Annotated in this window: 43 protein-coding genes and 1 pseudogene (1 of these 44 running past the window's edge); 24 read left to right on the top strand and 20 right to left on the bottom strand. The window is 51.2% G+C overall.

Translation table 11 applies throughout. From position 1 onward, the window contains the following. A protein-coding gene (locus ACQ4M4_RS20565; RefSeq protein ID WP_430686335.1) for a glycosyltransferase family 4 protein crosses the window boundary here: on the bottom strand, nt 1-376 show its 5' end (the start). 845 nt of this gene lie to the left of the window's left edge; the window shows 376 of its 1,221 coding nt (coding positions 1-376); its start codon is at nt 374-376; its stop codon lies off the left edge, out of view. A 1,287-nt stretch (nt 377-1,663) separates the two neighbouring features. On the opposite strand from ACQ4M4_RS20565, the gene ACQ4M4_RS20560 reads away from it, so the two are divergent. Both ACQ4M4_RS20560 and ACQ4M4_RS20555 read left to right on the top strand, forming a co-directional pair. Next, nucleotides 1,664-1,954, top strand: coding sequence for an RNA recognition motif domain-containing protein (locus ACQ4M4_RS20560; RefSeq protein ID WP_430686334.1), 291 nt, complete (start codon nt 1,664-1,666; stop codon nt 1,952-1,954). A gap of 624 nt (nt 1,955-2,578) precedes the next feature. Beyond that, complete coding sequence (locus ACQ4M4_RS20555) at nt 2,579-4,099, top strand: YcjF family protein (protein ID WP_430686333.1); 1,521 nt, start codon at nt 2,579-2,581, stop codon at nt 4,097-4,099. A 118-nt stretch (nt 4,100-4,217) separates the two neighbouring features. Here ACQ4M4_RS20555 and ACQ4M4_RS20550 read toward each other — a convergent pair whose 3' ends face one another. Continuing rightward, on the bottom strand, nt 4,218-4,361 hold the full coding sequence (locus ACQ4M4_RS20550) for a hypothetical protein (RefSeq protein ID WP_430686332.1): 144 nt from the start codon (nt 4,359-4,361) through the stop codon (nt 4,218-4,220). A gap of 228 nt (nt 4,362-4,589) precedes the next feature. On the opposite strand from ACQ4M4_RS20550, the gene ilvC reads away from it, so the two are divergent. After that, nucleotides 4,590-5,585: a ketol-acid reductoisomerase gene (gene ilvC, locus ACQ4M4_RS20545; protein ID WP_430686331.1), complete on the top strand. Its 996-nt coding sequence runs from the start codon at nt 4,590-4,592 to the stop codon at nt 5,583-5,585. A 247-nt stretch (nt 5,586-5,832) separates the two neighbouring features. Here ilvC and ACQ4M4_RS20540 read toward each other — a convergent pair whose 3' ends face one another. Further along, the gene (locus ACQ4M4_RS20540; protein WP_430686330.1) at nt 5,833-6,123 is read right to left on the bottom strand and encodes a hypothetical protein; all 291 of its coding nucleotides are present in this window, start codon (nt 6,121-6,123) and stop codon (nt 5,833-5,835) included. Between the two features lie 274 nt (nt 6,124-6,397). Between ACQ4M4_RS20540 and murD the strand changes: the two genes are divergently transcribed. Further along, nucleotides 6,398-7,774 (top strand): UDP-N-acetylmuramoyl-L-alanine--D-glutamate ligase, encoded by a 1,377-nt coding sequence (gene murD / locus ACQ4M4_RS20535; RefSeq protein ID WP_430686329.1) that lies wholly within the window; start codon nt 6,398-6,400, stop codon nt 7,772-7,774. Between the two features lie 108 nt (nt 7,775-7,882). Then, entirely contained in the window at nt 7,883-8,548 is a 666-nt protein-coding gene (msrA, locus tag ACQ4M4_RS20530; RefSeq protein WP_430686328.1) for a peptide-methionine (S)-S-oxide reductase MsrA, read from the top strand. 921 nt (nt 8,549-9,469) lie between these two features. Here msrA and ACQ4M4_RS20525 read toward each other — a convergent pair. Then, nucleotides 9,470-10,975, bottom strand: coding sequence for a polysaccharide biosynthesis protein (locus tag ACQ4M4_RS20525; protein WP_430686327.1), 1,506 nt, complete (start codon nt 10,973-10,975; stop codon nt 9,470-9,472). Nucleotides 10,976-11,998: 1,023 nt separating this feature from the next. Here ACQ4M4_RS20525 and ACQ4M4_RS20520 point away from each other — a divergent pair. The 3 genes from ACQ4M4_RS20520 (at nt 11,999) to ACQ4M4_RS20510 (ending at nt 16,246) form a co-directional block, all read left to right on the top strand. Then, nucleotides 11,999-13,771, top strand: coding sequence for a calcium-binding protein (locus ACQ4M4_RS20520; protein WP_430686326.1), 1,773 nt, complete (start codon nt 11,999-12,001; stop codon nt 13,769-13,771). 563 nt (nt 13,772-14,334) lie between these two features. Then, entirely contained in the window at nt 14,335-15,774 is a 1,440-nt protein-coding gene (locus ACQ4M4_RS20515; RefSeq protein WP_430686325.1) for a 1-acyl-sn-glycerol-3-phosphate acyltransferase, read from the top strand. A gap of 235 nt (nt 15,775-16,009) precedes the next feature. Next, nucleotides 16,010-16,246, top strand: a complete 237-nt coding sequence (locus ACQ4M4_RS20510) for a photosystem I reaction center subunit IV (RefSeq protein ID WP_430686324.1) — start codon at nt 16,010-16,012, stop codon at nt 16,244-16,246. Between the two features lie 276 nt (nt 16,247-16,522). Here ACQ4M4_RS20510 and ACQ4M4_RS20505 read toward each other — a convergent pair whose 3' ends face one another. Beyond that, on the bottom strand, nt 16,523-17,014 hold the full coding sequence (locus ACQ4M4_RS20505) for a hypothetical protein (RefSeq protein WP_430686323.1): 492 nt from the start codon (nt 17,012-17,014) through the stop codon (nt 16,523-16,525). Nucleotides 17,015-17,147: 133 nt separating this feature from the next. Here ACQ4M4_RS20505 and ACQ4M4_RS20500 point away from each other — a divergent pair, with 133 nt between their 5' ends. Then, complete coding sequence (locus ACQ4M4_RS20500) at nt 17,148-17,783, top strand: L-threonylcarbamoyladenylate synthase (RefSeq protein WP_430686322.1); 636 nt, start codon at nt 17,148-17,150, stop codon at nt 17,781-17,783. A 253-nt stretch (nt 17,784-18,036) separates the two neighbouring features. Then, nucleotides 18,037-18,984: a CHAD domain-containing protein gene (locus ACQ4M4_RS20495; RefSeq protein ID WP_430686321.1), complete on the top strand. Its 948-nt coding sequence runs from the start codon at nt 18,037-18,039 to the stop codon at nt 18,982-18,984. A gap of 596 nt (nt 18,985-19,580) precedes the next feature. On the opposite strand, the gene ACQ4M4_RS20490 is transcribed toward ACQ4M4_RS20495, so the two are convergent. Further along, a complete protein-coding gene (locus tag ACQ4M4_RS20490; protein WP_430686320.1) occupies nt 19,581-19,871 on the bottom strand; it encodes a hypothetical protein in 291 nt (96 codons plus the stop codon). 142 nt (nt 19,872-20,013) lie between these two features. Between ACQ4M4_RS20490 and ACQ4M4_RS20485 the strand changes: the two genes are divergently transcribed. After that, nucleotides 20,014-20,463 (top strand): hypothetical protein, encoded by a 450-nt coding sequence (locus tag ACQ4M4_RS20485; protein ID WP_430686319.1) that lies wholly within the window; start codon nt 20,014-20,016, stop codon nt 20,461-20,463. A gap of 7 nt (nt 20,464-20,470) precedes the next feature. Here the strand turns inward: ACQ4M4_RS20485 and ACQ4M4_RS20480 are convergent, their stop codons facing one another. Beyond that, nucleotides 20,471-21,451, bottom strand: coding sequence for a phosphodiester glycosidase family protein (locus ACQ4M4_RS20480; RefSeq protein ID WP_430686318.1), 981 nt, complete (start codon nt 21,449-21,451; stop codon nt 20,471-20,473). Nucleotides 21,452-21,767: 316 nt separating this feature from the next. On the opposite strand from ACQ4M4_RS20480, the gene ACQ4M4_RS20475 reads away from it, so the two are divergent. Then, nucleotides 21,768-22,301 (top strand): DoxX family protein, encoded by a 534-nt coding sequence (locus ACQ4M4_RS20475; protein ID WP_430686317.1) that lies wholly within the window; start codon nt 21,768-21,770, stop codon nt 22,299-22,301. 157 nt (nt 22,302-22,458) lie between these two features. Here ACQ4M4_RS20475 and ACQ4M4_RS20470 read toward each other — a convergent pair whose 3' ends face one another. Further along, complete coding sequence (locus tag ACQ4M4_RS20470; protein ID WP_430686316.1) at nt 22,459-22,758, bottom strand: hypothetical protein; 300 nt, start codon at nt 22,756-22,758, stop codon at nt 22,459-22,461. An 840-nt stretch (nt 22,759-23,598) separates the two neighbouring features. Between ACQ4M4_RS20470 and ACQ4M4_RS20465 the strand changes: the two genes are divergently transcribed. From ACQ4M4_RS20465 to ACQ4M4_RS20455, 3 genes are all read left to right on the top strand, one after another. Beyond that, the gene (locus ACQ4M4_RS20465; protein ID WP_430686315.1) at nt 23,599-24,954 is read left to right on the top strand and encodes a S8 family peptidase; all 1,356 of its coding nucleotides are present in this window, start codon (nt 23,599-23,601) and stop codon (nt 24,952-24,954) included. Between the two features lie 269 nt (nt 24,955-25,223). Next, the gene (locus ACQ4M4_RS20460) at nt 25,224-25,463 is read left to right on the top strand and encodes a hypothetical protein (RefSeq protein WP_430686314.1); all 240 of its coding nucleotides are present in this window, start codon (nt 25,224-25,226) and stop codon (nt 25,461-25,463) included. A gap of 141 nt (nt 25,464-25,604) precedes the next feature. Continuing rightward, complete coding sequence (locus ACQ4M4_RS20455; RefSeq protein WP_430686313.1) at nt 25,605-28,307, top strand: PAS domain-containing sensor histidine kinase; 2,703 nt, start codon at nt 25,605-25,607, stop codon at nt 28,305-28,307. Nucleotides 28,308-28,633: 326 nt separating this feature from the next. Here the strand turns inward: ACQ4M4_RS20455 and ACQ4M4_RS20450 are convergent, their stop codons facing one another. Further along, complete coding sequence (locus ACQ4M4_RS20450; protein WP_430686312.1) at nt 28,634-32,326, bottom strand: hydantoinase B/oxoprolinase family protein; 3,693 nt, start codon at nt 32,324-32,326, stop codon at nt 28,634-28,636. Nucleotides 32,327-33,030: 704 nt separating this feature from the next. Here ACQ4M4_RS20450 and ACQ4M4_RS20445 point away from each other — a divergent pair. The 3 genes from ACQ4M4_RS20445 (at nt 33,031) to ACQ4M4_RS20435 (ending at nt 35,383) form a co-directional block, all read left to right on the top strand. Continuing rightward, nucleotides 33,031-33,798 (top strand): WecB/TagA/CpsF family glycosyltransferase, encoded by a 768-nt coding sequence (locus tag ACQ4M4_RS20445; RefSeq protein ID WP_430686311.1) that lies wholly within the window; start codon nt 33,031-33,033, stop codon nt 33,796-33,798. A 308-nt stretch (nt 33,799-34,106) separates the two neighbouring features. Next, complete coding sequence (locus ACQ4M4_RS20440; protein ID WP_430686310.1) at nt 34,107-35,000, top strand: polysaccharide deacetylase family protein; 894 nt, start codon at nt 34,107-34,109, stop codon at nt 34,998-35,000. Between the two features lie 122 nt (nt 35,001-35,122). Then, the gene (locus ACQ4M4_RS20435; RefSeq protein ID WP_430686309.1) at nt 35,123-35,383 is read left to right on the top strand and encodes a hypothetical protein; all 261 of its coding nucleotides are present in this window, start codon (nt 35,123-35,125) and stop codon (nt 35,381-35,383) included. A 144-nt stretch (nt 35,384-35,527) separates the two neighbouring features. Here ACQ4M4_RS20435 and guaD read toward each other — a convergent pair whose 3' ends face one another. Beyond that, nucleotides 35,528-36,871, bottom strand: coding sequence for a guanine deaminase (gene guaD, locus ACQ4M4_RS20430; protein WP_430686308.1), 1,344 nt, complete (start codon nt 36,869-36,871; stop codon nt 35,528-35,530). 53 nt (nt 36,872-36,924) lie between these two features. After that, nucleotides 36,925-38,598 carry a murein biosynthesis integral membrane protein MurJ gene (gene murJ, locus ACQ4M4_RS20425; protein ID WP_430686307.1) on the bottom strand — a complete coding sequence of 558 codons (1,674 nt, stop codon included), beginning with the start codon at nt 38,596-38,598 and terminating at the stop codon, nt 36,925-36,927. Nucleotides 38,599-38,821: 223 nt separating this feature from the next. Here murJ and ACQ4M4_RS20420 point away from each other — a divergent pair, with 223 nt between their 5' ends. Then, nucleotides 38,822-41,110, top strand: a complete 2,289-nt coding sequence (locus tag ACQ4M4_RS20420; protein ID WP_430686306.1) for an ATP-binding protein — start codon at nt 38,822-38,824, stop codon at nt 41,108-41,110. A 306-nt stretch (nt 41,111-41,416) separates the two neighbouring features. Continuing rightward, the gene (gene ybaK / locus ACQ4M4_RS20415) at nt 41,417-41,893 is read left to right on the top strand and encodes a Cys-tRNA(Pro) deacylase (protein ID WP_430686305.1); all 477 of its coding nucleotides are present in this window, start codon (nt 41,417-41,419) and stop codon (nt 41,891-41,893) included. A gap of 158 nt (nt 41,894-42,051) precedes the next feature. Here ybaK and crtB read toward each other — a convergent pair whose 3' ends face one another. The 7 genes from crtB to grpE all read right to left on the bottom strand — a co-directional run bounded on the left by crtB (nt 42,052) and on the right by grpE (nt 50,171). Next, nucleotides 42,052-42,975, bottom strand: a complete 924-nt coding sequence (crtB, locus tag ACQ4M4_RS20410) for a 15-cis-phytoene synthase CrtB (RefSeq protein ID WP_430686304.1) — start codon at nt 42,973-42,975, stop codon at nt 42,052-42,054. A gap of 117 nt (nt 42,976-43,092) precedes the next feature. Continuing rightward, on the bottom strand, nt 43,093-44,523 hold the full coding sequence (gene pds, locus ACQ4M4_RS20405; protein ID WP_430686303.1) for a 15-cis-phytoene desaturase: 1,431 nt from the start codon (nt 44,521-44,523) through the stop codon (nt 43,093-43,095). Between the two features lie 137 nt (nt 44,524-44,660). Next, nucleotides 44,661-45,785 (bottom strand): small ribosomal subunit biogenesis GTPase RsgA, encoded by a 1,125-nt coding sequence (rsgA, locus tag ACQ4M4_RS20400; protein WP_430686302.1) that lies wholly within the window; start codon nt 45,783-45,785, stop codon nt 44,661-44,663. A gap of 145 nt (nt 45,786-45,930) precedes the next feature. After that, on the bottom strand, nt 45,931-46,194 hold the full coding sequence (locus ACQ4M4_RS20395) for a sulfurtransferase TusA family protein (RefSeq protein ID WP_430686301.1): 264 nt from the start codon (nt 46,192-46,194) through the stop codon (nt 45,931-45,933). After that, the gene (gene dnaJ, locus ACQ4M4_RS20390; protein ID WP_430686300.1) at nt 46,191-47,315 is read right to left on the bottom strand and encodes a molecular chaperone DnaJ; all 1,125 of its coding nucleotides are present in this window, start codon (nt 47,313-47,315) and stop codon (nt 46,191-46,193) included. The genes ACQ4M4_RS20395 and dnaJ overlap by 4 nt, the downstream gene beginning before the upstream one ends. A gap of 44 nt (nt 47,316-47,359) precedes the next feature. Beyond that, a complete protein-coding gene (gene dnaK, locus ACQ4M4_RS20385) occupies nt 47,360-49,333 on the bottom strand; it encodes a molecular chaperone DnaK (RefSeq protein ID WP_430686299.1) in 1,974 nt (657 codons plus the stop codon). A gap of 166 nt (nt 49,334-49,499) precedes the next feature. Further along, nucleotides 49,500-50,171 (bottom strand): nucleotide exchange factor GrpE, encoded by a 672-nt coding sequence (gene grpE / locus ACQ4M4_RS20380; protein ID WP_430686298.1) that lies wholly within the window; start codon nt 50,169-50,171, stop codon nt 49,500-49,502. Between the two features lie 698 nt (nt 50,172-50,869). Between grpE and ACQ4M4_RS20375 the strand changes: the two genes are divergently transcribed. From ACQ4M4_RS20375 to ACQ4M4_RS20360, 4 genes are all read left to right on the top strand, one after another. Further along, nucleotides 50,870-52,873, top strand: a complete 2,004-nt coding sequence (locus ACQ4M4_RS20375; protein WP_430686297.1) for a GspE/PulE family protein — start codon at nt 50,870-50,872, stop codon at nt 52,871-52,873. A gap of 131 nt (nt 52,874-53,004) precedes the next feature. Next, entirely contained in the window at nt 53,005-54,126 is a 1,122-nt protein-coding gene (locus ACQ4M4_RS20370) for a type IV pilus twitching motility protein PilT (protein ID WP_430686296.1), read from the top strand. A gap of 167 nt (nt 54,127-54,293) precedes the next feature. Next, nucleotides 54,294-55,529, top strand: coding sequence for a type II secretion system F family protein (locus ACQ4M4_RS20365; protein ID WP_430686295.1), 1,236 nt, complete (start codon nt 54,294-54,296; stop codon nt 55,527-55,529). Between the two features lie 43 nt (nt 55,530-55,572). Beyond that, a complete protein-coding gene (locus ACQ4M4_RS20360; protein WP_430686294.1) occupies nt 55,573-56,214 on the top strand; it encodes a hypothetical protein in 642 nt (213 codons plus the stop codon). Between the two features lie 170 nt (nt 56,215-56,384). Here ACQ4M4_RS20360 and thrB read toward each other — a convergent pair whose 3' ends face one another. Further along, nucleotides 56,385-57,296, bottom strand: coding sequence for a homoserine kinase (gene thrB / locus ACQ4M4_RS20355; protein WP_430686293.1), 912 nt, complete (start codon nt 57,294-57,296; stop codon nt 56,385-56,387). 273 nt (nt 57,297-57,569) lie between these two features. Beyond that, nucleotides 57,570-57,671 (bottom strand): annotated as a pseudogene (locus tag ACQ4M4_RS20350) (IS5/IS1182 family transposase); the annotation flags it as partial.

The following is a 57,671-nucleotide window of genomic DNA, read 5'->3' as shown; positions in this document are numbered from 1 at the left end:
CAAAAATGACTTTAGCTTTGTGAAACAGCTTGAACCAAAGGGCCGAAATAAAGAGCAAGTCAGGCGGGTTGCAGATATGAACAATATCAAAGCCTCGCTCTTTCCAGACGCGATGGGTTAATTTCAACTCCCAATACACGGCTGTACCGTATTCCAACAGGTAGCCTGCAACCGAACTGATGTCGGGTGAAATGGGATGGCGATAGATGTGAATGCCTTCTATGACTTCATAATCCTGGTCATAGCCTTTACCTTTTGGGCAAATAACGGTTACTTCGTATCCAGCATCGCGCAGAGTTAGCGACTCCATCCACACTCGCCGGTCAAATGGAACAGGCAAGTTCTCGACGATGATCAACACACTGGATAGGCTCATAACAATTTCCGCTCACTTTGGTTAGTAGTTTTCTAGTGCTCAGCTGGTGGTTGTCAAGTTGAGTTGGTTTTGGATGACACAGGGCGATCGCCAAATTGGGCAATTCAGCCGAGTAACGCCAGGCTGAAGTAGATCAAGCGGAAGCAGAATCAGCATGAGACTTAACACCGCTTGAAGATGAGAAAATCTCAAGGCTTCGCTCAACCTAGCCTTAAGCCCGAAACAACTGAGCCCGAAACTCAGACGGATGACAGACTTTTAAACAAGTTGGCCAAGACAGTATATTCCACACACCTGCCCTAGTCCTTAAAGAGTTCATCAACTCGCTCAATTTTGAGGACAATCGGATGTACAAATTACGTGATCTCACTTAACAAACGAATTTTCAGATCACAAACCGAGTTTTCAGGAAGTTTTGGCGAAAAGTCGGCATATCTTGATGAATGATTAATCTCTGATCAGAGACATACAACAAAGAGCGTGCTTTTGCATAGCGAGCCTAGCCGTATTGGCGCAAAAAACTTGCCGCGAACATATGTACTGGGCGATAAAGATACCCATAAACCCACCAAGCTGGTGAACTCACCTTGGATTTACAGACGCCATCCTATCCGAATCTTGTGCCTGAATTGGCAAACAACCCCCTTTAGAGAGAAATGCCTCATCAGAGTAAACAAGGTGTTCCTCAATACTTAACACTCGGAAACATTCTTGTAAGTTCTTATCAATACTATTGCCTAAATTAAATCGTCCTAGTTACAAATAGCACTTGAAAAACCAGGTTTCTGTCGCTTTGGTGAACGATAAACCTGGAGATTCGCTATTGATGTCTCTTTATCTAAATGGAGGTGAAGGAAGCCATAAGCAGCGATCGCCATCATTAACTTGCATTTTGTAATTTAGTGAACGTTTTAAAGTCCGTTTCAGGAGGGTGAGAAGGGCTTGGCAAATCACAGGAACTGTAGACAATTGCCAAACCTTAATGTCGTGTTAATCAAACTCAAAAGCTTCTACATCTAGGGTTTGTCGTGCAGTTTTTACTAAGCTAAGCGCTGCAAATAGTGATTACTGCCGAAGTTCGCCCAACGTAGAAAAACCGTAACCCGAGCAAGTTTGAAAAAAGATGTGTAGGTTTAGGGGTGTTAGTAATGTCAATCGGCAAGAGATCAGCTATGATGTCAGCGAAGTAACGTTCGGTTAACTAAAAGGAAGCGTTCAATCCGTGCTATTGCACAACTGCAACCTCATACCGAATGGCCCCCCGCTTGATTAAGTTTGGAGTTCGTCGTGACTATTTATGTTGGCAACCTGTCTTTTCAGGCGACAGAAGAAGATCTGCGCGAAGTCTTTGCCGAATATGGTGAAGTAGTTCGGGTTAGCCTTCCTACAGATCGCGAAACGGGTAAGAAGCGCGGCTTCGCGTTCGTAGAAATGAAGGATGAGCCGAGTGAAGACAAAGCAATTGAGGATCTGGATGGCGCTGAATGGATGGGACGTGAGATTCGGGTAAACAAAGCAAAACCGCGTGAAGCTGGCGGTGGTAGTCGCCCAGTTCGCAAGGTTGAGAATCTCTCATAACCCCGCATTCCCAACCAGCATTTTGGGTTTTATTGCATCATTTTGTCTGACTATCTCAGCTGCTCTCAGCAATTCGCTGTTTAGAGCGATGGTTCGCTGCCCATAGTCGTATCTTTTACGGCTAACTGTCATTTGCAGCTAATCGATATCTGCGGCTAATCGTCATCGCTGCATGAGCATTCAGACGGTTGGATTGATGCGCAAATGGCTTGTGTTCATTTCCCAGAGCATTTCGCTCTTTTTGTAGGGGAGCTAAGTTTAGCTCTCCTTCTTTGCATGAAACTTTTCAGGTTGGATTCTGCAAGGCTGGCACACTGGGGACAAAATGCTAAAGGGTTTTTTAACGCTGGGGGATGCGATCGCCACAGTCTACCCATACTTTTCTATCCATTTTTCCTAAACCAAAGGTTGAACGGTCAGCTATCCCCGTTCAGCCCGGTGTTGTATTCAGCTAGATTGGCGCTACCCTGTGAGCAGCACGGTTGAGCGATTTCCGTGTTTGCCGCTGTTTCTCAGCATCTATCGCGCTCAACGCGCGAATGAATGATTGTGGTTTTTGAGACCTTTTACTGGTTCAAAAGAGTTCTCAACAATCCTTGTCGTAACCAACCTGACGATCGCCATATGTCACAGTTGCGTTTGTTGCAAATTATGTTGGGCGTGCTGCTGGGGCTAGCCCTGCTGCTATGGCTGATAACAACCCTGGCTGGGCTTTACAGCACTTTAGCGACCATCTCGACCGTACTCGCCAATGTGATGATCAGCGCAATTTTGGTGCTGATTGTGGGACTGTTGGTGGCCGTAGGGTATTACGGGTATCAATTTCTGCGGCCTCAGCAGGAACGGTTTGTTCCTCGGGCTCCTGAGGCCAAAGGAGATGCTGCCGTCGAGAATTTGAGAGCGGTCGAACAACAGCTCAACCAAGTCCAGGATGAAATTGAACGGCAGGCCCTGGAGGAGCGATCGCGCGAAATTCAGGATTACCTGGCCCGAGGCGAGTTGCGCCTAGTCGTCTTTGGCACCGGATCAGCTGGCAAAACCTCGCTGGTAAACGCCATGCTGGGTGAAATTGCCGGGGCTACCGGGGCTGCCATGGGCACCACCACCCGTGCAACAACCTACAAGCTGCGGTTGCGAGGCGTTGAGCGTGAAATTTGGCTAACAGATACTCCAGGAATTTTGGAAGCTGGGATCATCGGCACCGAGCGCGAGCAAGGGGCTCGCAAACTGGCGACCGAGGCAGATTTGATTTTGTTTGTGGTGGATAACGACCTGCGCAAGTCGGAATATGATCCCCTCAAAACGCTAGCCCAAATCGGCAAACGCTCCATTCTCGTTTTCAATAAGACAGACCTGTATCCCAATGAAGATGTGGACGCCATTCTGCATCACTTGCGGGAGCGGGTGCAGGGCTTTATTGCCCCAGTTGATGTGATTGCGGTGTCGACCAATCCCCAAGCGATCCTGCTGGAAAGTGGCGATCGCTTTCAATCTCAGCCCGAAATTTTGCCATTAATGCGACGCATTGCCGATATTTTACGCACCGAAGGCGAAGACCTGATTGCCGACAATATTTTGCTGCAATCGCAACGGTTGGGAGAAGAAGCACGGCAAATTTTGGCAACCCAACGCCGCAGACAGGCTGATCAGATCGTCGATCGCTATCAGTGGATTAGTGCTGGAGTCGTTTCGGTGACTCCTCTCCCCATGGTGGATTTGTTAGCAACGGTTGCCGTACATGCCCAAATGGTGATCGAGATTGGCAAGGTCTACGGCTGCGATATTAATATAGAGCGTGGCAAAGAACTTGCGGTTTCGCTCGCCAAAACCTTAGTCAGTTTGGGAATTGTGCGCGGAGCCTTGGAGTTGCTCACGCTAGCCCTGCAAACAAATGTTGGCACATTTGTTATTGGTCGAGCCATTCATGGAGCAACGGCAGCCTATCTAACCCGCATTGCCGGAAAGAGCTTTATTGAATACTTTCGGCGGAACCAAACTTGGGGCGATGGCGGCATGACCGATGTGGTGCAGGAGCAGTTCCAGCTCAATCGCCGCGACGAGTTTATTAAGATCTTTGCCAAAGAGGCAATCGCCCGTGTGGTTGATCCTCTCAAAGCCCAAATGAGCGATCGCGAACAGGCTTAGCGCTACTCCAGGAAAATGGGTGGGCCGATAGTGTTGAGCCCACCCTAGTCACAGTTCATTCATCTCAGGCAGATTTCGGCAACCTGTCCAAGTCATCCATCATCACGATCCCATGAGATTAGCGGCCCGTCGCGCCACCCGATCCCACACATGGCCCTCCGACCAATGGGCAGGTTGACGTACCCGCTCTGGCAAGTGCAGCGGATGTTGCAACCGTTGACAGCACCAACACAGTAGCAGCAGCAAGCATTAGGCGTTTCATGGAGTTTCTCCTTAAAGTTGTAAACAGGTGAGCCAGCAGCAGACTTGAGGTTGTGTCTTGCTTGTCTGGCGTAATCGTTATCTTGCGGCGGTGCGCTGAAGCCAGCCTGATAACCACCTGAGAAACCCCTAAAACTTTGCCAGGAAAACTGAGAACCGCCCCTCACCGTTTGGTAGAATCAAATGCTTGGCACATTTAGTGAAGACTTGCTGCAACGGAGATAACCCTATGGCTCGGATGTATTATGACGCGGATGCAAATTTAGACTTGTTGGCCGGAAAGACAGTCGCCATCATTGGCTACGGCTCTCAAGGGCATGCCCACGCCCTCAACCTAAAAGACAGTGGCGTGAACGTGATTGTGGGACTGTATCCGGGTAGCAAATCAGCCGCGAAAGCCGAGGCCGCAGGGCTGACCGTTAAGTCAGTTGCTGATGCATCTGCTGCTGCCGATTTCATCATGATTTTGCTGCCCGACGAAGTGATGAAAACGGTTTATGCCAATGAGATTGCTGCAAACTTGAGCGAGGGCAAGGTTCTGGCATTTGCCCACGGTTTCAACATCCACTTTGCTCAAATCGTGCCTCCAGCCAATGTAGACGTGGTGATGATTGCACCCAAGGGCCCTGGTCATTTGGTGCGCCGTACCTACGAGCAAGGTGAAGGAGTACCTGCGCTGTTTGCCGTGTATCAAAATGCTTCAGGTCAAGCACGCGATCGCGCTATGGCTTATGCAAAAGGCATTGGTGGCACTCGCGCCGGTATTTTGGAAACCACCTTCCGCGAAGAAACCGAAACTGACCTGTTTGGTGAGCAGGTGGTGCTGTGCGGCGGTTTGTCGGCGCTGATCAAAGCTGGTTTTGAAACCCTGGTCGATGCAGGCTACCAGCCCGAGCTGGCGTACTTTGAGTGCTTGCACGAAGTGAAGCTGATTGTCGACCTGATCGTAGAAGGTGGATTGGCCACCATGCGCGACAGCATCTCCAACACTGCAGAGTATGGCGACCTTACCCGTGGTCCCCGCATTATTACCGACGAAACCCGCAAGGAAATGAAGAAGATCCTATCTGAAATTCAGAGCGGTCAGTTTGCACGGGAGTTTGTGCTGGAGAATATGTCGGGCAAGGCTGGCTTTACCGCGATGCGTCGTCGCGAGGCCGAGCACCCCATTGAGGAAGTGGGTAAGGATCTGCGCGCCATGTTTAGCTGGCTGAAGAAAGCCTAGTCCCACGCCTTGACCTGTGCGATCGCCAACTTTGAGCATGTCACCCAGCCAAGGTTCCGATCGCACGGATGAGCTCGTCTGGGATCGAAGGCACACCTCAGATATCAGCCTGAAGGCGTTTCACCGCAGCTCTGCAAATCAAGCGCAGCAACACAAACAGCGAGGAGTTGGCGATCGCCTTGGGGGCTAGCACAATCCTCGCTGTTGACATGGAGAAGAAATCATGAATAAACCGTGGGCGTAGGTTTTACAAAATGAGCAGCGCCAACGCACCGATCGCCCCAAAACTCAGAAATACCGCAAAAATGGACTCACAGGTTTCTTCAAATTTGCTACGAGGCGTGGGTTCTACAGCGTGAACTGTTGCGATCGCTCGAGTGCGCCGAGTGGGCTCCGCAGAATGCGACAGCTCGTAGAGTTCCTCTTCAATTTCAAAAATACGACGTTGCAGCGCTCGTTTTTCAGTCTTTAATACCTCATGCTTCGATACATCATGAGTTGAGAGTTCGCTGCCAGAGTGCTGAATGCTATATCCCATAGCGATATCACCTTGTAGAAATGAAATTCCTTACTTTCAAGTTACTGAACCTGGAGCCCAGAGAGAACTAGCTGTAACCAACTGAAAAGCAGCTTAAAATCCGTTAACGAGGCATTCCACCCATGGATAGATGAAACCCAATCATCACGTCACTGGGTCAATCTAGACGCGGGTTGTCAGTCAAAACTGCACTTGCCAATTCAGGGTAAAATCATGTCTGCTTTAAGAAGATGGCGACTCACCAGCCGTCACCCGCTTACAAAGGATTGATGTTATGCCAAAGGCCTGTGTCATTGGTTTGGGGCGATCGGGAATTGCCGCTGCACGCTTGCTCACGCAACAGGGTTGGGCCGTCACCGTTAGCGATTCTGGCACGTCAGAGGCGTTGCAAGCCTTGCGCCAAACCCTCGAAGCAGACGGCATTCAGGTCAAACTGGGCGATCGCTTTCAGCCAACCGCCGACCTTCAGCGCATTGTCGTGAGTCCTGGGGTACGGTGGGATTTGCCAGCCCTGGTACACGCCCGCGACATGGGCATTGAAACCGTGGGAGAAATGGGGCTCGCGTGGGATGCGATGACCCACATTCCCTGGGTTGGCATTACCGGCACCAACGGCAAAACTACCACCACAGCCCTGATTGAAGCAATTTTCAAAACGGCGGGCCTCCATGCTCCGGCCTGTGGCAACATTGGCTATGCCGCCTGCGAGGTCGCCCTTAGCACCCTCAACGTTCCGGCTAATGAGCAGCCTGACTGGATCATCGCGGAAGTGAGCAGCTACCAAGTTGAGTCTTCGCCCCAATTGGCTCCGCGCATTGGCCTGTGGACGACCTTTACGCCCGATCACCTGGCACGGCACTACACCCTGGAAAACTACCACGCCATCAAAGCGCACCTGTTGCAGCAGTCACACCATGCCATCTTCAACGGGGATGATCCCTACTTACGCAGTCAGGCGACCCGGTGGCCACAAGCCCATTGGACGAGTGTGGAAGGCAAACGCCAATTACTGGGCGCTCCCGATGACGGAGCCTATGTAGAAGATGGGTGGGCAATCGCCCTAGGAGACCCCATTGTACCCGTTGGTGCACTCAAGATGGTGGGTACACACAACCATCAAAACCTACTGATGGCGGTATTGGCGGCCCGGTTAGCCGGAATTGAACCCAGGGCGATCGCGCGCGCGGTTGAAGAGTTTCCTGGAGTCGCCCATCGGTTGGAGCTGGTACAGACCTGGCAGGGCATTCGCTTTATTAACGACAGCAAGGCAACAAACTATGATGCGGCCCAGGTGGGCCTTGCCTCGGTGGAAGCTCCGGCCATTCTCATTGCTGGAGGCGAAGCCAAAGAAGGAGACGACACCGCGTGGCTCAACACCATTCAGCAAAAGGCTGCCGCTGTTTTACTGATTGGCAACGCGGCTGAGCAGTTTGCCCAGCGGCTTCAGGCCATTGGCTATACTCAGTATGAAATTGTGGAAACGATGGATCGCGCCGTTGCCCGAGGAGCCGAGCTTGCCCAAACTACCCAAGCAACCTGCGTTTTGCTGTCGCCAGCCTGTGCCAGCTTCGACCAATACACCAGCTTTGAGCATCGGGGCGATGATTTTCGCCAATGTTGCCACCGTCACCTTTCGGATACCCGCCACTGACCGCACCAAAAGGCGATCGCCCGCCCACCTCAAGACTGATCTACCATAAAGAAGCGTGACACAGTCAGGCCAACGACTTGTACAGCTACACTACATCACTACAAACCTATGGTGCTTTTTGGATTTGGTAAAAAAACCGCGATGCCGTCACCTGAAGATGCGCTGCCGGGTCGCACCGAAGTCATGCCTGTCACCAATCGCCATTTCATCAACGGCAACCCAATTCAGCCTCCATTCCCCAGTGGAATGCAGGTTGCGATGTTTGGGTTAGGCTGTTTTTGGGGTGCCGAGCGCAAGTTTTGGCAGCAAGAAGGAGTATATACAACGGCAGTCGGATACGCTGCTGGCCATACTCCCAACCCTACTTATCACGAAGTTTGCACCGGGCAAACTGGCCACAACGAGGTGGTTCTGGTTGTCTTTGATCCTGCCGTGGTCAGCTACGAAACCTTGCTTAAGGTCTTTTGGGAAAGCCACAACCCCACGCAGGGAATGCGCCAGGGCAACGATGTGGGTACCCAGTACCGATCGGGTATTTATGTTTACAACGATGAGCAGCGAACTCTAGCCGAAGCCTCGCGCGATCGCTATCAAGCATCCCTTCAGGAAGCAGGCTACCCCGCCATCACCACCGAAATCTTGGATGCGCCAGAGTTTTACTATGCTGAAGATTACCATCAGCAGTACTTGGGCAAAAATCCGGGTGGATACTGCGGTTTGGGTGGAACCAAAGTTTGCTACCAGCCCGCAGCCAATTCCGTTGCTTCAAACTAGGCAACTTGGCGCAATGTAAACGCCCAAATCATCAGCAAAATTGTTCAGAGTCCCCTGGTTTGCACTCATTGTGCGTCAATCAGGGGACTTTTTGTAGGCATCCTTTGCGATTCATGCAACTTCTGGCATGAAAAGTTGCGGATAGCGGCTCACCACTTTCATGTTGAAAAAATTTAGGACTTATATCAATTCTCTATAGTCAGGTTACAGATCCTGTCGCCCGCGAATGAATTGCGGGCTAGGAAAGAAAGTCCACTCAAGTGGACTGCCCTCTACGGTCTTCTACCTCAATTGCATTGGCAGCAATGCTGGATGGCGCGATCGCTTCTGCGGTTACAGTATGTTGAGTAGATGCCTGTGCAGCCGTGCCGATGCGGGTGAGTCTACTTGAGTGGACTTCCTTGGGGTAGCCCGCAATTCATTCGCGGGGCGAGCGAAGGCTGAGACCAGCAGGTGCAGTCGTAGTCCTAACGGTTCCACGTCTGTAGCTTGAATTTGAGGAGTTGATATTACGCACTTCATCCGAAAAACTAGGGATTGAATGATGTTTGGGGCGCTTCGCACCCCAAACATCATTCAACTGCGTAAGTCCTGAAATTATCAGTTTTGGTTAAAGCGTTGTCTCAGGGTTGTGCGGCGCGAAATCCCTAAACAAGGCCGTTTTTGGCGGCGCGTTGCGCTCCCCAAATGGGCACCTTGGCTGATCCAGAGCTGACGTTCACAACATCGGCTTCAGGTAGCCGATGTTTAAGGGAAACCGTTTAAGGGAAAACCGTGGCAATGTTAATAGTTTGCCACGGTTGCGCGTGTTTATCGGAACGGATGGAGTAATCAGACGCACCTATCTGGACATTGTCCGTAGGCTGAGCCCACGGACAATGATGTGGCCTTCGCACTCTGTACGAGATGCATCGGTTCGATTTAGGCAGGCTTTTTGAGGTTGGCAGCTGCAAAATTGCGAGCCGCGATTTCAACACAGCTTTCCAGTGCATTGTTGAGCTGCTGATTCAACCCAGTCATCATGGCGCGCACCATATTTTCTAGCACCGCAGGTGGAATCTTTTCTTCCTGCAAATACTTGGGATCGGTGCCCCATTTCAAAATTTTAAGTAGGGTTTCGGGAGGCACATGCTGGAATGATGTGGTGGCGATCGCCGTTACCGCATCTCCTACTGCTTGCTTAATCCCCTGTTCTGGCAAGTTTGGATCATTCACCGCAGCCGCAACCGCAGCCAACTGCTCAAACAACGTATCAAAACAGAAGGGCGTCAGGTACGACATGATCATCTGCCCCTTAGGATCGTAAACCTTGTTCAGGACTTCGGCTGCATTGATCAACGTATTCAGTTCCGATGGGTTGGTCCAGTCCACCTGCCCTCGAAATAGAGGTTCCTCATATCCTGGCAGCACCCCCTGAAAGTAAATGCACAGGTCTTTGCCAGACTGCATAATCTTGTGCAGCGCCACTTCCAAGGTTTCAGTAGGCCAGCCCAAATTGCGACACAGCACAAACTTCAGCCGATCTTGCTCAGCAAATATCAACGCATTAAGCAGCAGATGGATAGCCTCGCCAATGTTTTGACCCACAATGTATCGATTGGGCGCATGGACATTCACGGGACGGCTCAACCCAATTTTGGTGTCGTACTGCTCACAAAAAGAGCTGTTGTTCAGCATGTGGGTAAAGCGCACCATGGCATAGGTCACCTTGCCGTGCTGCGCGGCATAGGCAAACTGCCATTCCGACAGTTTCTTGGAGGCTGCATACACTTCGCCAGTGCAGTAGCGCGAGGCCTTGCCCGTCGAGGAAAAAATACAGGCTTCTACATCGTGCTGCTCACAAAGCCGAATAATATTCCGAGTTCCAAAAACGTTGCTTGTCACCGTTTCTTTAATCTGAATTTCGGCAAGGCCGGGCAATCGCTGAGCTGCCAGGTGGAAAACGATGTCGGGCTTCTCTTGGTCAAAAATGTCGGACAGCGATCGCTCATCACGCAGGTCGGCAGCATAGTGGGCGATCGCCACTTCTCCCTGCATCGACTCGACTGGAGTCAACGCAGAATCCACCTCACCACAGCGAGCTTTATCGACCGAGGCAACGCGCACCGCACCCAGCGTTGCGATTCGCTCAATCAAGTGCCGACCAACATAGCCCTCACCACCAGTAACGAGCACTCGCTTGCCTGTCAATCGAGTTTGAACTTCGGTTTCATATAGGTGAATATTTCGGGTCCAGGCATCATCAAACGGATCGCCTTGTAGGCCACCATCTGCCTGGTATGCGCGAATTAATCTTTGGGTTAAATCTTTGAGTTTATCTAAAATGGCAGGGTCAGTTGGCTCTGGAGAACCGGGGGGCACCAGTTGCTGCATCTCGGCAATCAAGGCGGATTTCCGTTCAACACGACATGAGCCATCTGTAGCCATGGTCTCAGCACCCGATGATCCGGAATCCGAGTATTGACTTGGAGACGAGAGGGATTGCATCTGCATAATGTCAAAGCCTGCATAAAACGAAAGTTATGGGTGTAGTCAGTTCGCGAATTGACTAATTCGAGCGACAAGCAAGCCAAGGTGTACCAAACCAGGTGATTTTGAAAGTGCACTAAGCCAAAAACACTCAGTGAAACTCTGAAACTCTATCTCTGCCGCCAGCAGCCTAAAACAGCGATCGAAATGCATGGCTCTCAACCATGCAGAAGCTTCGACCTGAGAAGTTGACAAGGCACTAGTCCCTTCTCACGAAACCCATCCACAGTTGAGTGTTTCTGCGGTTCTCAGTACCTTGCTGTTAAGCAACGGTTGCAGAGCATTGTGAACTAGGTGAATCTTACATAAACCGCTGTGGCAGAGAAGCAGAAAGTTTCCGTATTATTACTCTCTTGATTGAAAGGGCAATTTCTTAAAGCTTTAATGAACCAAAAGCGATGGTAGAGCAGGCGATATAAATTACTTAACGTTTGTTGTGCAATCTCTAGCCGAGCGCCTTGGTGAATCACAGCAGGCAGAGGTCGTTGAGACGGTATTCAACCATTCAAACCCTTGCCACTCGCTTGTTTCTGCACGCGACCAATTTGGCTCAGCGACCTATCATTCATGCTGAAAGAAATTGTTGCGATCGCACGGCCTTCTAACATCCTAATGTGTTGTTCTATACATTCCAGTTTTTAGCCTGACTCGATTCGCCAACCAACTCCGCATTCAAATGGCTGAAAGCCTAGCTATAAAGGCCATTGGGCGATCGCAACCGCCTTCAACTCATCACCGACCCAAGGAAACTGCCTCACCTGATCCGTAACTTTACTCAGGTAGTTAGCAAATTTTGGATGAAAAGTCTGCGTAATTCTCGCCACCACTCCTGATAGCTCTTTGAGGTTACAAGACGGGATGCTTTGAGACCGCCCCCAACCTCAAATTTCATCAAAAAAAGCCTCTCAGGAGAAAAATCTTATGTCTATTCTTGTAAACGGAACTATTTTCAACGACACCATTAATAACGCTACCCACAACCTCACGGGCAACGACACAGTCTATGGCTTTAGTGGCAATGACTACATTGATGGCTGGACCGGCAACGACAAGTTGTATGGCGGCTTTGGCAACGACAGCATTTTAGGCTGGAGCGGCAATGACTCCATCTTCGGTGGCGATGGGAACGACACGCTAAAAGGCGAAAGCGGCAACGACTCCATCTTCGGTGGCAATGGTAACGACAGCCTAGATGGCGGCAGCGGCAACGACTTTTTGTATGGCGAAGCTGGCAATGACACCCTAATCGGTGGCCTTGGAAATGACTATATGAATGGAGGTATTGGCAACGACAGCATGAACGGTGGCGCTGGCGCTGACTCCCTTTACGGTGGCGCTGGCAACGACAGCATGAACGGTGGCGACGATAACGATTACATGAGCGGTGGCGATGACAACGACACCGTTTACGGCGGCAACGGTAACGATACCCTCGACGGATGGAATGGAAACGACAAGGTCTACGGCGAAGCTGGCAATGACCTCCTGTACGGCTACAACGGCAATGACACCCTAAATGGCGGTGCAGGCAACGATACCGCCTACGGCGAAGCTGGCGATGACTTGCTTGACGGTTGGTTGGGCGATGACAAGCTGTACGGTGGCGCTGGCAACGACAGCATGTTGGGTTGGAGCGGCAACGATACCCTGTACGGCGGCGCTGGCAACGATACCCTCAACGGCGAAGGCGACAACGACCAAATCTTTGGTGATGCAGGCAACGACCTGATGTACGGTGGCAGCGGCCTTGATACCTTGAAAGGGGGCGACGGCAACGATACCGCCTATGGCGGCTTGGGCAATGATTCCCTAGAAGGCAATCTTGGTAATGACAAGCTGTACGGCGATGGTGGCAACGACAAACTCTACGGTGGTGATGGCAACGACACCCTAGATGGAGGGTTAGACAACGACACGCTGTATGGTGAAGCGGGCAACGACTCTATGCTGGGTGGCGCTGGCAATGACTATATGAACGGTGGTCTTGACAATGACATCCTGTATGGCGGTGATGGCAATGACACCTTAGACGGTGGACTGGGCAACGATACTGTTTATGGCGACGCTGGCAATGACCTGATGTATGGCTGGTCGGGCAATGACTATATGAGCGGTGGGCTAGGCAACGACACTCTGTACGGCGAAGCCGGCAACGATACGCTAGATGGCTTGGGTGGCGATGACCTGGCGTTTGGTGGTAGCGGCAACGATACTCTGTACGGCTTCAGCGGCAATGACACGCTATACGGTCAGGCCGACAACGATGTGCTGTACGGTGAATCTGGCAATGACAAGCTGTTTGGTGGTAGCGGTAATGACACACTATTTGGTGGTAGTGGTAATGATACAGTGAGCGGCGGCCTTGGAAATGATGAGGTGCAGGGCTTTGGGTTTGGCACCAGCGAGTACGACACGATGACGGGTAGTGGCGGAGCCGACACATTTGTGTTGGGCAGCACGACTCAAAGCTTCTACCAGGGATTTGGGTATGCGGTGATTACCGACTTTAACTGGAGTGAAGGCGACAAGATCAAGGTGCAAGGCCCGATCGCCGATTACGCCGTCAACTTCATTCTGCAAACGAGTGGTAAGTACAATGCTGAGATTCTCAAGGCTGGCGATTTGGTAGCGATCGCCCAGAACTTGAACACTCAAAGCAGCCTCATTCCCTCTGCGGACTTTATTGTGGCTTAGGTGCGATCGCCAATGTGCATAGGCACGAACGGTTAACTGTTTTGATTTGATCACACCAACTTGATGTGGACTGGCTCCAGAACCCAAACGTTCTGGAGCCTTTTTGAAAACCTCAGAAAAGCCCATTTTTGCGTGCGCGTTGCGCACGCAAAAATGGGCACTTCAGCTTATCCATAACTCACGTTTTTGAAAGCATAGATTTCCTGCCTGGAATGGCAAATTGGAGAGCTGTAGACCAATGCAGGCTGCAACCAGCGATTTGTACAAGGCTTTCATCCAGTTGCGCAGACGGGATAGGGAGCCGACTGGATGAGATTTATTTCGCGGCCGAGTGTGCAGCGGCAAATAGTGCCACTTGGTTCGGTTCAGGCTGATGCAGACAGGCTTTGATGAGAGTGTTGAGCTTCTGTGGGAAACAGCCCGTGGTTTTGAAGTGACGCTAAGCTATTGAGCAGACGCGATCGCGCTGCATATGGCCCTATCCATCGCGTCCCCTTCAGGCTTTCCTATTCGCTCTACATCTCATTCGTCTCAAATTTGACCTCATTCGACCTCATTTGAATATGCCTCGATCGACTCCTAAGGTTCAGCCGCCGCTTGAGTTTATTCCGCCCGACTTCAATCCGCTCATGTGGCGCATCACTCGCCTGCTATTGCCCTATCGCATGCGCTGGGGGAGCCAAGTCGCCGGAGTAGAAGTCGAGCAGGGCGATCGTCTGGTTCAGCTCTATCAACAATTCCAGGAAGGTAAGGTGCGATTCCTCATGGCATTTCGCCATCCCAGCGCAGCCGACCCCGAATGCATGTTTTGGCTGCTGGCTTACGAAACCTGGCGGCGATCGCGCCAACTCGGTATCCCACTACAAGGCCCCATCCACTCCCACTTCATTTACGACCGGGGCATTCCCCTATGGGCAGGCCAGTACCTTGGCTGGCTCTATTCCAAACTGGGCGGCGTACCCATTAAGCGTGGTCGAGTGGATACCCAAAGTCTGCGCACCATTCGCAACCTCATGGCAAATGCCCCCATGCCCATGGCCGCCGCCCCCGAAGGAGCCACCAATGGCCACAACGAGCTGGTGAGTCCCATTGAACCAGGCATTGCTCAGTTTGGCTTTTGGTGTTGGGAAGACTTGCAAAAAGCCGGACGCGACGAAACCGTGCTCATCGTACCCATTGGGTTGCAATACCGCTTTGTTACCTCGCCATGGAGCACGCTGGAACTGCTACTCAGCAATTTGGAGCGCGAAAGCGGCATGGCCACCAGCAGCGACCCCACCCCTCCGCTCATGCTTCAGGATGGAGTAGACCCCACCGCCGAACAGCAGTTCCTGCTATACCAGCGGTTGCTGCGGCTAGGCGAACGACTGCTGAGCCTAATGGAGCAGTTTTACACCAAGTTTTATCACCGGGCATTGATACCGCTTTCTTCGGTGGCCAAAGCCAGCGAGGCTGAGTCAAGCGCTGCGGCCAGTCCCAACGACGTGCTGGCGACCCGTCTGCAAACCTTGCTCAACACCGCCTTAACCGTTGCAGAAGAGTCGTTTGGCCTAGTTCCCAAAGGCAACTTGACCGATCGCTGCCGCCGATTGGAACAAGCCGCATGGGATTGCATCTTTCGAGAAGATATTAAACAGCCAGAGACCTTGCCCCCTGTGGAGTTGGGGTTGGCAAACCGTATTGCCGAAGAAGCCGATCTGCGCATTTGGCATATGCGCGTCGTGGAAACCTTTGTGAGCGTAACGGGCTACTACGTCAAGGAAAAACCAACCGCAGAGCGCTTTGCCGAAACGCTGCTACTAGTGTGGGATGTGGTTACCCGGCTGAAAGGCGAGGTGCCATTTCCCTATCCCAAACTGGGGATGCGGCGGGCCTATATCACCATTGGAGAACCCATCTCCATTGACGATCGCGCCCCTGAGTACAAAGCCAACCGCAAACAGGCTGTAACAACGCTAACTCAAGATTTGCAGACCGCATTGGAAGCGATGATTCATCGATAGTTGGCAACCTTCCACGGGGCGATCGCGCCTTGGGCAACAAAACTTAACGCTGCAAGTGCCCAGAAACCTTTGCCAGATGCCCCTTTCACCCCATAATGGGGTTACTTCTTTTTACATGGGCATTGCGAAGTCTTGCAGCAGAGTCATTCTGCACTTCGAGGTCTGGTGTTTTGCCAGGTTTGAAGATGTCAGTTCATTGCAGTGCATCATATTCATTCATTAAGGAAGAGTACTCATGGTTCAACGCGGTTCAAAGGTCAGAATCCTTCGCAAAGAATCTTATTGGTTTCAAGATGTAGGAACCGTCGCATCGGTTGATCAAAGCGGTATTAAATATCCCGTTATTGTCCGTTTTGACAAAGTTAACTATGCTGGCGTTAATACAAACAACTTTGCACTCAATGAAGTCGTAGAAGTTGGTGCTCCCCCGAAGGCAGCAGCAAAGCCCGCTCCCAAAGCGGCTGAGGGCTAAGCCTGAGTGAGCAAGAGTTCTAACACTTAAGTAACCCTTAAGTTAAAACTCAATTCATAAACAAATTCTTGAAAGAACCAGGGCTTGGAGGCTTAACTCCACACAGCCCTGGCTTTTTTTTGTTCTTGAGTTGGGATTATTGCGTGGTGCAGGGTGCATGTTGCCACTTCCACACTGCATCACCTCATTGATCACTAATGCGAAGGCACTAATTGCGAAGGCACTAATTGCGAAGGCACTAATTGCGAAAGCTGGGAATCCCAACCAATTTTTGGGCTACGACTCGCCTTTGGGTGGGAGGGGTTTTCCCCACAGGGTTTGCGATTGGTCTAGCTCGGGCGGAAATTCGCCCGTGTTGACCTGTTCGCGCAGGGTGGCAGTATCGCCCCAGGCAATCAGTTCCAAGTAGGTGCGGCCTGTTCCTAAGCTATGGCCCTGTTCGTCAAATACTTCCAACCAACCATCATCACCATCGGTGTCTACATGCACCACGTAAACCCAATCATTCTGAATGCGGAGGGTGGCGATCGCCACGGATCCCCAATCCTGATCCATGACATGTTCGGCGTAGTAACGATAGGCATCGCACACGGATTGCGGCAGCGCATGAGCCTCAGTCATCATATCGGCCAGCGACTGTCGCTGGTTCAAAAATGAGTGGCTAGGCGCCGGATCGCGCTGCTCGATATAGGCTTGATAGTGCTCTCGCCAGTAGGCTTTGAGATCTTGGGCGAGGTAGGCATGTACAGCGTCGGGGGAGAGTGCCATAAGATGAGCAATGGAATCAATCGCAAGTTGGGTCGGCCAGAAGCCAATGTGCCGATTGTATCAGGCCGATGATGGACGCTTGTGCATCCCGCTGTTTGCGATGCAAGACATGACTCAGCAGATGGAGTGAACGATGCCTCAGGTGAGTATGACCGAATTGGTTGACGCTGCAAAACAGGGCGATCGCCTCATTAGCTTTCCGACCGATACGGTGCCCGCGCTGGCCGCTAATCCCCACCGGGCCGATCTCATTTTTGCGGCCAAGCAACGTCCCGAAACCAAGCCGTTGATCTTGATGGGAGCTTGCGCAGCCGACCTATGGCCCTATGTCCAAGGCACCGAGGCCGAACTTGCCGCATGGCAAACCATAGCCCAACGCTACTGGCCGGGAGCGCTCACCCTGGTACTGCCTGCGAGCGATCGCATTCCCACAGCAATGAATCCGCTCAATCCCACCAGTATTGGCATTCGGGTGCCCAATCGCGCGATCGCCCAGGCCGTATTGGCCCAAACTGGCCCGTTGGCAACCACCAGCGTCAACCAAACGGGTGCCCCACCCTTGCTCACCCTGGCCGAAATCAATGCCGAGTTCCCTGGTGTGCTCACGCTGTCCTCCGCAGAAATTGAGGAGATCGAGCGATCGCGCACCACACCCCAATCACCAACCGGAGTTCCATCCACCGTTGCGCAATGGAGCCAGGGCACATGGCACATTCTTCGGCAAGGTGCCGTTGTGCTGGAGAACACACCCGTCGATCGCGAACCCTAAGCCCCACCGCTCCAGAAGCCAGATGGGATTCCATATCCGCCATCGGGGAGATTCAACTTCGTCCTCACGAAGCACAAATGCGCAAAGCAATTACGCTACGCTGTAAACAAGCGTTTATTGCGTGATTTAACCGATTGTGCTGCAACGGTTTGTAACATTAAGCCTTATCCATCTGCGTGATCCTCATTACCTTGTGGTCAAGTTTGCAGCGCCTATGATTTGGTTAACGCTCCGGTAGCCACAAGCCATTGCCATGAAATCTTCCAAGACGAAACAACGCCAAAGTGAAGTTTTAGCAACTCAGCCGCTGGCAGAAAGCACGTTGGGAGAGTTTGCTCAGCATGTGATTCATGAGCAATATCGCCACATGGCGAAGCAGGAAAAAGGCGTTTTGGCCGACAAAGATGCTGAGCATTTGCACCAAATGCGGGTGGGCAGTCGACGGTTAGCCACGGCACTTCAGGTATTTGATGCCGCAATCGACCTACCCAAAGCGGCGCAGCTCAAGTCGGTACGCAAGCTCACCAAAGTGTTGGGCAATCTGCGAGATCTGGATGTGCAAATTCAGTCTTTGCAAGAGGATTACTATCCCCAACTCCACGCCAAAGAGCAGAAGCAATTGGCCGAGGCGATCGCCATCTTAAAGAAAAAGCGCCACAAAGCCTTTGCCAACACCCAAACCACTTTGAAAGAGCCGCTGTATCAAGATCTCAAAGCAGCTTACAAACATTGGATTGCCGAACCCAAGCTAACGGCGATCGCCCAACTGCCCGTCAAAGCAGTGTTACCAGACATGCTGAGTCCCTTGCTATCAACCTTGCTGCTGCATCCAGCCTGGCTCATCCCCACTTGCGACGTAACCGATGTTACAGTAGATAGCCTGCACAATCTACGCAAAGTTTGCAAATACGTGCGATATCAGGCCGAGTTTTTTGTGCCCTTTTACGGCGGTCCCTTCAAAGAGTGGATCAGTGAGGTGAAAGTGATCCAAGACCGCTTAGGTGAACTACAAGATTTATACGTTATGCTCGATCTCATCGCTGAACTCTTTCCCAAAGGAGAAGAGATCAACCAACTCAGGCACCTTGCTCAAGATACCAAGGCCAGTATTTTGACGAATTGGGATCAGACTCGTCAGCACTATTTAGATCCCAAAACTCGCTACCAGTTACACCACCTTTTACTCGCTCCACTCGAATAGTCGCTGCACGCTCTGGGGCGATCGTTCCTCGGCTAGAAACTAGCTTTGAAGCCTAGTTCTATTCAAAAATTACAGCGCACCTAAAGGCCAAAATGCATCGAGACTGAAACAAATCAGCAACATTTCAGCGAATGAATTTGGAGATGCGATTGGAGATAAGATTGGAAATTTCTTGCTTTTCATGGAGCGATCGCCCCATGAAACAGTCAAGATACAAAAATACAAGTGAGCGTTGATTATGAGTAGCCAGCCACAATTCAACGTAAAACTCTCGATTGGATGTAGCCTACGAAGCGAGCGACACACAATTAAAATCTAGTTTTGAGTGAGGGCGAAGTACTTAAACCTGAGTGAAGCCTAAATCATTAAATCTCAAAACACTCAAAGTTCAAATACACGAAAGCTTGAATACACGAAAGCCAAAACACGATTGAAGAGACGTGTGGCTTCTCAAAAATGATCGATACAAGGTATCAAAACTCAGGGATGGATGGTGCAAACTCAACACGGGAGAATCCATCACATTGGTAACGGGTTGATGTTGATTGAGGAACCAAGGGGCGGTTTGAAAGCTCTGAGCTCTGTAAATCGTCAGCCTACCGAACGACGGAAAGCTCATCCACAGGAACTAGTTGCCCCTTGCTAATGGAGCGCAACAGCCGATCAACCGCACGGCGCTCATCTTCCGACAACGATTCATCCAAAATGGCAGCCATGAGAGCATAGCGATCAGCCAGAGAGAGTTTGCCAGATGCGCTGGCCTGGGCAAATAATTCTGCGATCGCACCGGGAATGAGGTGAATTTGCATAGTGACGTGACCAAAGAACATGACGATTTCAGGAACTTGCATTGAGTGACGTACCGGCGCTTCAGGAACTCGTTTCATACTCTTATCATCCAGGTTGTACCGGCATTTGCGAGTGATTAAGACCGGCCTTTAAACGTGATTCTTTCTTTAAAATTGAGTGATACAGCCGACTGTTCTGCGTGACCACGCCTGAGCAATTGCGTGACGAGGATCACACCTGATGACGACTGCTCCCCAGCCACAACGCCCCCTCAGCCAAAAGTTAGGTATCAAATTGGGATACCAAATTCTTGTGCTGAACGCTCCTCCCAGTTATTTGCAGTCACTAGAACCGTTGCCCGATGGCGTGATCGTGGCAACGGAAATGGGCGATCCGCCCGACCAAACCTTCGATCTCGTGCAGGCATTTGTGGAGGATGTGGCCGCTGTCAACACCATTGGGGCGATCGCGTACAAATCCCTAAAGCCGGGTGGATTACTGTGGTTTACCTACCCCAAAAAAACTTCCCGCATCAAAACAGACATCAATCGCGATGTTGGATGGGATCTGCTAACCCATCATGGCTATGGTCCTGTCGCCCAAATTGCCATCGACGAGACTTGGTCAGCGCTGCGATTTCGCTCTGTTGAAGATATTGGAAAATCCGCAAAAGATAGGCTGGATGCTTAACCCTGTTCTATTCTCCAGCTTCCACCACCATCAACACCGACTTGACCGGACGCTCAATGCGTTCTCCGGCTGCATTTACACGGCCAAAGATGAACTCATCATGAATCATCAAACCTGAGGAGCTGCCACCATCTAAGTTCAGGGCTTCTACGGCACCCAGCGATCGCAAAAAAGCAGCCATTTCAGCCAGCGAAACACCAGAGTTGGTGGGAGCCTCGGACTGTTGAGCCGCCATGGCAAACACCACATCGCCATTAGGCATCAGGGCGATCGCACTGCGGGCATTGCGGCTTCGGCTCCCCAACGCATCGCGCGTCGCACCCGTGGCATCCACCGAAACAAAGGCTTCGGCCTCTAGATCCAACTCTGGCAACAGCCGCGGGCCAGCCCCAACAGAATCGATCAGTTGGCAATGCGCCGGGACCGGATCTTGATGACGGGCGATCGCATATTGGTAAACCTCGTTGCAGCGGTACCGTCGAAACTCTGCCCGGTTCAAGATTTGCGGCATCAGGTCGGCAAGTTGGGGATTGCCAATTAGGCGATCGTTGGTGCGTGGGTCTGCCACAAGTTCTCCGTCACTCACAATATAGGAGGTGGTGAGCCCGTTTTGAGGATCAAAAAAACCCGCGTTGAGCATGGCGATCGCCACATGCTGTGAGCCAAATTGCCGCAGAGTCGCCAAGTCATCCACGACGGCAGGCACCACTACCCAGCCTTGATGAGCCGGAATGGTCACCGTATGAATTGTGCTCAATTCCTGCACATGAGTCTGGTATTGAATTTCTCTTTTCTCATCTACAGGCTGGGGTGAACTGGGCAGCTCTGAAGCAATCGCGGCTGTTGTCCTTTGCTCTGGTGCGATCGCCTGTCCTGCACTGCAAGCCCCCAAAGCCAACATGATGGTGCCCAGTCCCACCAATCGCCCCGAGTGACGCAGCCCCGAGACTAACCGAATGATCGCCAGAGGAGCCTTCATTGTTTTCATGCTGCCCATGTGTGCCATACCAATTTGCCCATCACCACAGTCGCCAAGATTGCCAAGATTTCTGAGTCTGTTGAGATTGCTGAGATTGCTAAATTCCCAACGCTTTGTCACTTACCGTGCCATTCAGCTACAGGCATTATGCAAAGCGATCGCATCCAAAACGGACAAACTCCACAGCATGTTACACATTTCTCAGAAACCTGAGCAAAATTATGAAAGAAGGCCCGGAAACCCTTGAAAACACCTCCCTTAAACCGATAAGTTTGTTATATTACTTAATAAAGCTACGCACAGGTTCAAATTATTTAACACCGCCATGAATATTTTCCAGCGTCTCTCGGGCGTGGTGCTGGCTGCCTTAAGACCTAACCTCGCACCCAACTATCCCTCCCAAATTGCTTGGACGGTTTTGCGCGTTGTAGCAGGCGTTGTCATGGTGCACAACGGCCTCGATAAACTGTCCAACATCGAAAGTTTTGCGGAAGCCTATGTCAAAGTGATCGGCCTTCCCTTTCCTATCTTTTTCAGCTATTTGGCAGGCTACACCGAACTACTCGCTGCTCCACTTTTGGTCTTGGGTTTGTTCACCCGTCCAGCAGCCTTGGGCCTGTTCTCCACCATGCTGGTTGCCATCTACCACCATGTAAAGGTAGCTGGCTTTAGCATCCCCTACCTCGAACTATCCTCGCTGTATGCGGCTTGCTTCCTCTTCTTCTTGGTGAATGGTGGTGGTTTGCTATCGGCAGACTCCCTCATTGCAGGCTGGCTCAACGCCGTACTGCCCACCAAAGATGCCGAACCCAATGCAGCACCCAAAGTTGCGGCATCTAACGTAGCGGCAAATCAATAGTCATTCAGGCTTGCCTGAGATGACGCAAGTTCGTTTCTTTACAAAAAAGGAGCAGCACATGCTGCTCCTTTTTCTTATGTCAGTTTTGGCTAAACTCATTGCCTATTGCGCAGCTGCCCTCATCTCGGTGGGAACAAGTGTGAACCGCGAATCGAGATTACAGAGTTTTCCAACTGGGAAGCTTGGGTGCGTCTACAGGTACAGAGGCAATTAATCCACCCCGCACCAAAATGTTAATTTGATGGGCCAGCCGCAGTTGGGCGATCGGTTCTCGCAACAAGGGCGATGCCGATAGCAGATTTTCTGCAGTCAGGCGATCGCGGCACTCAATTCGCAGTACCCCCCAACGTCGAGACACTCGACAATTACGTAGCGGCTGAAGCTGCTGCCACTGCACAAAATCTTCCCGGTAATAATCCAAAATGAGCCGTGTCAGTTGTCCAAACCAGTTCATCATGTTCTACCTCTGTGGCGCACGCTGCCTTGTGCATTCAATATCACTCTTGCGGGGAAAATAGCCCTACACTCAACCACCCTATCCATAAAAGTTGGGCATCAAGGCTCTGTTCGTTAAGGCTCTGCAACAATTGCAGTAACTAGCTTTTGCGTCAATGATGCGTCGCTAGCGCCCCCAATGACCCTATTCAAGCGCAGTTCCCCTGCAAGCAAGAACGCACGCAAGAAGATTTAACGACTGCGTCATACAATGCAACCCACCCATAAATCATGGGATCAAGACTGAATAAACAATTCAGCCAATTCACTCGGAATCTGCCTGTTACAAGTAGCAGCGTTTCTTCAAGCTTTTACACAATTTTGCCAACTGCAAGCGAGCTGCAAGCGAACCCTCTAGGTTTACAAAAAGTAACCAAAACAGGACTTGCAGCCAATTTTCAGTTGAACAGCGCGGGTATTGCTTTGCTCAGGATGGCTTGATTGCGATCGGGCAGGGCTGTGGCCTGTTTTCCCGTTTGTGCTGGCCAAGTTTTTAGCAAAGACAGTAACGGATTGCGTTCTTTAGCTGAGGCAGTTTTCCATGCGCTCAGCCGCTGCTTGAGGTTATCAACCCTTTTCGTAATCTCGAGTTTGTAGACCTCTTGCCATCGTCAACGGCTGAATTTATAACCAGTCTCATGTCATTTGTCGCCCAACTTCAGAGACTTGGTATTGATGGAGATGGCTGCGTCAATTCAGGTGTGGCTAGCAGTCTCGTTTACCAAACTTAACCCAAATTCGGAATCGCCAGAGTTGGAAGAGTAGACTCAGGGTGAACAACCACACATAGGATTGCCCCCTTATGAGTAACTTGTTTCCCGGGCCGGCTCGCCAAGAAACAACAGGCCGCTATCTGGTTTTGCTAACGGGTGAAGAGCGCAATGCCAGCCTAGAGGCGATCGCCAATGCAACGGGTGTTCGCACCTTTGCCCACTCTGCGGACTTTGGAGGTGGTGCCCCACCTCTCAGCCAGTTTTCATCAGACGAATCATTGGTGCTGGATGAACTGGGGGTTGCTGTGGTGTCGCTTGATCCACAACAGGTGCGATCGCTCATGGCCATTGCTAACCAACCCCAAACCCACATCATTGTTGAGCCAGAACGGGTTGTGTACGCCATTCAAGATCCCCAAAAGCCACCCTTTTTGCCAACTTATCTGGAACCCAATTCTGCCACCGACAGCATCACCGTATCGGTGGAATATTTGAAGGGCTATCGCGATGCGATCGATAGTTTGATTCATAAGCTGGCGCCTGCCGACGCGAACCCCGACCTGGTGGATGGCATGAGTGGTAGCGCTTTTGCCAATACCTCGGTAACGTGGGGCTTGCAAGCCACCAAAGCCAACATCTCTCGCTACAGCGGGTTAGGAATTAAAGTTGCGGTTCTCGATACCGGATTCGATATCAACCATCCTGATTTTGTGGGCCGAACGGTCGTCGGAAAATCCTTTATCGAAGGGGAAGAAGTGAACGATGGCAACGGTCACGGCACCCACTGTATTGGTACGGCCTGTGGCTCGTTAGCACCAGCTACCTTGCCCCGCTATGGGGTTGCCTACAATGCCGAGATCTATGCTGGCAAGGTGCTTAGCAATGAAGGCAGCGGCGGCGATGGCAGTATTTTGGCAGGTATTGATTGGGCGATCGCCAACGGATGCCAAGTTATTTCCATGTCGCTGGGGTCGCTGGCACTACCAGGGCAACCCTACTCCCAAATTTACGAACAAGTGGGTAGGCGTTCCCTAGACCGGGGCAGCCTCATCATTGCAGCGGCTGGAAACGATAGCTGGCGGCAATTTGGCATTATCGTGCCGGTGAGTCATCCCGCCAATTGCCCATCCATTATGGCTGTTGGCGCTCTAGATTCGAGCTTGCGCATTGCACGCTTCTCCAATGGCGGCATCAAAATTGGTACTGGGCAAATTGACCTAGCGGCTCCAGGCGTCGATGTGTACTCGTCGTGGCCCCTGCCCACCCGCTACCAAACGATTAGTGGAACCAGCATGGCCACTCCCCACGTTGCGGGAATTGCAGCACTGTATGCCGAAGCCACCGGAGCCCGGAGCAATACGCTGTGGACTCAGCTCATCCAAAATGCCCAGCGGCTATCGCTGCCCTCGCGTGACGTAGGTAGCGGGCTCGCTCAAGCGATCTAACCGACAAGACACCCTACACAGCATCACAACGGCTGAGGTTCCTTAACCCCAAGCCCCTGAATCGTTGCACGGCTCCACTGTGCAACGATTCGGGCAAGCGGGTCTAACCAATCCACTTGCATCACGACTGAATCTACAGGCCCCAGCACGCAGCACTGAATACACGGCGCAAAGTTTTGGCCTTTGAGAATTGTTGCTCTGGTCTAGCGGTCAAAAGACACGTCGCAAACTCAGGTTAATGTAGAACCAACGATGGTAGATGGAGCTGTATGTCAAAAGTGAATGTGACCGTGGCGATCGCCGATGAGCATCTAGCGCACATTATGGACGTTGCAGAGGCATTGCAAACCAACGGATTGCGGGTGCTGCAAATCATGGATTCGCTAGGAGTTGTGACCGGGGTATGTGACTCTGGGGTTGTCGATATACTGCGGCAAATCAACGGGGTAAACACCGTTGAGATTACCCACACATTTCACCTAGCCCCCCCCGACTCCAAAATTCAGTAGGCACCCTGAAGCACATAGTTTTGGAGAATTTCGACCCATTTAAAGAATTTTAGTAAAGCAAAAAATTCTGTGAGTTCGCGTGTTGATTTGGGATTTCTAAAAGCAGACCACATCTGACGCTCATCTACTGCCTGTTATCCAATGACGCTCGCTGCTCGTACACCTGAAACCGAACTGGATTTTTTGCGCAAAGAAGTCGCGCGGCTAACTCAAGAACTACAGCAGGCACAACACCGCTGCTCGACTCTAGAATCTGAGCGCGATCGCTTTTTGAGTTTTTTTCAAATCTCTACCGACCCACTATGCGTTGCGAACCTAGAGGGCCGTTTTTTAGAACTCAATCCAGCGTGGCAACGACTGTTGGGCTACACAACAGACGAACTCATGGAATCGTCGTTTCTCAACTTCGTTCATCCCGATGATCGCGAGAGTACGCAGGTTGCCATGCAAGCCTTAAATCAAGGGCAGGCGGTTCTTGGATTCGATAATCGCTATTGCTGCAAAGATGGCTCATATCGTTGGTTTTCATGGAAAGCGTTTCCGCTGGATCATGCAGGTTTGGTGTACGCGATCGCCCACGACATTACCGATCGCAAACACATTGAAGAGGCTCTCAAGCAAGAACAAAGATTTACCACAGCCGTCATTGAAAACGTAGCGGATGGCGTGGTTGCATGCGATGCAGATGGCAATCTAAAACTGTTTAATCGCACCGCTCGCGAGTGGCATGGCTGCGACCCGCGTGAAGTTCCGGCCAGCGAATGGAGTCGCCTATACAGTTTGTACGAAGCCGATGGTATCACCCCACTCGCCACAGAGCGGATTCCATTGCTGCGGGCCTTTACCGGCGAACAGGTGCGCAATGCGGGGATGGCCATTGCCATTGCAGGCCAGCCTCCCCGCTACATTCTGGCCGATGGCAATCCGCTAATTAACAATAAAGGGCAAAAAATTGGGGCGATCGTTGCCATGCACGACATAACCGAGCAGCGGCAAGCCCAGATAGACGTGTTGGAAAAGGAGCAGTTTCTCCGCAGCATTTATGAAGGGGTCGAGCATCCCATTTTTGTGGTGGATGTGACCGAGGATGGTCAGTTTTTACACGCTGGCTGGAACCCGGCCACAGAGCGCATTACCGGGCACAGCAGCAGCAATATTATCGGCAAAACATCCGAGGAAATTTTTGGTGAGGTGGAGGGTGGCGACATGCGGCTCAACAATGAGCGCTGCGCTGCTACCGGAGAAACCCTTGTGACCGAGGCTCACTATGATTTTGATGGAAACGAAAGCTGGTGGGTCACCACACTCAACCCCTTAAAGAACGCTCAGGGGCGTGTGCATCGCATTGTAGGGACCAGCTTCAACATTACCGAGCGCGTCAGGGCCGAAACCGCCCTCATGCAAAAGGCCCAGCGGGAGCAACGGTTAAACCAAATCACCAGCCAAATTCGCAGTTCGCTGGATCTAAAGCGAGTGTTAGAAACAGCGGTGCAAGCCATTCGCGATTTGCTGAAAATCGATGTATGCCAATACGTGTGGTATCGTCCGCGCAAGGATGACAGCTATTGGGAGGTGGTGAATGAGGCGATCGCTCCCGGTATTCCATCCATGCTCAAAGTTCGCCTATCTCCTGAGGAGATGGCTCAACTGGGACAACGCGCATTGGAAAAACAGCTCATGTGGATTGATGATATCGGCGAGGTGGCCGATCCCGTTGTTCACGATTTTTTTGCCAACCAGAGGCAGTATCAAGCAGTGCTGGCGTTACCCATTCATACCCAGTCTGGGCAAATTGGCACCATCGTTTGTGCGCAGGTCAGTCAACCTCGCCCATGGTCTATCGAAGAAGTTGAGTTAATGCAGCTTGTGGGCGATCAAATGGCGATCGCCATCGACCAAGCAGCACTTTACAAACAGTCTCGCAACAAAACTCGCAAACTCGAACAAACCCTAACCGAGTTGCAGCGCACCCAAGCGCAGTTGGTTCAAAGCGAAAAAATGTCGAGCTTGGGGCAACTCGTTGCTGGCGTTGCCCATGAAATTAACAATCCTGTCAATTTCATTTACGGCAACTTGGTTCATGCCAACATGTACACCCAGGATATTTTAGAGTTGCTGAAACTCTATCAACAAATCTATCCCCACCCCGATCGAGAAATCTTGGAGCGTTCTTCAGCTATTGATATCGATTTTCTGGCTGATGACCTACCCAAACTATTAGCTTCGATGAAGGTAGGGGCCGAAAGAATTCAGCAAATTGTGTTATCGTTGCGCAATTTTTCGCGCATGGATGAAGCAGAGTTCAAGCATGTTGATATCCATGAGGGGCTCGACAGCACATTGATGATTTTGCAAAATCGTTTAAAGGCCAAAAGCGTTCGAATTGATGGGGTTGATCATCATCAACCTGCAATCACAGTCATTCAGAATTATGGGAAATTGCCCAAAATTCAGTGCTATCCAGGTCAGCTCAACCAAGTGTTTATGAACATTCTGGCAAATGCAATTGATGCTTTGGAAGAACGAGACAGCGATCGCAGTTTAGATGACATCAAAGCACAGCCCAGCCAAATCGAAATTACGACAGAGGTCGTGGAGCAAAGCTGGATCAAAATTCGATTTAAAGATAACGGGGTTGGAATTCCAGAGCATATTCAGCAGCATCTCTTCAACCCATTCTTCACCACAAAACCAATTGGCAAAGGCACTGGATTGGGCATGTCCATTAGCTTCCAAATTATTACCGAAAAGCATCATGGCCAATTGGAATGTATCTCTGCACCAGGGCAAGGAGCAGAGTTTATCATTACAATCCCAATCTGCCAGATAGCTCACGTCATTTGATCAGTCGGCAGCCATTCTTGCACATAACATCCCCAAAACTCCGTGCCGTCCGTACAGCGAGCGGCACGGGCGGCACGAAGTTTTGAGATCTGGGTTTTAATGGTGTCAAGGTGCTCAGACTTCCTGCAAGCATCGTTGTGTGGCGGCGCAATGATGCTTGCATCAAACAGCCATTCCTGTAGAAGGCTTAACAGAAACCTTAAACACGCGAGTTTTGGATAAGCTGAAGTGTCCAGTTTTGTGTGCGCGTTGCGCACGCAAAACTGGTTTTTTTGAGGTTTGCGTGGCGCGAAAACCTCAGAAAAGCCCTTAACCGAAACGGACGCTTAAACGGGTGCACCAAATCCGCCACCACCCGGAGTTTCAATCACAATGGTGTCGCCGGGTTGCATATCAACCGTAGCTGTGCCGCCCAGTTCCTCTACTCCTCCAAAGCCCCGTTCTACGGTGTTTCGCCCGATCTGTCCAGAACCACCTCCCTGTAGACCAAAGGGCGGCACCACTCGGTGTCCCGACAAAATGGCCGCCGTCATCGGTTCTCGAAACTGGATGCGCCGAATAACGCCATTGCCGCCATGGTGTTGACCCTGGCCGCCACTATCACTCCGAATCTCAAAGCTTTCGATCAAGACCGGAAATCGCCATTCTAGAACTTCGGGATCTGTGAGGCGAGAGTTGGTCATATGGGTATGTACCGCGTCGGTGCCATCAAACGTGGGGCCAGCTCCTGAACCGCCACAAATGGTTTCGTAGTATTGATACTGGGCATTGCCAAAGGTGAGGTTGTTCATTGTTCCCTGGCCCGCTGCTAATACTCCCAGCGCCCCAAACAAACAATTGGCGATCGCCTGGGATGTTTCGACATTGCCAGCCACTACCGCCGCCGGGTAGCGCGGATTGAGCATACAGCCTTCGGGCACCACAATCTCTAACGGCTTCAAGCATCCTGCATTTAACGGAATATCATCATCCACCAGGGTGCGAAACACATAGAGCACCACCGCCTTGCAAATGGCAAGCGGCGCATTCAAATTACCAGGATGCTGAGGCGATGTTCCGGTAAAGTCGATCCGAGCCGTGTGCTGTTCCGAATTGATCGACACTGCGACCTGAATTTGGCTACCATCATCCATCCTGTAGGTAAACTGCCCATCCTGCAGAGTGGAAATGACCTGGCGCACAGCCGCCTCGGCATTGTCTTGTACATGCTTCATATAGGCTTGTACCTGGGCCAAACCGTAGTGAGACACCATCTGCTGCAATTGCTGCAACCCGCGCTGATTGGCAGCAACTTGCGCTTGCAGATCTGCCAAATTTTGTGCTGGGTTTCGGGCAGGGTAGTCTCCCAAAGTCAGCAGCGATCGCACCTCTCCTTCGCAAAAGCGGTCATGCTCAGCAAGTAGTACGTTGTCGATCAAAATGCCTTCTTCGTGAATGGAGGTGCTCGTTGGTGGCATGGAGCCAGGAGTGATACCGCCAACATCGGCATGGTGGCCGCGAGACGCGACATAGAACATGGGTCTCGCAGATTGCGCCACATACACAGGCGTTATCACGGTGATATCGGGCAGGTGAGTACCGCCGTTGTAGGGATTGTTGGATACGTACACATCCCCGGGACGCATCACCTCCCCTTTGTCGTGAATGAGACGTTGCACACTTTCGCCCATTGAGCCTAGATGCACAGGAATGTGAGGTGCATTTGCCACAAGTTGGCCAGCCTGGTCAAAAATGGCACAGGAAAAATCGAGTCGTTCTTTGATATTGACGGAGTAGCTGGTGTTTTGCAGCGTGACGCCCATCTCTTCGGCGATCGCCATAAATAAATTATTGAAGATCTCCAGCAGGACTGGCGAAGGTGATGTAGCATCTGGCAGGTCGAAACTGGATTCAGAACTTTGACCAGGAGCGCGATTTGGTGGCGGCACCAATGGCTGGTGCTTGAGGATGAGATGGCCCTCGTCCGTGACGACTGCATTCCATTCCGGTTCTACAACAATGGTGCTGGTAGGTTCAACAAGAATGGCTGGACTGGGAATGCAATCGCCCGGTTGCAAATCGACGCGCTGATAGAGCGGCGTGTTGTGCCACTGTCCCTTGGCATACATCGAAACATGGGCGATTGCCTGGAGTGGTATCGTTCGATGAACCGTGTTTGAACTGGGGATTTGCTCATTCATCTTGCCAATCACTTCTACAGAGACCGCCTCAACCATGAGCGGTTTATTTGGCATCACAAATCCATATTGCTGACGATATTGCGCTTCAAACGCAGCCATCACCTGATTGCGATCGCCCACGTTCACCATCAAGGCCGAATCTGTTCCTTGATAGCGTAGATGTAGATTAGCAATGGCGTGAATGTGGCTTGGATCAACGCCTTGTTGCTCAATGTCTGTTCTACCATCCGCTTCCAATTCACTCACAATTGCATCAAGCTTTGGCATAAGGGATTCCTCAAGTCGTTCCTCAACGGCTTTCTCCCGAATGGTGGTTACGTTCGCCAATCCAATGCCGTAGGCCGATAACACGCCCGCATAGGGATGCAAAAACACCTGCTGAATGCCCAACGATGCGGCAATGCGGCAGGCATGCTGCCCCCCCGCACCGCCAAAACAACAGAGCGTGTATTCCGTCACGTCATATCCCCGCTGTACCGAGTTTTTTTTAATGGCGTTGGCCATTTTTTCGATCGCGATCGCCAAAAAGCCCTCTGCCACCTGTTCGGGCGATCGCACGTCTCCCGTTTGTGCTCCAATTGTTTGCGCCAACTCAGTGAACTGATGGCGAACCACCTCCGCATCTAGCGGCAACGTTCCCTGCGGGCCAAACACCGCCGGAAAAAACTCAGGCTGAATTTTGCCCAGCATGACATTGCAATCAGTCACCGTCAGCGGGCCACCTTTGCGATAGCAGGCCGGCCCCGGATGCGCACCCGCCGATGCTGGGCCAACCCGGTAGCGCGCCCCATCAAACCGCAGAATTGAGCCACCCCCTGCGGCAACGGTGTGAATCGCCATCATGGGCGATCGCACCCGCACACCCGCCACCTCCGTTTCAAACACGCGCTCATATTCGCCCTGGTTGGATGCGCCATTGTAATGCGACACATCGGTGGACGTGCCCCCCATATCAAACCCAATGATTTTATCGAACCCGGCCTGTTTGCTGGTTTGCACAGCACCCACAATGCCCCCCGCAGGCCCCGACAAAATGCTGTCCTTCCCTTGAAAGCGTGCCGCATCTACCAGTCCGCCATTGGACTGCATAAACAACAGGCGCGGGGCTTTTTCAACCGCCGAATCGACACTCAATGCCGCCGCAATTCGGGCAACATAGCGCTGCAAAATTGGAGATAAATACGCATCCATGACTGTGGTGTCGCCCCGGCTCACCAGCTTCATCAACGGGCTCACCTCATGGGAAACCGAAACTTGGGTAAAGCCAATTTCGCGGGCGAGTTCGGCTGCTTTTTGCTCATGGATAGGGTAGCGGTAGCCATGCATCAATGCGATCGCACAGGAGCGAATTCCGGCATCATAGGCATCCTGCAAGTCTTCGGCCAATCCGGTTACAAACGGACGAAACGAGAACAGCACCTCACCCTCGGCACTGATGCGCTCGTCCACCTCAATGACCCGTTCGTAGAGCATTTCAGGTAGTAAAATGCGTCGCGCAAAAATGTGGGGACGGTTTTGGTAGCCAATGCGCAACGCATCGCGAAAGCCTTTGGTCATCAACAACACGGTGCGATCGCCCTGGCGTTCTAGCAGTGCATTGGTGGCAACCGTGGTTCCCATTTTGACAGCAGCAATCTGCTCAGCAGGGATGGGCGCATCTGCGGGCACCCCCAGCAATTCTCGAATTCCTTGCAGCGGTGCATCGGTATAGCGTTCGGGATTTTCGGACAGCAGCTTATGAATCGTCAAGCTGCCATCGGGCCGTTGCGCCACGATGTCGGTAAAGGTGCCTCCCCGATCAATCCAAAATTGCCAACCTCGGGTTTCAGATGCCACCATGTCTACCTCACATTGCAACGCTCAATTATAGTCACCGCAAGGGCGCACACCGAGCCAAACGTTTGGAAAACTTTGGGCTTGGATGTTGTTGGCGCTGGATGGGCAAATGAGTATTGATTTTTGAAAATCTTGGCCGAGGCAGAGCTTTCCAAACAATTCCTGAATCCAAGCCTGTTTGGCGGTCTTGGCGATCGCAATAGGCTTTGAATCCACATGAAATTCCGAGGCACCTCCCTGTCTCAAAAGCGACCCCAGCCGTTAAAGTTTTTGTAAATTCGATCCCAAAAAGAAAATTCTGATTCTTAATTTTGATGAATCCGTAGGCACCTCACCCATACGGAGAATACTAGGTCACAAAAAACACCAAAAAGCCGAATTCACTACGGAGCGATCGCTAGTTTGACGGTTGCAAATGACTGAACTGGCAAGATTCTGACGCAGGGCAATGGGTGACCCTGTAGGTCACCCATTTTTTGCTAGCCAGAAAAAACACGTTGGCGGAGGCCGACTGGCTTCAGCAAAATCACGGAACTTTACAGTTGTACATGTAAAAATACCGTGAACCGCTATACATTTTTGCGAAGCACTTCGTAGTAGGTGCTACCAATTGGAGAAACCATGCCAGGGATTCCTGACATGAATTGCGTTTGGTTCGAGGTTTCAGTGAACACTCCACCTTAATTTTCTCCTTAGGTTAACAACACATGACATACGCAATTTCTGGGGCTGCCTCTCCTCTCACCCACGTTTCCATCTTTGGTGTTGAAGTAGAAAATGTAGATAAACCTGAGGCGATCGCGCTAATGGAAGATCTCATTCGTGGGCCCTATCGCTACACTCACCGTGTTTCATTTGTGAATGCTCATACGCTAAACTACGCCGTTGAGCAGCCCGATTTTAAACAGATATTAAATGATTCAACCTACGTTTTTGGCGATGGCACCGGAGTGCGCTGGTCTGCCAAGGTACGTGGAGTCACCATGAAAGACAACTTGGTCGGCACCGATCTCATTCCTGAGTTCTTCGACGCGACTGCCAACAAGGGTTATCGCTACTTTTTGCTTGGGGCTGATGCTGCCACCATTCGCAAGGCGGCTCGCTATGCCGCTACCCAGTTTCCTGGTTGGGATTTGGTTGGTTTTCACCACGGCTACCTGACCAATGAGCAGCTAACTGAAGCGGCGATCGCCAAAATTAACCAGGCTCAGCCCCATGTGCTGCTAGTTGGCATGGGCAATCCCATTCAAGAGCGCTGGATTCACCGTCATCGCAACGACCTATACGTTCCTTTGGCCATGGGCGTTGGTGGTCTATTCGACCATTGGGGTGGCAACCTTAAGCGCGCACCGCTATGGGTACGCAAGCTGGGGTTTGAGTGGTTGCAGCTATTGTCACAGCAGCCCCACAAGTGGAAGCGCTACATTCCAGGAAACGCAAAATTCCTGGCACGTATGATCCTCATCAAAAACTAAATCTCACCTTCACCGATTTGGAGCGGTTGAGGCAATTCATGCTCATCAAGCCCATGCTCATCAAACCCATGCTCATCAGATGGTTATCAACCGTTCCAAACCGTATATTGAATCCGGGACTCGATCCAAATCTCCGCCATCTTCTGAACGTCAGTTCTGAATTAGCCGAAGTCCCCATGCTTGCTGATGCATACACAAGCAACAACAAGCTGTTCTGAGAGTTGTACATTGCGCAATCCTTAGAACAGCCCTGAACCGAAACTGATGTTTCTTACTCCCGTTGCCGTCATTCAACCCAGGTTTAAGTCATGGAGCAGTCGATCAGTCCTTTGCGCTGGACTCTGAAAAAAACAGCCCGCATGGGTACCGTGTTGGGAAGCTTGGTAACCGGGCAAGTGGGTTTTGGGCATACTTCGTCGCCCGCTTCGCGGATACGAGTGCTCACCTACCATCGCTTTGGGCCAAGCTGCCGCGATCCGTTCTGTGTCAGCCGCGAGGCATTCGAAGCTCAAATGGCCTGGTTGGCAGAGCACAAGCTGGCCATTTCTCTCACAGATCTGGAGCGTTTTTTGAAAGGGCAGCAGGCGTTACCCAATGGTGCAGCCCTCGTCACGATTGACGATGGATACCGCAGCATCTACACCGAAGCCCTGCCCATCCTGAAAAAATACAATATCCCAGCGGTGGTGTTTCTCACGGTGGGAGCCATTCAAGATGAAGCCCAACCCTTTGACCCGGCATCCCCTGAGCCAGAACCCCATCTCACCTGGCAAGAGGTACGCGAGCTAGAAGCCGCTGGCATCACGATTGCCTCCCATGGATGGACGCATCGCTCGATTGGCAAGCTGTCCCCAGAAGAAGCCACCGAAGAAGCCGTGCGATCGCACACTCAGCTTCAGGCCCAGTTAGGGCATCCGGTTTCGGCCTTTGCCTATCCCTTTGGCACCCTAGCAGACTTCAACGACGACACCGCCAAACTGCTGCACACCGCTGGCTACCAGTACGTTTTCACGTCCCAGCATGGTGCTGTTCAGCAACAGGTTGATCCGTTGGTGATTCCCCGAGTCAAGGTTGAAAGCGGTGAACCCCTATGGCAGTTTCAGCTGTTGGTGCGGGGCGGATTGGATGCATGGCAACTGGTGGATCAAACGCTGTGGAAGTTGCAGCAAACCCCCTCTGGTACGCTGTCATCCACGAGTTGACCCAAACCGTGGCTCTCTAGTTGCGTTCGATTGCTGAGTCAACCCATGACAAACGAGTTCTAAAGCTGTTATGGATTGACTCAGTTAATACAAGACCACATCAGGACGAGACAAAAGCAGTCATGGACAGAACCGAAGCAATCAGCAAAGAGGAATTACAACAACTACTCATTGGTTGGGGCTGCGGACAAATAAGTTCGAAGGAACTCCGTGAATGGATGGAACTGAACTACTTCCCTTTGCATTTAGAGATTGCACCAGATGAGGCTCAACATGTTCAAAGGGCAATGCACGTCATTATGAATGAATTTGAGAATGTCGCGTCTAGCCGCTATGTTCCTGAAAATTACAAAGCAGCTCTTATTATTTCTAAATGCGACTGAACTTACTTATGAAGACGCAGAACAAAATTTTTTTGAGCAGTGCTTTAGGTGTGCTTCGTAAGAAGGATAAATTGTCACGATCGCACATGCACTAGAACGGCAGGACAGGGAGATTAGTTAGGATAAAACTTTGTTCTTGTCCAACTAACCTCGTTGATCCATCGCATTGGCGCGATCGTAGGCCAACTCACCCATCACATAGGTAGCTCTCACACTGCGATCATCTCCCATAACCAGCAGCGAAAAGACCTGTTCGGCTAGGGCATCCAAGGTTTGGGGCGTGGCTTGGGGATTGCGCAGGGCCATAATAGGCGTGGCTCGACAGTCCACTACAATAAAATCGGCCTCTTTGCCCACATCAAAGCTGCCAATCTTGTCATCTAAATTGAGCGCCTTGGCACCGCCCAACGTGCCCAAATAAAGAGCCTGGTAGGGAGACAGCGTTTGCTTTCGCAGTTGGGCAACTTCGTAGGCCGCATGGGCTGTCCGCAGCATCGAAAAGCTGGTGCCACCGCCCACATCGGTTCCGAGGCCTACCTTGACTGGCGTTTCGGCAGACTTGGCTTGCTCAATTTTGAATAACCCACTGCCCAAAAACAGGTTGCTCGTGGGACAAAATGCGATCGCTGAACCCGCTTCCGATAATCGCTGAAACTCAGCATCCGTGAGCTGCACCCCATGGGCAAACACTGAGCGATCGCCCACCAACCCCGCGCGATCGTAAGCATCCAAATATCCTGCCGCCTCGGGAAACAACTCCTTCACCCAGGCCACCTCATCCACATTCTCCGACAGGTGCGTATGCAGGTATACATCGGGAAACTCCTGCAACAATTGGCCCGCCCGCTGAAGCTGCTCTGGAGTCGAGGTAATAGCAAATCGTGGAGTAACGGCATACAGTAGACGGCCATTTTTATGCCATTTTTGAATCAACGCTTTCGTTTCTTCGTACGCTGTATCTGCCGTATCAGTTAAATAATCTGGGGCATGGCGATCCATCATCACCTTGCCAGCAATCATGCGTAAATTTCGCGTCTGCGCTTCTTCAAAAAACGCATCCACCGACTGCGGAAACACCGTGGTAAATACCAGTGCCGTGGTCGTTCCATTCCGCATCAGTTCATTCAAAAAAAAGGATGCAATGTCCTGTCCATGCGACTTGTCTTTAAACTTGCCTTCTGCGGGAAACGTGTAAGTGTTGAGCCAATCCAGCAGTTGTTTGCCGTACGATGCAATAATTTGCGTTTGCGAATAGTGGATGTGCGTATCCACGAAACCCGGCATGATGAGCATATTGGGATACTCCACGACATCCGCAGCTGCATACTGGCTGTGCAGCTCATCATACGCGCCAACTGCCGTAACGTAGCCTCCCTGCAACACCAGCAGCCCATCGGGAAAGTAACGCACACTCTCGGCAGGAGAACAATGAAACGGGTCCTCTACGAAGTCGAGAATGGCAGCCCGAAAAACTTGAGTCGAGGTCATAGCAGATTTATAAAAAGAGAGCGAGATAGAACCAGCCTTACCGAAGACGCGATTTAAGACCGTCGCGGAAAAAACTTTTGTCGGATGCGATCGGCAAAAACATCCACTTCGGGTAGTCGCAATTGAAGTGCAAAGAAAACAAAGGCTATAAATCCAGCGGCTCCGGCTAAGCACAGCTGCAGCAGCAAAATACCAAACCCTTCGGTACCCAGCCAACGTTCACAGAGCTGCAATACACCCCAGGCGATCGCCCCCGTGATAACGCTGCCAATCGACAGGCCCAACGTTAGCAAGCTCCACTGGCGAATGGGCAAGCCTCGTAGACGTCGGTTCAGCACCCACAGCATGGCCAGCATGGATGTCAAATTCACACCCACCGTTGCCAGTACTAGGCCCACCGCACCAAACGGCCCCACCAACACCGCATCCAACACCGCATTCAGCCCGATGTTGAATACGCTGATACGAAATGGAGTATTGCCATCACCCAAACCATAAAACACCCGCACCAGCACATCGCGGCCTAAGTACACAAACATGCCGATCGCATAGGCAATGAGCACCGCCGCCGTCAGAAATGAATCCTCGACGGTGAATGCATAGCGCTCATACACCACCCGTGAAATGGGCACAGCCAGCGCAATCATCATAGCGCTGATGGGCAGCATCGTTAGGGCTGTCATCATTAGCCCTTGACGAATGCGGGTTTTGAGTTCGGGCCATTGATCGGGAGCCGCCAGCCTGGAAAAAACCGGCAAGAGTGGCACCAAAATCACGTTCGACAAAATTCCTAGGGGCGTTTGCACCAGCAACCCTGCATAGCCCATAGCCGATACCGCTGCCGCCGCATCGGGAATAAAGGAGGCAAAAAACAGATCTGTCCATACATTGATCTGCATCATGCCAGAGGAGAACGTGGCTGGCCCCATGATACGCAACACTTCTCGCACTTCGGGCTGGTTGAAGTTGAACCGCAACCGCAATCCGGCTAGGCCAGATTTCCACTGGGCTGGGAGTTGCGCCAACCACTGCAACACAGCGCCAGCCACCACAGACCAAGCCAGTACAGCACCGCCCAGCATGGCATTTTCGGGCTGAGTGATGCCTTCTCCCAGGTACCAGGCGAGGCCACCCAAACCCACTAATACAGAAACGCTGCTAAAGATGGGGCTGATGGACGGTAGCCAATATTGATCGGAAGCGTTGAGGCTGCCAAAGCCAATGCCAATGAGTCCGGCAAGGACTGCCAGAGGAGCCATAATGCGAAATTGCTCAATGGCGATCGCCCGGGTTAGTTCCAACGTGGCGTAAGTATCTGCTGACTGGCCTGCTGCCTGAAACTGCTCTGCCGACAGAAACAGCCCCGGGGCCGTAAGCTTCATCATAGGTTCTGCAAAAATGACCAAGGCAATCGCCACAATGAGCAGCAACCCAACCACCAGTGTGGTGATAGTTTCCACAATCTTGCTGGCATCTTCGCGTTTGTGCTTGCTGAGCACGCTAACGATCGCACTATGGAATGGTCCATTGATGCCCCCCAGCAAAATGAGCAAAAAGCCAGGGATGACATAGGCAAAGTTGAAGGCGCCAAAGGCCGGCCCAACTCCAAATGCCGCCGCGATCGCCTGTTGCCGAAACAGCCCAAAAAACTTGCTAATGAGCGTTGCTGCAGCAACAATTCCAGCAATATTGATTAGGGTTCGCGTCGGTTTATTGGGTTCTGCCACAAGACTTACTACACCGTTACAGAAGGACAGTTCAACCAGTCACAGTCACACATCGGGCCGATAGGCGATCGCAAACTAGCCGACTCCATCATTAGCCTTTATCATTTAAGCCTGTTCTGACCCAGAAGTAATCTCAGAACACGAATCTTTCACGTTGGGATATTTTTTGGTTCAGAGGGAATGTTTAAAGTGTGAATTTGTTTCCCGGCGCGACCCTCGGCTCATGACTTCCCAACATGTGAATGACCCACCTAGTACGAAAGTTCGAAAGCTAGCGCTACGATTGCTGCTCATTATTCCTTTTGTGTTGCAAATCATGCTAGCAGTTAGCCTGGTAGGGTACTTATCGTTCCTCAATGGGCAAAAAGCCGTCAACGAACTTGCTTACGAACTGGTGAATAAAGCGAAACAGCAAGTTGACGACCACCTCGATTTTTACCTATCGTTGCCACATCAGCTCAATCAGCTGAATGCCGATGCGATCGCCTCAGGTCAGCTGCAACTAAAGGATCGAGCCGCCAGCGAAAAGCACTTTTGGAGTCAGGCCAGTGTTTTTGACACGATCAATTACATTGGCTATATATTGACCGATGGAAGCCAGGTTGGAGCAGGGCGCTACCTCAACGGGCGCGATCTGGTCATTTTTGAGAATCTGCCAGGGAAGGGCAAAGCCGCCGACTATCTGGCCAACGAAGAAGGTGGGCGGGCTCAGCTTATCCAGCGCTACGATTACGATCCCCTCCCCGATTATCAAGGCGCATTTCAGGCTCAAAGGCCAACCTGGAGCCCAATTTTTGTTGCCGAAATTAATAACACAGAGCAAACAGACTCCGCAAAAGGGTTGCAAATCAACGATACCAACCCAAACTTTGGAATTCAGTATTATGCAACGGCGGCAGCCACCTATCCCATCTATACGCGCGATCGCACGTTTCTAGGATTATTCAATGTAGATGTGCTGCTCAACGGCATCAGCCAATACCTACAAACGCTGCGGGTTAGCCCCTCGGGCGAAGTATTTATTCTCGATCGGCAGGGCTTAATGGTGGGTAGCTCCGATCCAGATCCTATTCTGTATCGCAACCAAGACACCACACAACGCTACGCCGCAACCCAAAGCCCCAACGCTCTCATTCAATCCGTTGCCCAGGTACTCCAACAGCGATTTCCCGATCTATCAACCATTCAAAGCCCACAGCGGTTGCAAGTGAACTGCAACGGTCAGCGGCAATTTATTGAAGTGTCCCCCTGGAAAGAGGCCAACGGCCTGGACTGGCTGGTGGTCGTGAGTGTGCCCGAGTCCGACTTTATGGCTCAAATTAATGCCAACACTCGCCTCACGATTTGGCTATGCCTGGGTTCGCTTGTCGCCGCGATCGTCATTGGCATCTTCACATCCCGCTGGATCGTCAAACCAATGGCCCGACTACGAAATGCAGCCGAGGCGATCGCCCAGGGCAATTTGAATCAACAAATTGAACCAACAGGCATTGCCGAGCTAGAAGCGGTTCGCGCCTCCTTTAACCACATGGCCCAACAGCTACGAGACTCCTTTGCCGAATTAGAAACCAACAATGCAGAGCTGGAAAATCGAGTTGCAGCCCGCACAGAAGAACTCTCGCAAGCCCTTGTCGATCTGCGCCAAACCCAGAGCAAACTCATTCAAAATGAGAAGATGTCGAGCCTGGGGCAACTGGTAGCAGGCGTTGCCCACGAAATTAACAATCCCGTGAACTTTATCCGTGGCAACCTTAATCATGCGCAAGAGTACACCAATAGTCTGCTACACCTCATTCAGCTGTATCGTCGAGAGCTGCCGCACCCCTCTCCCCAGTTGCAACACGAAATTGAGGATGTCGATCTTGAGTTTCTCTGTGAGGATTTCCCAAACCTGCTAACGTCAATGACGGTGGGAGCCGATCGCATCCAAGAAATTATCAAATCGCTGCGAAACTTCTCTCGGCTCGACGAAGCAGACATCAAAAGCGTCAATATCCATGAGGGCATTGATAGCACCCTCATGATTTTACAAAATCGGCTCAAGTCCACGGGCGATCGCGCTGGCATTCTCATTCAAAAGCACTACGGAGACCTCCCTCTGGTTGAGTGCTACCCTGGCCAGCTCAACCAAGTATTTATGAACCTGTTGAGCAACGCCATCGACGCAATTGAAGAACACCATGTTCGTCGCAAGGCTTCTCACGAGCCATCCCCTAGCATCTCTATTTTCACAAAACTCATCGAAGCCGACTGCATAGAAATCCGCATTGCCGATACGGGTACTGGAATCGACCCCAGCATTTGCGACAAACTGTTCGATCCATTTTTCACCACCAAGCCTGTAGGCAAAGGTACCGGACTTGGCCTCTCCATTAGCTACCAAATTGTGGTGGAAAAGCACGGCGGCAATATGTACTGCCAATCGAACCCAGGACAGGGCACAGAATTTGTAGTGCAGTTGCCAATTCAGGTTAGCCGCACATTTGCCAATTCTCCAGTCGCAGCTATCTAGCCTCGCTTGGGCAACCCCTCTCCCCAAAGATGTGATTTGGCTTGTGTTTCACATTGTGAATACGTTCCACATTTGTGAATGTGGTAGGGCTTATGCACTTCATCTGAAAAACCAGGCAGTTGCATGATGTTTGGGGCTTTTAGCGCCCTAAACATCATGCAACTGCGTAAGTCCTGTAGAGGGTTGTAGAAGGGCAACTCGACCACCCTTCTACGGCGCAGGCTTTTCCAGCAACACAATCTCCCATTCGCGCATCGCTCACTATACAATCAGCACTTTATGAGTCTGTAATTTTGAGAGAGAAGCATGAAAACCAATGCGGCTCGTTTGCTCGATCTGTTGGGCATTACCTACGAACTGCGAGAGTATGAGGTTGATCCCGACGATTTGGCCGCCGAAAGCGTTGCAGCCAAAATCGGGCTCCCCCCAGAACAGGTCTTCAAAACTTTGGTGGTGCGGGGCGATCGCAACGGAATTTGCCTTGCCGTGATTCCGGGCAACATGCAGCTCGATCTTAAAGGGTTGGCAAAACTTTCGAGCGATCGCAAGGCTGAAGTGGTTGCGCTCAAGGAAGTGCAGCCTCTCACAGGTTACATTCGCGGCGGCGTCACCGCTCTAGGGTGCAAAAGAGACTACCCCGTCTATGTGGATGAATGGATCGAGCTGTTTGATGTCATTTCCATTTCGGCAGGTATACGAGGTCTGCAAATTTTGCTCAGCCCAGCCGACTACCTGGCGGCAACCAAGGCAACCGTTGGCAGCATTGCCCAAGAAAAAGCTTGATGCCTCATGGCTGATCTTCAAGAGAACTTCTCAATGTCAGTTTTGTGTGAGCTGAAGTATCCATTTTCACGTGCGCGTTGCGCCCACAAAAACAGGCTTTTTTGGGGCATCATAACGTGTTACCAAAAAAAACCTTCACCAACAGGGTTCGACCGACGCTACAGCACCTCAGCTCGCAAACGCGCCAAGGGCAGCAACAAAAACTTACGGCCTGTTGAAACGTAAGCCCGCTTGCTAAACACATCGTATTGATTGCGCTCTACCGCATCCAATATTTGGCGATACAACATCAGGGCAGCCCATACCGGAAACCGCGCATCGCGGCTTAGGTGGCTAATTCCCTGTTCGGCTTCTGTGAAATATTTACGGGCACGCTGAATTTGAAACTTCATCAAGGCGCGCCAGCGGTCATCGATGACCCCATTCATCAAATCGTCTTCGGTGTAATCAAACAGAGCCAGATCGTCTAGCGGTAGATAAATGCGGCCTCGACGGGCATCTTCCCCCACATCCCGCAGAATGTTGGTCAGCTGATTTGCCACCCCAAGGGCGATCGCCTGTGCCTGCGGATCATAGGGTTGACCACTCCATGGAGCCGTCCGGCCAAGCTCGTCAATGCCCATCACCGCACAAGACATTAACCCAACGGTCCCAGCAACTCGATAGCAATAGAGGTTAAGCTCTTCAAAGGTTTGGTATCGGTTGCGATATAAGTCCATCCGCTGCCCTTCAATCATGTCTCGAAAGGGTTGAATGTCCATGGGAAAACGCTGAAGGGTATCCACCAGAGCAATATCCACATCATCAATGGGATGCCCTGCAAAAATCGACTCCAGGTTTTGCTCCCAGGCGTCGAGCGTAGCCTCAGTCGTGAACTGGGCTTGTGGACCGTCAACCAACTCATCGGTACGACGACACCACACATAAATCGCCCAAATTGCACGACGCTTCTGTTCGGACATCAACAGCGTGCCCAAATAAAACGTCTTTGCGTATTCCTCAGTAACTTGGCGACAGCGCTCATAGGATTCCTCAAGGGAAACTAGCGGTGTCTTGTGGGTAGGTTTCGGCAATTGCAGCATTACATTGCAGGGCTGGGGATACAGTTAAACCTATCAGCTATCAGCAGCCTTCTAAGGCGTTCTGCGATTAGCGTTCGCTATCGTCCGGCGACGAAATACAAAGTGAAGCTAATCGATTTAGCGAGAGGCGGCTCCAAGTGGCTCAGAGGCGACCTCGGGATGAACGCTGGTCGAAGTTTGCTGACGGCAAATAGCCTGCGCTGCCAGCTTACCAGAAAGGACGGCCCCTTCCATACTGCCAAGATAACGCTGCATCGTGTAACTACCTGCCAAGAAGAAGTTGGCGATCGGGGTGGCCTGATCGGGACGGCAAGCCTGGCGTCCAGGAGATGCGGTATACACTGAGCGTGGTGTTTTTACAATTTTGTGCTTCAGCAACTGAACTGGGTTCTCGCCCGAAAAATGATCGGGAAACAGTTTGTGCAGCTCATCCATCGTGGCCTGGAGAATTTCTTCTTCAGATTTATCAATCCAGTCTTTGGCGGGAGCCAGCACCAGTTCTAGCATGGAGCGATCAGGATTGCTGTACTCTTTGCAGGTATTGCTCATATCGGCATACACGCTGAGCAAGGGCGATCGCGAAAACAGCAGCTGATCCACATCGGTCATCTTCTGATCAAACCAAAGGTGAATGTTGATAACGGGCACCCCTTCCAAATCCTGCATGCGTTGAAAGACATCAATTTTTTTCCAGGTTTCGGGCATCAACACCTTCATTACGTCAACAGGCATCGCCGAGACGTAAACATCAGCCGTGATCACCTCATCAGGTGCCCCGTTCAACCCACGGATCACAAAGCTTTGAACGGTTCCATCTTCATTCAGCACGATTTGCTTCAGTGGCTTCTGCAAATGCACTTCACCGCCACGCTCGGTCACGTAGTCCACAATGGGCTGACACAGGCGCTCAGTAGGCGAACCATCCAAAAAAGCCACCTTTGAGCCGTAGCGCTCCTGTAGGAAACGGTTGAGAGCGGTTAGGGGCACTGTGGCTGATACGTCTTCAGGGTTAATGAAGGTAAGCGCTTTGGAAGCCGCCACAAAAATATCGCTATTGACGCGATCATCTACGCCCTGCCTGCGCAGCCATTCCAACAAAGAGTATTGATCCATGTTTTCCACATACTGCTGGCCGCGCACGATTGCGGGCAACAGGCCAATGGCAAAACGGATCTTTTGCTCCCATGTCAACATGTCATTGTTGCGAATGATGGACATGATGACGTTGATGGGGGCTGGAATATCCGGCACGTCAAAGCGAGAGAGGACGCCAGGCTTTTCGGGCTGATTGAAGATCAGGGTGTGCTCTTTCCACTGGAGGCGATCGCTAATGCCCAGTTCCTCAAACAATTGCAGCATGTTGGGATAAGCCCCAAAGAAGACATGCAGACCAGTCTCGTACCAGTCGCCTTCTTCATCCTTCCAGGCGGCAACCAAACCACCCAGCACATCCCGACTTTCTAGAACGATGGGCGTGTGCCCTGCATCAACCAAATATTTGGCACAGGCCAAGCCTGCTAATCCCCCACCAGCGATCGCAACTCGCATGAATGCTTCTTGCCTCTAAGACGGAAATTTAATGGTTACTTCACAAATTATATGTTGCAATCTGTAACATTTCGAGGCGAACCTGAGAAATCTCAACGGAGGCACCTATTTACCGAACGTTGACTCATGATGTTGACTCACGGTGTTGGCTCATTATCATCGTCTGCTTCCAGGTCAACCAGATCCTTCAGCGCTTGTTTCTGAGTCCGGCGAGATGGACGGCGATAGCGTTTACTTTCTAGCTTGGGCTCTGTTTCAATTTGGCCGTCGCTGCCTATCTTTTGCTTGACGGTTGATTCGGCATCGCGAGAGCGCTCTAAGGCCGTTTGGCGTGCGATCGCCTCTTCCAGCAACACCAAGTAGTGTTCGTAGCGCTCCCAGTCGCCCCGGACGACGCATCCCGGCTCATCTCGATGCAGGCAGTTGTGAAATTGGCAGTGCTCGGCCGCCAGCCGTTGTCGCACTTCAGGAAAGAAATGAGACAGTTCTGCCGGAGCGCAGTCCACGTCAGGCTGGTTAAAGCCAGGGCTATCGGCCAAAAAACCTTCCCCTGGTAGCTCAAACAGTTCGACATGTCGGGTAGTGTGGCGGCCATGGCGCAGCTTGCCCGAAACGCTCCCCACCCGCAAATCGACATCGGGTAACAGTTGATTGAGCAAGCTGGACTTGCCAACCCCCGAAGGCCCCGAAACCAGCGTCGTTCGCTGCTGAAGCGATGGATAAACCGTTTGCAGGCTTTCTGGATCGTGCACGCTAATCAGCAACGGGGCATAGCCCCATTGCCACAGGCGATCGCGCCATTCAGCCTGTTCTTGAAGCGGCAGCAGATCCCGCTTGTTTAGGCACAGCGTTACCTTGACTCCGATGGACTCTGCCTTCACCAAAAATCGGCTGAGCTGAAATGGTTCCAACGGTGGGTCGGCCAACGCAAACACTAGCAAAACGTGATCGACATTGGCGATCGCCGGACGATTCATTTCACTATCCCGGGGAGCAACAGCAGCAATCGCGCCACGTCCACCCGCCCAGTCTGGTTCCTCAATCTGAACGCGATCGCCCACCATCACTCGCTGGCCAATCTTTTTTAAGCGCGATCGCCGAGTACACAGCAATATCTCGGTGTCTCGCCCATCGGCAGGAACCGTCGCCGAGTCAAGATGCACCCGGTAAAAGTTGGCCTGTACAGCCATGACCACCCCACTAAGCGGGGTTTCCTCGTCCAGAGCAAACTGCCCACTGGATTCGGCTATCTCAGCAGCCATGATTCTCCTGATCGGTCAGCATTTCCAGCCTACCGCGACAGGAAGCATCCCTTGGACACTGCGCCCATAAATTACGAATTGCATCCATAGAGGAGAAGGCCACAGAGCCATACAAACCAGTGATATTGACCCGTTGAAACCATGCTCAAGAGACGGAATGCCGAACCATCAGCGCAAAGTAACCGCCTTGGTCAGATAGGTGCTCAATCGTATAGCCAGCCATTCTCAAGCTGTCGGGCACCTGCTCGATAGGTTCACCCGCATCCAGCCAAACCTCTAGCAATTGGCCTGGCTGCATATTTTCAAGCTTGAGCTTCGTTCGCACAAAATTCAACGGGCAAGGGGTGCCTCGTAAATCAAGCTTGGCATCAGGAACGCCCAATGCTTCAGCCGTTGGGGCATCACTCATGACTGAAACAGCCCCCCCAAAAAACCGATGCCGCCTTTGCCAGTGCGATCGCCACGAATTTTGGCCAGTTTCTCCAAGAGTTCTCGCTCTTCAGATGAAATACGGGTTGGAATATCTACCACAACGGTAATTAGGTGATCACCTCGGCTCGTTGGATTGCCCAAGCGAGGTACGCCATGGTTTTCGAGGGTCAGCACAGTTCCAGGTTGAGTTCCAGGAGGAATCGTCGTCTCCACAGACCCATCCACAGTATTCACTTCCAGCCGAGACCCAAGAATGGCTTGCAAGTAGCTAATCTTCAGCTCCGACAGAATGTTGATGCCGTCTCGCTGAAATTCAGCATCTTCATTAACAAATAGATAAACGTACAAGTCACCCGGAGGACCACCCCGCAGACCAGAATCGCCTTCGGAAGAGACTCGAAGACGGGTGCCATTATCAACCCCAGCAGGAATTGTAATCTTGAGTTTTTTGGCTTCCTGCTTGAGCCCTTTGCCTCCGCACACATCGCATTTATCTTCAATGACTTGGCCAGTGCCTGCACATGTGGGGCAAGCGGATACCTGCGTAAAACTGCCAAACGGTGTGCGCGTTGCCCGACGCACCTGACCCGAACCACTACAGGTTTGACAGGTCTTCGGCCGGGTTCCGGGCTTAGCGCCACTACCACTACATGTAGTGCAAGTTTCTAGGTGGCTAATCCGAATTTCCTTTTCGCCACCAAACACCGCATCACGGAAATCAAGCTTGAGGTCAAGCCGAAGATCATCACCACGGGTTGGCCCAGTCCGGCGACGCGTTTGGGGTCCACCAGCTCCCGAAAAACCACTGAAAAAACTTTCAAAAATATCAGCAAAGCCGCCAAAATCTCCGAAGTCACTGAAATCTGGGCTGCCAGCAGCACCAACTCCTGCCTCGCCAAACCGATCGTAGCGGGCTTTCATTTCTGGATCAGAGAGAACTTCGTAGGCTCGGTTGATTTCCTTGAACTGCTCTTCTGCCCCTTCTTCTTTATTAACGTCAGGGTGATATTTGCGTGCCAAACGACGGTAGGCACGCTTCAACTCTTCTTTGTCGGCATCACGGGAAACGCCGAGAATTTCGTAATAGTCTCGGGGCATAGAGCGCGGTTTTAGGGGTTAATGACTAGTGGAACCACAACGAGCTAGTCAACAGCCTCATAATCAGCTGTTACTGTTTCGTCATTCTCAAAATTGTAATCTTCATCAAAGCCACTGTGTGGTTCGAATTCAGAATCTTCGCTGTCACTCTCCCAAACGACGGTCTCGGTTGCTTCAGCATAGGGCTCGTACATTTCTTCGTCGACCGCAACCTGTTGATAGACCGCTGAGCCAATTGCAAACAGTGCCTGTTGTAGGGCATCCATCGCATCTTTCAGCTCGTCCACATCAACACTGCGATCGGCGATCGCGGCTCTCAAATCTGCAACCCGCTCTGCAGCCTGAGCTTTATGCTCTTCAGGAATCACATCCCCATTATCTCGAAGCGTGCTTTCATAATTTGCGAATAGGACATCAGCTTGGTTACGCAGCTCAACCAACTGCTTACGCCGCAAATCGTCCTCAGCATACAGATCGGCTTCTTGCTTCATGCGTTCTACTTCCGCCTCGCTCAAGCCACCTGTGTTCGTGATGCGAATACTCTGCTCACGTCCGGTTCCTTTGTCGCGCGCCGCAACTTGCATAATGCCGTTTGCATCAATTTCAAAGGTCACCTCAATCTGAGGCACGCCGCGAGGTGCTGGCGGAATTCCAGTTAGCTGAAACTTACCCAAACTCTTGTTGTCCTTTGCCATGGCACGTTCTCCCTGCAGCACATGGATTTCAACAGAGGTTTGGCCATCCGTTGCAGTCGAAAAAACTTGAGTTTTGCTGGTGGGAATTGTCGTGTTCCGCTCAATAATTTTCGTAAAGACTTCGCCTAGGGTTTCAATTCCTAATGACAACGGTGTCACATCCAGTAGCAACAGATCTTTGACCTCACCACCAAGCACACCCGCCTGAATGGCGGCACCCAAAGCCACTGCTTCGTCAGGGTTGACTGAGCGATCGGGCGTTTTTCCATCAAAGAAAGCCTTAATTGCTTCTTGAACGGCAGGGATGCGGGTCGAACCACCAACCAGAATGATGCGATCCACATCATCGGGAGTCAGGCCACAATCCTTGAGCGACTGGGCAACAGGCTCCATGGTGCTTTGCACAAGGCCACTCACCAGTTCCTCAAATTTCGCCCGCGTCAGCTCCATTTCCAAGTGCTTTGGCCCTGTTTCATCCGCGGTGATAAAAGGAAGATTGATTGAAGTCGTCAGCATATTTGACAATTCAATTTTGGCTTTTTCAGCTGCCTCTCGCAGACGCTGAAGCGCCATTTTATCCGTAGACAAGTCAATGCCTTCTGCTTCTCTAAAGGTATCAATCAACCAACGTACAAGCGAGTTGTCGAAGTCATCACCACCTAAATGGTTGTTACCCGAGGTGGATTTCACCTCGAATACGCCATCACCAAGCTGCAGAACTGACACATCAAACGTGCCACCGCCTAAGTCGAAAACAAGAACGGTCTGCTCCTGGTCTTGCTTATCCAGTCCGTAGGATAGTGCTGCGGCAGTGGGCTCGTTGATAATGCGCAGCACTTCCAAACCGGCGATCGTTCCAGCATCCTTCGTGGCCTGTCGCTGTGCGTCGGTAAAGTAAGCAGGAACCGTAATTACGGCTTGGGTTACCTCTTCACCTAAGTAGCTCTCCGCATCTTGCTTGAGTTTTTGCAAGATCATGGATGAGATCTCTTGAGGGGTATAGGTCCGTCCTCTTACCTGCACATCAACCGTGTCATCTTTTCCCTTGACACTGGTGTAAGGGACTCGGGTACGTTCCTCGCTGGTGTCATCCCAACGGCGACCAATAAATCGCTTAATGCTGTAGATCGTGTTCTCTGCATTGGTCACGGCTTGTCGTTTGGCTAGTTGTCCTACCAATCGTTCGCCTGTTTTGCCAAAGCCCACAATGCTTGGAGTGGTACGTCCTCCTTCCGAGTTGGCGATTACAACAGGCTGTCCGCCCTCTAGGACGGCAACACAACTATTGGTCGTACCGAGGTCAATGCCAATGACTTTTCCCATGATTTAGTGGCTCGTAGTTGTTCAAGTCAATGAGTTCAAACGTCTAGAGCTGTTCACTCATCTTCTAAGGGAGTATTCCGCAATTGTTCGGGAATCCGATCAGATTTAGTTAAAGTTTTTTCAAACTGGCCGGAAATACCCAAAAAATCTTGGGCTACCCATCTGCTTACTCCTCTGAAGTCTCTGCGCTGTCGCTCTCTAAATCGTTAGCAGATTCCTCTGGAGCAGATGCCACCTTAACCATTGCATGGCGTAACACCCGTTCACCCAGCATATATCCCCGAACCAGCTCTTCTATCACTGTGCCTTCAGGGTGCTCAGCCGTTGTCTCTCGCATAACAGCTTCATGAAGATTGGGATCAAATTCCTTGCCTTCACACCGCATTTGAGCCACGCCAATTCGCTTAAGACGATCGACCAAATCTTTGTAAACCCCTTGATAGCTCTTATGCATCGCCAGGGCTTCTTCGCCCTGAGGCTTGAGCTGCGATCGCGCACGCTCAAAATTATCTACCACAGGCAAAAGCTCAACAACCGTAGCGCACTTCACATGAAGTTCTAAATCTTCTTTTTCCTTCTGCGTGCGCTTTCTGAAGTTATCGAAATCCGCTGCCATGCGCATAAATTGGCTGTTGCGATCATCTAACTGCATCTGCAAAGACTCAAGCTGTTTCTTCAGCTCAGCGATCGCCATCTGACCTTCATCCGAGCCTGCTGCACCAGCAGCCCCCTCTACGCCCTCAGGAGAAACAACCGTCGATTCACCTGAAGCGACCGATTCAGTACCCCCCGACTCAGAGGCAAAACTCTCTGAAACATCAGATACGTGATCTTGCATCTCTTGCACCTGTTTATCCTCGTTGACCATGTTCTACGTTCATCCAAACTCAAAGCGGTCTAAGAATAGCGAGTCAGCCTAGCCTATGCTATACAGAAATGCATTGTCATAGAATGCCTGCAAGCAGCTATCCGTCAATATTACTCAGACACTTGGCCTTACAGGGATATTCTATCTACTTGTTTGCAGATTGCTGCGGTTCGGGCAACCGTCAACAATCAGACTAGCCACCCTTTTCAGGCTGAGCCTACTTCAATCACGTATTTTTCTTCAACCGCCCATCGCAATCCCAACACAATTCAGCAATCGTTACCGGAACCATCAAGCCCAAGATATCATTGCAACCATCATCATCAGGTAGCAGATTTGTCTGGGCGAATCTCCGCAAGCTGAACGCTCATCAAAGCTCATCATCAATATATAGAGAATCAGAACCCGCAGAAGTCAACAGATTAACTCAGTTCCAGTCCGCCAAAGCCTACAGCAAAAGACATGTTTCGTAACATAGTACACAAATTCACACGTATTGAATAACGCCTCCCCCATACTTGGAGCCTCCCCATGTCTGTTCAACCTGATGACCTGCCTCACAGCATCTTGTATCAGCCTCACAAACAAGTCAAATTATGAACGAGATGTTAATTTCAATCGAGTTTTAAGGGAATACTCTACTCAGCTACAAGGATCTCTCACTCAGTATGGCCAACCCTCCTTCTCAGCGACGTGCCCTAGTCGTTCAGCAAAATTTCTCTCCCTTTAGCAATAAGCTAGTCCAGTCTGGCTTCGTCAATTCCGAGCAAATGCAGCAAGCGCTGGTAGAAAGCCGGAAATCAGGGAGACCCCTCACTGAAATTTTGGAATTGATGACTGGGCAGCAACTGCCCCCTGACTTACTTCGCCAATACAAGAAGCAACAACTGTTTGAGCTCAAAATTCTTTACGGGGTTGAATCGCTAGATCCGGAAATCAGCCAAGTTTCCACAACCTACGTTGGCCAGCTTATCGATACCCTGATTCCCGTAGACCTGTGTCGTCGCTATCGGCTCATTCCCTTAACCAAAGACGACACTGACCCACCATCGGTTTTGGTGGCCATGGTCGATCCAGATGATTTGGCCGCACAAGACGATCTCAACCGGATTTTGCGACCTCAGGGCTTGGCTTTAACACGCAAAGTCATCACTAACGAAGACTACCAGCGCATCATCTCGCAATACCTAGACGAGCAGGTTGAACGCCAGAAGCAAATTGATCAGCAAGCTAAAGTCGATGTTCAGGCCGATTTGGAAGGGTTAGACTACCTCAGTCTGGAAGAGGCACCTGACGACCTAGATGCCAACCTAGACGTAGCGCTAGAAGATGCCGAGGCAGCTCCTGTTATAGCCCTGGTCAACAAAATCCTTGTCAAAGCTTTGCAAGAAAGTGTGTCCGACATCCACATCGAACCGCAAGAAGAGTCGCTACGAGTACGCTTCAGAAAAGACGGGGTACTACAAGAAGCATTTCCACCCTTTCCCAAGAAAATTATTCCTTCAGTGACAGCCCGATTCAAGATCATCTCCGATCTGGACATTGCTGAACGACGCATGCCACAGGATGGACGGATCCGCCGAATTTTTGACGGACGCAAGGTCGACTTTCGGGTGAGTACGTTGCCCAGCCGCTACGGAGAAAAAGTTGTTTTACGAATCTTGAACAACTCGGTCACCCAGCTTGGACTAGATAAACTCATCACCGATACTGAAACGCTCAATATTGTTAAAGATATGGTGGCGCGTCCCTATGGCCTCCTCCTTGTGACAGGCCCAACAGGCTCAGGAAAAACGACGACGCTGTACTCTGCCTTGGCTGAACGCAATAGCCCTGGAGTAAACATTAGTACTGCTGAAGACCCGATTGAGTACTCGCTTCCAGGTATTACGCAGGTTCAAGTGATTCGCGAAAAAGGCATGGATTTTGCATCCATTCTGCGCGCGTTTCTGAGGCAGGATCCAGATGTGATTCTGGTGGGTGAGACGCGAGATAAGGAAACGGCCAAAACTGCGATCGAAGCCGCTTTAACAGGTCACTTAGTGCTCACGACCCTACACACGAACGATGCAGCAAGTGCAGTCGCTCGATTGGAAGAAATGGGCGTGGAATCGTTTATGGTATCTAGCTCCTTATTGGGAGTGTTGGCCCAGCGATTGATGCGGCGCGTCTGTCCCGATTGCCGCATTCCTTATCAGCCTTCTAACGAAGAACTTGGGCGGTATGGCTTAACGTCTTCACACGATGCCGGCATCACTTTCTATAAAGCAAACACGCTGCATGCCGAAGAAATTCAAGAGGCTCGCACCAAAAATTCACTCTGTGCTACTTGCAAAGGAGTTGGATACACAGGGCGCTGCGGTGTTTACGAAGTGATGCGTATTACCGAGCGGTTGCAGGCTCTCATTACCGAAGGAGCGCCAACCGAGCGTATTAAGGAAGTTGCTGTAGAAGAAGGGATGAAAACGCTCTTAGCCTACAGTTTGGACTTAGTACGTCAGGGGGTGACTACGCTGGATGAGGTGGAGCGCGTTACCTTTACCGATACAGGGTTGGAAGCTGAACTGAAAGCTCGTCGCAAGAGCTCGTTGACGTGCCGCAACTGTAGTGCCGAGCTCAAGCCAGAGTGGTTGGATTGCCCATACTGCACGACACCTCGTTTTCAAGAGTAGACCGTCATCCAGTATTGATGGCTGACATCTGTTGATGCTCAGCCACCCTACCTGTGTAGGCGAATCGTTCCGCGCATGTTGATCAAAGATTTTGTAGCCTGGCCCGTTAGTAGATTCTAGGGAGAAGATCGATGGAATTCATGATTGAGGATTTAATGGAGCAGTTGATTGAGATGGGTGGCTCAGACCTCCACTTATCTGCTGGGATTCCTCCGTACTTTCGGATTAACGGCCATTTAACCCCGGTTGGAGATGAACCACTGACTGCTGATCAATGTCAACGCTTGATCTTCAGCATGCTGAATAACACTCAGCGTAAAAACCTAGAGCAGAACTGGGAGCTGGACTGCTCATATGGGGTAAAAGGATTAGCTCGTTTTCGGGTCAATGTATACAAGGATCGAGGGACCTATGCTGCGTGTTTGCGGGCACTCAGCTCCAAGATTCCCAGCTTTGAGAAGTTAGGCTTGCCCGATGTGGTCCGGGAGATGGCCGAAAAGCCGAGAGGATTGATTTTGGTGACTGGGCCTACAGGTTCGGGGAAAACCACCACGCTGGCGGCCATGATTGACTTAATCAACCGCACCCGCGCTGAGCATATTCTGACGATTGAAGACCCAATTGAATTTGTATATGAGCCGATCAAAAGCTTGATTCACCAGCGTCAACTTGGTGAAGATACAAAGAGTTTTGCCAACGCGCTGAAGGCCGCTCTGCGGGAAGATCCTGACATTGTACTCGTGGGTGAAATGCGGGACTTGGAAACCATTCAGCTTGCAATTTCGGCCGCAGAAACCGGTCACTTGGTGATGGGAACGCTACACACAAGTTCTGCTTCGCAAACGGTGGACCGGATTATTGACGTGTTTCCGGCTGAGAAACAGCAGCAGGTTCGCGTTCAGCTATCAAACTCGCTGGTTGCAGTATTCAGCCAAACGCTGGTGCCTCGCAAGAACCCCAAGCCGGGTGAGTTTGGTCGTGTGATGGCTCAAGAGCTGATGGTGATTACTCCTGCGATCGCCAACTTAATTCGTGAAGGAAAAACATCGCAAATCTACTCCGCCATTCAAACCGGAGGAAAGTTAGGGATGGTTACGCTCGAAAAGGTGCTTGCCGATTTGTACAAAGCGGGTACCATTTCTTTTGAATCGGCAATGTCCAAAACTTCTCGTCCTGATGAGCTGCAACGGTTAATTGGAGGCCCGATGGGAGCAACAGGCGCTCGCGCTGGTGCCCCGATGCCTGCCCGTTAATCACCGGAGAAACTGTGCTCAACACGTTATCCTTCTGGAGCCTTTCTAATTTGTTGCACTGTGTGACGGTTTGAAAGGAACTCATTATGATTGGAGAACGAGTTGAGCACATTGGCTCATGTTGCCGCTGCGCTAAATCGTCAAGACTTTGACCTAAAGGTGACCGTATGCCAACCTACGTTGTTCGAGCAAGAGATGCTAAAGGTAATCCTGTTCGGCGAAAGATTAACGCTGAGACACCTGTAGATGCGCGCACAACTTTGCGATCGCAAGGGTTGTTCGTTCAGGAGCTGACTGAGGATCGAAACCTGCTCGATACCCTGAAAGCCACTGACATGAAAGAACTTGGGACCATGATGGCCAAGGTCACCGTCAAGGATAAAGCGGTGTTCTCTCGGCAGTTTGCAGCGTTGGTCAACTCTGGGGTGGCCCTTGTGAGAGGTCTGGGCATTTTGGCAGACCAGTGCCCTAATCCCAAGCTTAAAAAAGCACTTCTAGGGATTAGCGCCGATGTGCAACAGGGAACCAATTTGTCGGAAGCAATGCGCAAACACCCCAATTGCTTTGACGGGCTGTACGTCAGCATGGTGCAAGCCGGCGAGGTGGGCGGTGTGCTTGATGACGTGCTCAATCGTCTTTCAAAGCTGCTAGAAGATATTGCGCGGCTGCAAAATCAAATTAAATCAGCCATGGCGTATCCAGTTACCGTCGGCATCATTGCCGTTCTCGTGTTCTTGGGTATGACCATTTTCTTGCTACCTATCTTTGCAGGGATTTTTAACGAACTGGATGCAGACTTGCCTGCCTTCACTCAGTTCATGATGAACATCAGCGATTTTCTTCGTACCCCGATTTACATGATCACGTTCATCGTGGCGTTGTTTTTGTTGGTATTTGCCATCGGTCAGTACTACAAAACTCCCAGTGGCCGCATGAACCTCGATCGTCTAATGCTCAAACTCCCTTTGTTTGGGGAATTGATTCAAAAGAGCTCGACGGCCCGTTTCTGCCGGACGTTTGGCGCGCTGTCTAAATCTGGGGTTCCTATCCTAACGTCGCTTGAAATTGTGCGAGATACGGCTGGCAACGCTGTGATTTCTAGTGCCGTTGACGAGGCCCGGAAAGAGGTTCAATCCGGCGGCATGATCAGCTTAGCCCTTCAGCGTGAGCGTGTTTTCCCAATTATGGCCATTCAAATGATCAATATTGGGGAAGAAACCGGGGAGATTGATCAGATGCTTATGAAGGTCGCTGACTTTTATGAGGATGAGGTGGAGCAGGCCGTGAAGGCGCTCACCAGTATTATGGAGCCCATCATGATTGTGTTTTTGGGCGGTATGGTAGGTTCCATTCTGGTTGCGATGTATCTACCCATGTTTGCCGTGATGGATAAGATCAAGTAGTCAGTGGCTCTTAAGCTGACACTTTTCTGAGCTACCACAGGGAATGGTGATTAAAAAAGCGTATTACGAAGAACTGCTGGCTGAGTACAGCGATCACTATGGGGCGATCGCGCTGTTGAAGCATCATCGCCCCTATTTAGAAATGATTCCGAGCATGCGTCGGCCAGATGAGAGCGTGATTACGATTCCGCTTCCCATCGTGCGTGTGCGCCAGCCCGCAGTGCAATCTGAGGCAGGCATTGCCGTTAAAGGTGCAACGGATACGTTGAGGATGCCGTGCGATCTGGCCATTCTGATGTGTGACCCAGAATGGAAGATCAAAACCGGAGTTGAGATTTTGATCTACATCCATCGGCCTGACGAAGATTTTTCTGATTTGCTGGGGCGGTGGCGGCAGACTCAAATTTTGCTGCACCGCGAATATGAGTGGGTTATGCCCCATCGGTATCAGCACATCTTGAATGAAGTGGCTGAAGACACCTTTCCGCTGTTCATTGTCTTTTCGGAAACGCCAGAGCGCATTCGCAAGGGGCTTCATGGTGCTGGACTGCCGTATATTGAACAATCCCTTGATGTGTTTGATGCAGAAGATTTAGAGATGGAACGTGGCGATCGCTCCTCTTCCTTGCATCGGCAATCCACGTCCGATTCCTCTGGAAATACCTCTGAGGGCGGCACCCATTAGGGTAGGGGCGATTACCACAGCTCAACCGTTCAATTATCATCCAGCAGGGTTAAAAGGCTTGGGCACAATATGCTTAAGCCTTTTGTAGCTGTTGCCAGTGTCGTTAGAACGGGGACAGTTTTGAGGTTCCTTGCCATGCTCAAACCTATGTCGAATCGAAATGGCGATCGCTAATGAATGACCGTCCCCACCGTGTTGAGTTGAAGAATACGGAGAATCGGATTGACCCCTTCTGCCATCCAGCAAGACTGCATTGCCTGAGCCACAGCCTCGGCCTGCTCTTGCGGAGCTAAAGCCAGTAGGGTCGGCCCTGCTCCGCTAATGACCATTCCGTAGGCACCCGATGCGATCGCCCCCTGCTCAACAGCATCGTAGCCACGAATCAGCGCTTTACGATAGGGCTGGTGCATTCGATCCTGTAGCGCTGTACGCAGCCATTCCGCATTGCCCGTTTCCAGCCCACGCAGCAGCAAACCTAAGTGGGCCATGTTAAAAATTGCATCAGCACGGCTCAACTCCTTAGGCAGAACCCGTCGCGCCTCTGCTGTTGATAGCTCAAAGTTTGGGATCGCCACTACAGGAACGATGGATTTGTGCCAAACTACGTCACAAATCGTCCACTCGTTACCCTGCGTAGCCGATAAACGGCAGCCTCCAATGAGCGCAGGAACCACATTATCAGGATGGCCCTCCATGGCGATCGCCAACTGCATCACCTCGTCTCGACTTAAGGGCGAACCCGCCAGCGCATTCGCACCCACCAATCCACCCACAATCGCTGTTGCAGAACTACCCAATCCCCGCGCTAAGGGAACATCCAGCTGAATCGAAATCTGAACAGCCGGTGGCGCTTGATCAATTGCTTGATAGAGTTTCACAAAGGCTTGATAAGCAAGATTGTCCTCATCTCGTCCTACTCTTTCAGCCTCAACACCTGACACATCAATTTGCAACACTTGCCCGGTCGTTAATCGAGAAAACTGAAATTGATTGCCCAGAGTCAAAGCGGCTCCCAAACAATCAAATCCAGGGCCAATATTTGCGGTGGTACCTGGGACCGTCAGAGTAACAGTGTCAAGCATAAATAGACAGAAACGAAGAGTAACGAGTGGGCTAAAGGCTTTTTTTGAAATGGGCTCCAAAGCTTGTGCTAACCCCGCACAAGTAAATCACTGTATCAGCAATTGCTCTCATCCGCGATTCACTACAGGACTTACGTAGTTGAATGATTTTTCGGATGAAGTGCGTAAGTCCTACACGAATTTTTAGCGTTCGATGAACGAATCGGTGGCTGTATTGGCTATAAAACGATATTTTTCGAAAACCTTGCTAAGAGCTGATTTATGAATGAAATCTTAAGCTCCTAATCTTCGAAGCATCAGCCGCAGTAAGGAGCCATAAATCATCGCTTCACTGACCTCTGAATACACCTCATAATCCTTGCTCAACCGCCTGAA

Origin of the sequence: Leptolyngbya sp. AN02str, from assembly GCF_050565595.1 — a bacterium.
Lineage (GTDB): Bacteria > Cyanobacteriota > Cyanobacteriia > Elainellales > Elainellaceae > Kaiparowitsia.
The sequence above is the reverse complement of the archived record's forward strand: the minus strand, read 5'-3'. Positions and strand labels throughout refer to the sequence as shown.

Bases quoted from the DNA above. Each gene is read 5' to 3' on its own strand.
- ACQ4M4_RS20525 (WP_430686327.1), bottom strand. From the start codon at position 10,975: ATGGCTACAGATGGCTCATGTCGTGTTGAACGGAAATCCGCCTTGATT.
- ACQ4M4_RS20360 (WP_430686294.1), top strand. From the start codon at position 55,573: ATGGTGATTAAAAAAGCGTATTACGAAGAACTGCTGGCTGAGTACAGC.
- ACQ4M4_RS20510 (WP_430686324.1), top strand. From the start codon at position 16,010: ATGGTTCAACGCGGTTCAAAGGTCAGAATCCTTCGCAAAGAATCTTAT.
- murD (WP_430686329.1), top strand. From the start codon at position 6,398: ATGCCAAAGGCCTGTGTCATTGGTTTGGGGCGATCGGGAATTGCCGCT.
- rsgA (WP_430686302.1), bottom strand. From the start codon at position 45,785: ATGGCTGCTGAGATAGCCGAATCCAGTGGGCAGTTTGCTCTGGACGAG.
- msrA (WP_430686328.1), top strand. From the start codon at position 7,883: ATGGTGCTTTTTGGATTTGGTAAAAAAACCGCGATGCCGTCACCTGAA.
- ACQ4M4_RS20495 (WP_430686321.1), top strand. From the start codon at position 18,037: ATGAAATCTTCCAAGACGAAACAACGCCAAAGTGAAGTTTTAGCAACT.
- ACQ4M4_RS20365 (WP_430686295.1), top strand. From the start codon at position 54,294: ATGCCAACCTACGTTGTTCGAGCAAGAGATGCTAAAGGTAATCCTGTT.
- ACQ4M4_RS20460 (WP_430686314.1), top strand. From the start codon at position 25,224: ATGTCAAAAGTGAATGTGACCGTGGCGATCGCCGATGAGCATCTAGCG.
- pds (WP_430686303.1), bottom strand. From the start codon at position 44,523: ATGCGAGTTGCGATCGCTGGTGGGGGATTAGCAGGCTTGGCCTGTGCC.
- ACQ4M4_RS20375 (WP_430686297.1), top strand. From the start codon at position 50,870: ATGGCCAACCCTCCTTCTCAGCGACGTGCCCTAGTCGTTCAGCAAAAT.
- dnaJ (WP_430686300.1), bottom strand. From the start codon at position 47,315: ATGCCCCGAGACTATTACGAAATTCTCGGCGTTTCCCGTGATGCCGAC.
- ACQ4M4_RS20505 (WP_430686323.1), bottom strand. From the start codon at position 17,014: ATGGCACTCTCCCCCGACGCTGTACATGCCTACCTCGCCCAAGATCTC.
- ilvC (WP_430686331.1), top strand. From the start codon at position 4,590: ATGGCTCGGATGTATTATGACGCGGATGCAAATTTAGACTTGTTGGCC.
- ACQ4M4_RS20550 (WP_430686332.1), bottom strand. From the start codon at position 4,361: ATGAAACGCCTAATGCTTGCTGCTGCTACTGTGTTGGTGCTGTCAACG.
- guaD (WP_430686308.1), bottom strand. From the start codon at position 36,871: ATGACCTCGACTCAAGTTTTTCGGGCTGCCATTCTCGACTTCGTAGAG.
- ACQ4M4_RS20455 (WP_430686313.1), top strand. From the start codon at position 25,605: ATGACGCTCGCTGCTCGTACACCTGAAACCGAACTGGATTTTTTGCGC.
- ACQ4M4_RS20480 (WP_430686318.1), bottom strand. From the start codon at position 21,451: ATGAAAACAATGAAGGCTCCTCTGGCGATCATTCGGTTAGTCTCGGGG.
- ybaK (WP_430686305.1), top strand. From the start codon at position 41,417: ATGAAAACCAATGCGGCTCGTTTGCTCGATCTGTTGGGCATTACCTAC.
- ACQ4M4_RS20420 (WP_430686306.1), top strand. From the start codon at position 38,822: ATGACTTCCCAACATGTGAATGACCCACCTAGTACGAAAGTTCGAAAG.
- dnaK (WP_430686299.1), bottom strand. From the start codon at position 49,333: ATGGGAAAAGTCATTGGCATTGACCTCGGTACGACCAATAGTTGTGTT.
- ACQ4M4_RS20555 (WP_430686333.1), top strand. From the start codon at position 2,579: ATGTCACAGTTGCGTTTGTTGCAAATTATGTTGGGCGTGCTGCTGGGG.
- ACQ4M4_RS20440 (WP_430686310.1), top strand. From the start codon at position 34,107: ATGGAGCAGTCGATCAGTCCTTTGCGCTGGACTCTGAAAAAAACAGCC.
- ACQ4M4_RS20465 (WP_430686315.1), top strand. From the start codon at position 23,599: ATGAGTAACTTGTTTCCCGGGCCGGCTCGCCAAGAAACAACAGGCCGC.
- ACQ4M4_RS20500 (WP_430686322.1), top strand. From the start codon at position 17,148: ATGCCTCAGGTGAGTATGACCGAATTGGTTGACGCTGCAAAACAGGGC.
- ACQ4M4_RS20475 (WP_430686317.1), top strand. From the start codon at position 21,768: ATGAATATTTTCCAGCGTCTCTCGGGCGTGGTGCTGGCTGCCTTAAGA.
- grpE (WP_430686298.1), bottom strand. From the start codon at position 50,171: ATGCAAGATCACGTATCTGATGTTTCAGAGAGTTTTGCCTCTGAGTCG.
- ACQ4M4_RS20540 (WP_430686330.1), bottom strand. From the start codon at position 6,123: ATGGGATATAGCATTCAGCACTCTGGCAGCGAACTCTCAACTCATGAT.
- ACQ4M4_RS20445 (WP_430686311.1), top strand. From the start codon at position 33,031: ATGACATACGCAATTTCTGGGGCTGCCTCTCCTCTCACCCACGTTTCC.
- ACQ4M4_RS20370 (WP_430686296.1), top strand. From the start codon at position 53,005: ATGGAATTCATGATTGAGGATTTAATGGAGCAGTTGATTGAGATGGGT.
- ACQ4M4_RS20450 (WP_430686312.1), bottom strand. From the start codon at position 32,326: ATGGTGGCATCTGAAACCCGAGGTTGGCAATTTTGGATTGATCGGGGA.
- ACQ4M4_RS20470 (WP_430686316.1), bottom strand. From the start codon at position 22,758: ATGATGAACTGGTTTGGACAACTGACACGGCTCATTTTGGATTATTAC.
- ACQ4M4_RS20520 (WP_430686326.1), top strand. From the start codon at position 11,999: ATGTCTATTCTTGTAAACGGAACTATTTTCAACGACACCATTAATAAC.
- thrB (WP_430686293.1), bottom strand. From the start codon at position 57,296: ATGCTTGACACTGTTACTCTGACGGTCCCAGGTACCACCGCAAATATT.
- ACQ4M4_RS20435 (WP_430686309.1), top strand. From the start codon at position 35,123: ATGGACAGAACCGAAGCAATCAGCAAAGAGGAATTACAACAACTACTC.
- ACQ4M4_RS20485 (WP_430686319.1), top strand. From the start codon at position 20,014: ATGACGACTGCTCCCCAGCCACAACGCCCCCTCAGCCAAAAGTTAGGT.
- ACQ4M4_RS20395 (WP_430686301.1), bottom strand. From the start codon at position 46,194: ATGAGTGATGCCCCAACGGCTGAAGCATTGGGCGTTCCTGATGCCAAG.
- ACQ4M4_RS20490 (WP_430686320.1), bottom strand. From the start codon at position 19,871: ATGAAACGAGTTCCTGAAGCGCCGGTACGTCACTCAATGCAAGTTCCT.
- crtB (WP_430686304.1), bottom strand. From the start codon at position 42,975: ATGCTGCAATTGCCGAAACCTACCCACAAGACACCGCTAGTTTCCCTT.
- ACQ4M4_RS20515 (WP_430686325.1), top strand. From the start codon at position 14,335: ATGCCTCGATCGACTCCTAAGGTTCAGCCGCCGCTTGAGTTTATTCCG.